The 54,454-nt window shown below is 65.5% G+C and carries 58 protein-coding genes; 34 read left to right on the forward strand and 24 right to left on the reverse strand.

The window, feature by feature from the left end; all coding sequences use genetic code 11:
- The coding region (locus tag ACIQ3B_RS05565; RefSeq protein WP_397400442.1) for a M3 family metallopeptidase at positions 1-2,060 on the reverse strand (2,060 nt) is incomplete at its 3' end.
- Between the two features lie 68 nt (positions 2,061-2,128).
- On the reverse strand, positions 2,129-2,791 hold the full coding sequence (locus tag ACIQ3B_RS05570; RefSeq protein WP_397400444.1) for a TetR/AcrR family transcriptional regulator: 663 nt from the start codon (positions 2,789-2,791) through the stop codon (positions 2,129-2,131).
- Positions 2,792-2,961: 170 nt separating this feature from the next.
- Here ACIQ3B_RS05570 and ACIQ3B_RS05575 point away from each other — a divergent pair, with 170 nt between their 5' ends.
- The 7 genes from ACIQ3B_RS05575 (at position 2,962) to ACIQ3B_RS05605 (ending at position 9,466) form a co-directional block, all read left to right on the forward strand.
- Positions 2,962-3,813 (forward strand): glutamate racemase, encoded by an 852-nt coding sequence (locus ACIQ3B_RS05575; RefSeq protein WP_397400446.1) that lies wholly within the window; start codon positions 2,962-2,964, stop codon positions 3,811-3,813.
- 13 nt (positions 3,814-3,826) lie between these two features.
- A complete protein-coding gene (locus ACIQ3B_RS05580) occupies positions 3,827-4,348 on the forward strand; it encodes an ATPase (RefSeq protein WP_397400448.1) in 522 nt (173 codons plus the stop codon).
- A gap of 76 nt (positions 4,349-4,424) precedes the next feature.
- Complete coding sequence (locus ACIQ3B_RS05585) at positions 4,425-5,333, forward strand: hydrogen peroxide-inducible genes activator (protein ID WP_397400450.1); 909 nt, start codon at positions 4,425-4,427, stop codon at positions 5,331-5,333.
- Between the two features lie 242 nt (positions 5,334-5,575).
- Positions 5,576-6,892: a sulfatase gene (locus ACIQ3B_RS05590; protein ID WP_397400452.1), complete on the forward strand. Its 1,317-nt coding sequence runs from the start codon at positions 5,576-5,578 to the stop codon at positions 6,890-6,892.
- 54 nt (positions 6,893-6,946) lie between these two features.
- Positions 6,947-7,768 (forward strand): diaminopimelate epimerase, encoded by an 822-nt coding sequence (dapF, locus tag ACIQ3B_RS05595; RefSeq protein ID WP_397400454.1) that lies wholly within the window; start codon positions 6,947-6,949, stop codon positions 7,766-7,768.
- Positions 7,765-9,015, forward strand: coding sequence for a tRNA (N(6)-L-threonylcarbamoyladenosine(37)-C(2))-methylthiotransferase MtaB (gene mtaB / locus ACIQ3B_RS05600; protein WP_397400456.1), 1,251 nt, complete (start codon positions 7,765-7,767; stop codon positions 9,013-9,015). The genes dapF and mtaB overlap by 4 nt, the downstream gene beginning before the upstream one ends.
- A gap of 10 nt (positions 9,016-9,025) precedes the next feature.
- Positions 9,026-9,466: a GFA family protein gene (locus ACIQ3B_RS05605; RefSeq protein ID WP_397400458.1), complete on the forward strand. Its 441-nt coding sequence runs from the start codon at positions 9,026-9,028 to the stop codon at positions 9,464-9,466.
- Here the strand turns inward: ACIQ3B_RS05605 and ACIQ3B_RS05610 are convergent.
- On the reverse strand, positions 9,463-10,080 hold the full coding sequence (locus ACIQ3B_RS05610; RefSeq protein ID WP_397400460.1) for a trimeric intracellular cation channel family protein: 618 nt from the start codon (positions 10,078-10,080) through the stop codon (positions 9,463-9,465). The two genes, ACIQ3B_RS05605 and ACIQ3B_RS05610, sit on opposite strands and share 4 nt — an antisense overlap.
- 59 nt (positions 10,081-10,139) lie before the next feature.
- Here ACIQ3B_RS05610 and ftsY point away from each other — a divergent pair, with 59 nt between their 5' ends.
- The 3 genes from ftsY to ACIQ3B_RS05625 are packed head-to-tail and all read left to right on the forward strand — an operon-like array spanning position 10,140 to position 11,953.
- A complete protein-coding gene (ftsY, locus tag ACIQ3B_RS05615) occupies positions 10,140-11,084 on the forward strand; it encodes a signal recognition particle-docking protein FtsY (RefSeq protein WP_397400462.1) in 945 nt (314 codons plus the stop codon).
- Positions 11,081-11,656, forward strand: a complete 576-nt coding sequence (locus tag ACIQ3B_RS05620) for an inner membrane-spanning protein YciB (RefSeq protein ID WP_397400464.1) — start codon at positions 11,081-11,083, stop codon at positions 11,654-11,656. The genes ftsY and ACIQ3B_RS05620 overlap by 4 nt, the downstream gene beginning before the upstream one ends.
- Before the next feature lie 12 nt (positions 11,657-11,668).
- On the forward strand, positions 11,669-11,953 hold the full coding sequence (locus ACIQ3B_RS05625) for a hypothetical protein (RefSeq protein WP_397400466.1): 285 nt from the start codon (positions 11,669-11,671) through the stop codon (positions 11,951-11,953).
- Here ACIQ3B_RS05625 and ACIQ3B_RS05630 read toward each other — a convergent pair.
- The 6 genes from ACIQ3B_RS05630 to ccmA all read right to left on the reverse strand — a co-directional run bounded on the left by ACIQ3B_RS05630 (position 11,950) and on the right by ccmA (position 15,380).
- Positions 11,950-12,465 (reverse strand): DsbE family thiol:disulfide interchange protein, encoded by a 516-nt coding sequence (locus ACIQ3B_RS05630; protein WP_397400468.1) that lies wholly within the window; start codon positions 12,463-12,465, stop codon positions 11,950-11,952. The two genes, ACIQ3B_RS05625 and ACIQ3B_RS05630, sit on opposite strands and share 4 nt — an antisense overlap.
- A complete protein-coding gene (gene ccmD / locus ACIQ3B_RS05635) occupies positions 12,462-12,614 on the reverse strand; it encodes a heme exporter protein CcmD (RefSeq protein WP_397400470.1) in 153 nt (50 codons plus the stop codon). The genes ACIQ3B_RS05630 and ccmD overlap by 4 nt, the downstream gene beginning before the upstream one ends.
- A 4-nt stretch (positions 12,615-12,618) precedes the next feature.
- Complete coding sequence (gene ccmC, locus ACIQ3B_RS05640; protein WP_397400472.1) at positions 12,619-13,347, reverse strand: heme ABC transporter permease CcmC; 729 nt, start codon at positions 13,345-13,347, stop codon at positions 12,619-12,621.
- A gap of 45 nt (positions 13,348-13,392) precedes the next feature.
- Complete coding sequence (locus tag ACIQ3B_RS05645) at positions 13,393-13,983, reverse strand: Spy/CpxP family protein refolding chaperone (RefSeq protein WP_397400474.1); 591 nt, start codon at positions 13,981-13,983, stop codon at positions 13,393-13,395.
- Positions 13,984-14,079: 96 nt separating this feature from the next.
- Positions 14,080-14,745 (reverse strand): heme exporter protein CcmB, encoded by a 666-nt coding sequence (ccmB, locus tag ACIQ3B_RS05650; RefSeq protein WP_397400476.1) that lies wholly within the window; start codon positions 14,743-14,745, stop codon positions 14,080-14,082.
- Positions 14,742-15,380 (reverse strand): heme ABC exporter ATP-binding protein CcmA, encoded by a 639-nt coding sequence (ccmA, locus tag ACIQ3B_RS05655; protein WP_397400478.1) that lies wholly within the window; start codon positions 15,378-15,380, stop codon positions 14,742-14,744. The genes ccmB and ccmA overlap by 4 nt, the downstream gene beginning before the upstream one ends.
- Positions 15,381-15,534: 154 nt before the next feature.
- On the opposite strand from ccmA, the gene acnA reads away from it, so the two are divergent.
- From acnA to ACIQ3B_RS05670, 3 genes are all read left to right on the forward strand, one after another.
- A complete protein-coding gene (gene acnA / locus ACIQ3B_RS05660; protein WP_397400480.1) occupies positions 15,535-18,225 on the forward strand; it encodes an aconitate hydratase AcnA in 2,691 nt (896 codons plus the stop codon).
- A gap of 139 nt (positions 18,226-18,364) precedes the next feature.
- Positions 18,365-19,063, forward strand: a complete 699-nt coding sequence (locus ACIQ3B_RS05665) for a DUF1223 domain-containing protein (protein WP_397400482.1) — start codon at positions 18,365-18,367, stop codon at positions 19,061-19,063.
- 284 nt (positions 19,064-19,347) lie between these two features.
- Entirely contained in the window at positions 19,348-19,683 is a 336-nt protein-coding gene (locus tag ACIQ3B_RS05670; RefSeq protein WP_397400484.1) for a DUF2794 domain-containing protein, read from the forward strand.
- Between the two features lie 112 nt (positions 19,684-19,795).
- Here ACIQ3B_RS05670 and ACIQ3B_RS05675 read toward each other — a convergent pair whose 3' ends face one another.
- The gene (locus ACIQ3B_RS05675; protein WP_397400486.1) at positions 19,796-20,542 is read right to left on the reverse strand and encodes a Bax inhibitor-1/YccA family protein; all 747 of its coding nucleotides are present in this window, start codon (positions 20,540-20,542) and stop codon (positions 19,796-19,798) included.
- A gap of 116 nt (positions 20,543-20,658) precedes the next feature.
- On the opposite strand from ACIQ3B_RS05675, the gene thpR reads away from it, so the two are divergent.
- Positions 20,659-21,210, forward strand: coding sequence for an RNA 2',3'-cyclic phosphodiesterase (gene thpR / locus ACIQ3B_RS05680; RefSeq protein ID WP_397400488.1), 552 nt, complete (start codon positions 20,659-20,661; stop codon positions 21,208-21,210).
- Here the strand turns inward: thpR and ACIQ3B_RS05685 are convergent.
- Positions 21,192-21,584 carry a DUF2237 family protein gene (locus ACIQ3B_RS05685; RefSeq protein WP_397400490.1) on the reverse strand — a complete coding sequence of 131 codons (393 nt, stop codon included), beginning with the start codon at positions 21,582-21,584 and terminating at the stop codon, positions 21,192-21,194. The two genes, thpR and ACIQ3B_RS05685, sit on opposite strands and share 19 nt — an antisense overlap.
- Positions 21,585-21,646: 62 nt before the next feature.
- Between ACIQ3B_RS05685 and ACIQ3B_RS05690 the strand changes: the two genes are divergently transcribed.
- Positions 21,647-22,516, forward strand: a complete 870-nt coding sequence (locus ACIQ3B_RS05690; RefSeq protein ID WP_397400491.1) for an HpcH/HpaI aldolase/citrate lyase family protein — start codon at positions 21,647-21,649, stop codon at positions 22,514-22,516.
- Positions 22,513-22,932, forward strand: coding sequence for a hypothetical protein (locus ACIQ3B_RS05695; protein WP_397400493.1), 420 nt, complete (start codon positions 22,513-22,515; stop codon positions 22,930-22,932). The genes ACIQ3B_RS05690 and ACIQ3B_RS05695 overlap by 4 nt, the downstream gene beginning before the upstream one ends.
- Here the strand turns inward: ACIQ3B_RS05695 and ACIQ3B_RS05700 are convergent.
- Positions 22,929-23,369 (reverse strand): HIT domain-containing protein, encoded by a 441-nt coding sequence (locus ACIQ3B_RS05700; RefSeq protein ID WP_397400495.1) that lies wholly within the window; start codon positions 23,367-23,369, stop codon positions 22,929-22,931. The genes ACIQ3B_RS05695 and ACIQ3B_RS05700 overlap by 4 nt on opposite strands.
- 59 nt (positions 23,370-23,428) lie before the next feature.
- Between ACIQ3B_RS05700 and ACIQ3B_RS05705 the strand changes: the two genes are divergently transcribed.
- Together ACIQ3B_RS05705 and ACIQ3B_RS05710 are read left to right on the forward strand one after the other, a co-directional pair.
- Positions 23,429-24,415 (forward strand): malate dehydrogenase, encoded by a 987-nt coding sequence (locus ACIQ3B_RS05705; RefSeq protein ID WP_397400497.1) that lies wholly within the window; start codon positions 23,429-23,431, stop codon positions 24,413-24,415.
- 7 nt (positions 24,416-24,422) lie between these two features.
- On the forward strand, positions 24,423-24,956 hold the full coding sequence (locus ACIQ3B_RS05710; RefSeq protein ID WP_397400499.1) for a GNAT family N-acetyltransferase: 534 nt from the start codon (positions 24,423-24,425) through the stop codon (positions 24,954-24,956).
- 1 nt (position 24,957) lies between these two features.
- Here ACIQ3B_RS05710 and ACIQ3B_RS05715 read toward each other — a convergent pair whose 3' ends face one another.
- Positions 24,958-25,722: a LytTR family DNA-binding domain-containing protein gene (locus ACIQ3B_RS05715; protein WP_397400501.1), complete on the reverse strand. Its 765-nt coding sequence runs from the start codon at positions 25,720-25,722 to the stop codon at positions 24,958-24,960.
- Positions 25,723-25,882: 160 nt separating this feature from the next.
- On the opposite strand from ACIQ3B_RS05715, the gene ACIQ3B_RS05720 reads away from it, so the two are divergent.
- The 9 genes from ACIQ3B_RS05720 to ACIQ3B_RS05760 all read left to right on the forward strand — a co-directional run bounded on the left by ACIQ3B_RS05720 (position 25,883) and on the right by ACIQ3B_RS05760 (position 35,400).
- Positions 25,883-26,431: a DUF2306 domain-containing protein gene (locus tag ACIQ3B_RS05720; RefSeq protein WP_397400503.1), complete on the forward strand. Its 549-nt coding sequence runs from the start codon at positions 25,883-25,885 to the stop codon at positions 26,429-26,431.
- A gap of 139 nt (positions 26,432-26,570) precedes the next feature.
- Positions 26,571-27,770, forward strand: coding sequence for an ADP-forming succinate--CoA ligase subunit beta (gene sucC / locus ACIQ3B_RS05725; RefSeq protein ID WP_397400505.1), 1,200 nt, complete (start codon positions 26,571-26,573; stop codon positions 27,768-27,770).
- Between the two features lie 3 nt (positions 27,771-27,773).
- On the forward strand, positions 27,774-28,652 hold the full coding sequence (gene sucD / locus ACIQ3B_RS05730; RefSeq protein ID WP_397400507.1) for a succinate--CoA ligase subunit alpha: 879 nt from the start codon (positions 27,774-27,776) through the stop codon (positions 28,650-28,652).
- 159 nt (positions 28,653-28,811) lie between these two features.
- Positions 28,812-31,763 carry a 2-oxoglutarate dehydrogenase E1 component gene (locus ACIQ3B_RS05735; protein ID WP_397400509.1) on the forward strand — a complete coding sequence of 984 codons (2,952 nt, stop codon included), beginning with the start codon at positions 28,812-28,814 and terminating at the stop codon, positions 31,761-31,763.
- A gap of 53 nt (positions 31,764-31,816) precedes the next feature.
- A complete protein-coding gene (odhB, locus tag ACIQ3B_RS05740; RefSeq protein ID WP_397400511.1) occupies positions 31,817-33,019 on the forward strand; it encodes a 2-oxoglutarate dehydrogenase complex dihydrolipoyllysine-residue succinyltransferase in 1,203 nt (400 codons plus the stop codon).
- A gap of 2 nt (positions 33,020-33,021) precedes the next feature.
- Positions 33,022-33,228, forward strand: a complete 207-nt coding sequence (locus ACIQ3B_RS05745; protein WP_397400513.1) for a hypothetical protein — start codon at positions 33,022-33,024, stop codon at positions 33,226-33,228.
- A 17-nt stretch (positions 33,229-33,245) separates the two neighbouring features.
- Entirely contained in the window at positions 33,246-33,533 is a 288-nt protein-coding gene (locus ACIQ3B_RS05750; protein WP_397400515.1) for a putative signal transducing protein, read from the forward strand.
- A 53-nt stretch (positions 33,534-33,586) separates the two neighbouring features.
- Positions 33,587-34,990, forward strand: coding sequence for a dihydrolipoyl dehydrogenase (lpdA, locus tag ACIQ3B_RS05755; protein WP_397400517.1), 1,404 nt, complete (start codon positions 33,587-33,589; stop codon positions 34,988-34,990).
- On the forward strand, positions 34,972-35,400 hold the full coding sequence (locus ACIQ3B_RS05760; RefSeq protein WP_397400519.1) for a GNAT family N-acetyltransferase: 429 nt from the start codon (positions 34,972-34,974) through the stop codon (positions 35,398-35,400). Before lpdA ends, ACIQ3B_RS05760 begins: the two co-directional genes overlap by 19 nt.
- 9 nt (positions 35,401-35,409) lie before the next feature.
- Here the strand turns inward: ACIQ3B_RS05760 and ACIQ3B_RS05765 are convergent, their stop codons facing one another.
- From ACIQ3B_RS05765 to fsa, 3 genes are read right to left on the reverse strand one after another with little or no spacing between them, the layout of a single operon-like run.
- On the reverse strand, positions 35,410-36,324 hold the full coding sequence (locus tag ACIQ3B_RS05765) for a tyrosine recombinase XerC (protein WP_397400521.1): 915 nt from the start codon (positions 36,322-36,324) through the stop codon (positions 35,410-35,412).
- Positions 36,321-37,010: a DUF484 family protein gene (locus tag ACIQ3B_RS05770; protein ID WP_397400523.1), complete on the reverse strand. Its 690-nt coding sequence runs from the start codon at positions 37,008-37,010 to the stop codon at positions 36,321-36,323. Before ACIQ3B_RS05770 ends, ACIQ3B_RS05765 begins: the two co-directional genes overlap by 4 nt.
- A gap of 14 nt (positions 37,011-37,024) precedes the next feature.
- A complete protein-coding gene (gene fsa / locus ACIQ3B_RS05775) occupies positions 37,025-37,678 on the reverse strand; it encodes a fructose-6-phosphate aldolase (protein ID WP_397400525.1) in 654 nt (217 codons plus the stop codon).
- Between the two features lie 71 nt (positions 37,679-37,749).
- On the opposite strand from fsa, the gene ACIQ3B_RS05780 reads away from it, so the two are divergent.
- Complete coding sequence (locus tag ACIQ3B_RS05780) at positions 37,750-39,912, forward strand: primosomal protein N' (protein ID WP_397400527.1); 2,163 nt, start codon at positions 37,750-37,752, stop codon at positions 39,910-39,912.
- A 4-nt stretch (positions 39,913-39,916) separates the two neighbouring features.
- Here ACIQ3B_RS05780 and ACIQ3B_RS05785 read toward each other — a convergent pair whose 3' ends face one another.
- Complete coding sequence (locus ACIQ3B_RS05785; protein WP_397400529.1) at positions 39,917-40,708, reverse strand: TerC family protein; 792 nt, start codon at positions 40,706-40,708, stop codon at positions 39,917-39,919.
- Positions 40,709-41,206: 498 nt separating this feature from the next.
- On the opposite strand from ACIQ3B_RS05785, the gene ACIQ3B_RS05790 reads away from it, so the two are divergent.
- From ACIQ3B_RS05790 to ACIQ3B_RS05800, 3 genes are all read left to right on the forward strand, one after another.
- Positions 41,207-41,884 carry a CHAP domain-containing protein gene (locus ACIQ3B_RS05790; RefSeq protein WP_397400531.1) on the forward strand — a complete coding sequence of 226 codons (678 nt, stop codon included), beginning with the start codon at positions 41,207-41,209 and terminating at the stop codon, positions 41,882-41,884.
- Positions 41,885-42,055: 171 nt separating this feature from the next.
- Positions 42,056-43,009: a magnesium transporter CorA family protein gene (locus tag ACIQ3B_RS05795; RefSeq protein ID WP_397400533.1), complete on the forward strand. Its 954-nt coding sequence runs from the start codon at positions 42,056-42,058 to the stop codon at positions 43,007-43,009.
- Between the two features lie 81 nt (positions 43,010-43,090).
- Entirely contained in the window at positions 43,091-44,305 is a 1,215-nt protein-coding gene (locus tag ACIQ3B_RS05800; RefSeq protein ID WP_397400535.1) for a pentapeptide repeat-containing protein, read from the forward strand.
- Positions 44,306-44,378: 73 nt separating this feature from the next.
- Here ACIQ3B_RS05800 and ACIQ3B_RS05805 read toward each other — a convergent pair whose 3' ends face one another.
- Together ACIQ3B_RS05805 and ACIQ3B_RS05810 are read right to left on the reverse strand one after the other, a co-directional pair.
- Positions 44,379-45,251, reverse strand: coding sequence for a crotonase/enoyl-CoA hydratase family protein (locus tag ACIQ3B_RS05805; protein WP_397400537.1), 873 nt, complete (start codon positions 45,249-45,251; stop codon positions 44,379-44,381).
- Between the two features lie 81 nt (positions 45,252-45,332).
- The gene (locus tag ACIQ3B_RS05810) at positions 45,333-45,938 is read right to left on the reverse strand and encodes a TetR/AcrR family transcriptional regulator (RefSeq protein WP_397400539.1); all 606 of its coding nucleotides are present in this window, start codon (positions 45,936-45,938) and stop codon (positions 45,333-45,335) included.
- A gap of 248 nt (positions 45,939-46,186) precedes the next feature.
- Between ACIQ3B_RS05810 and ACIQ3B_RS05815 the strand changes: the two genes are divergently transcribed.
- Positions 46,187-46,996 carry an alpha/beta fold hydrolase gene (locus ACIQ3B_RS05815; protein WP_397400540.1) on the forward strand — a complete coding sequence of 270 codons (810 nt, stop codon included), beginning with the start codon at positions 46,187-46,189 and terminating at the stop codon, positions 46,994-46,996.
- Here ACIQ3B_RS05815 and ACIQ3B_RS05820 read toward each other — a convergent pair.
- Positions 46,993-47,907 carry a thioesterase family protein gene (locus ACIQ3B_RS05820; RefSeq protein WP_397400542.1) on the reverse strand — a complete coding sequence of 305 codons (915 nt, stop codon included), beginning with the start codon at positions 47,905-47,907 and terminating at the stop codon, positions 46,993-46,995. The two genes, ACIQ3B_RS05815 and ACIQ3B_RS05820, sit on opposite strands and share 4 nt — an antisense overlap.
- 163 nt (positions 47,908-48,070) lie before the next feature.
- On the opposite strand from ACIQ3B_RS05820, the gene ACIQ3B_RS05825 reads away from it, so the two are divergent.
- Positions 48,071-48,904 carry a cytochrome b/b6 domain-containing protein gene (locus ACIQ3B_RS05825; protein ID WP_397400544.1) on the forward strand — a complete coding sequence of 278 codons (834 nt, stop codon included), beginning with the start codon at positions 48,071-48,073 and terminating at the stop codon, positions 48,902-48,904.
- On the forward strand, positions 48,901-49,680 hold the full coding sequence (locus ACIQ3B_RS05830; RefSeq protein WP_397400546.1) for a molybdopterin-dependent oxidoreductase: 780 nt from the start codon (positions 48,901-48,903) through the stop codon (positions 49,678-49,680). The genes ACIQ3B_RS05825 and ACIQ3B_RS05830 overlap by 4 nt, the downstream gene beginning before the upstream one ends.
- A 60-nt stretch (positions 49,681-49,740) precedes the next feature.
- Here ACIQ3B_RS05830 and ACIQ3B_RS05835 read toward each other — a convergent pair whose 3' ends face one another.
- The 4 genes from ACIQ3B_RS05835 to ACIQ3B_RS05850 form a co-directional block, all read right to left on the reverse strand.
- A complete protein-coding gene (locus ACIQ3B_RS05835; RefSeq protein WP_397400548.1) occupies positions 49,741-50,802 on the reverse strand; it encodes a deoxyhypusine synthase in 1,062 nt (353 codons plus the stop codon).
- Positions 50,803-51,014: 212 nt separating this feature from the next.
- Complete coding sequence (locus tag ACIQ3B_RS05840) at positions 51,015-52,286, reverse strand: type III PLP-dependent enzyme (protein WP_397400550.1); 1,272 nt, start codon at positions 52,284-52,286, stop codon at positions 51,015-51,017.
- A 401-nt stretch (positions 52,287-52,687) separates the two neighbouring features.
- On the reverse strand, positions 52,688-53,221 hold the full coding sequence (locus ACIQ3B_RS05845) for an SMI1/KNR4 family protein (protein ID WP_397400552.1): 534 nt from the start codon (positions 53,219-53,221) through the stop codon (positions 52,688-52,690).
- Complete coding sequence (locus tag ACIQ3B_RS05850; RefSeq protein ID WP_397400554.1) at positions 53,218-54,183, reverse strand: DNA/RNA non-specific endonuclease; 966 nt, start codon at positions 54,181-54,183, stop codon at positions 53,218-53,220. The genes ACIQ3B_RS05845 and ACIQ3B_RS05850 overlap by 4 nt, the downstream gene beginning before the upstream one ends.
- Positions 54,184-54,454 lie beyond the last annotated feature (271 nt).

Below are 54,454 nucleotides of genomic sequence, written 5' to 3' on the forward strand. Positions count from 1 at the left end.
CGTCCGCGGAAGGCGCGATAGCCGGCCTTGGGATCCACGGCGTTGCCAGCTGACATGACGTGATCGTAGAGGCGCTTGGCGACGCGTTTGTCGTAGAGGCCGCCGGGGGCTTGCAGGAAGGCCTGGGCCGCGTCGGCGGACATCACCTCGGACCAGATATAGGAATAGTAGCCCGCCGACTGGCTGTCGCTGGTGAAGAGGTGCTGGAAGTGCGGCAGGCGGTGGCGCATCGCCAGTTCCTTTGGCATGTCCAGTCGGGCCAGTTCCTCGCGTTCAAAAGCCTTCGGGTCGATGTCGGCGGCGTCGGCCAGATGCAGTTTCATGTCGATCAGGGCCGAGGCCAGAAGTTCGGTGACGTTGAAACCCTGTCGGAAGGTGCTGGCCCTGCGGATCTTCGCGATCAGATCGTCCGGTAGCGGCGCGCCGGTGACATGATGCCGGGCGAATCGTTTCAGCAATTGCGGGGATAGGAGCCAGTTCTCCAGGAGCAACCCCGGGAATTCGACATAGTCCCCGAACACCCGGACGCCCGAGAGTGTGGGGTAGGTTACCTCGGAGTTCAGCCCGTGAAGGGCATGGCCGAACTCGTGGAACAGTGTGGTGGCGTCGGCCCATGAGATGAGCACCGGCTTGTCCTGCGCGCCGGGCACGAAACTGGCGTTATTGGAGACGATGGCCGTAACCCGTCCACCATGGGTCTGCTGCGCCCGATAGGTGTTCATCCAGGCGCCTGAGGTCTTGCCGGGCCGGGCGAGTGTGTCGAAATACCAGAGGCCCATGGGCCGCGCGCCGCGCCTGACCTGAAAGACGGTTACGCTGGGGTGCTGCGTCGGGACATCGAAGACCTGGGTGAACTGCAGACCATAGAGACGCCCGGCCACCCATTGTAGGGCCTCGCGCATTCGGTCGAGCTGCAGGTAGGGCTTCACCTCATTGAGGTCGAGATCGTATCGGGCCTTGCGGACCTTCTCTGCATAGTAGCGGTAGTCCCAGGGCGCGATCTGGACACCGACATTCTCCTGGCCGGCGATGGCCTGCATCTCGGCCACCTCTTCGCGGACCCGTGCAATGGCCGAAGGCCAGACACGCAGCATGAGGTCCAGGGCAGCCTGCGGTGTTCCGGCCATGGAGCTCTTGTCCAGGTTCCAGTGGGCATGTGTGGGGTAACCCAGCAGCTTCGCCCGCTCGGCGCGTAGCCGCAAAATCCGTGTGATCAGGCCATTGTTGTCACGCGCGTCGCCGTTGTCGCCCCGGCCGTAGAAAGATCTCCAGACGCGCTCACGCAGATCCCGCCGGTCAGAGTACGTCATGAAGGGATCGACGGCGGAACGGATATTGAGAATGGCGAAGTCACCGGGACGTCGCCGGGCCGCAGCCGCAGTTGCGGCGCTGGCTCGCAGGTCTGTCGGCAGTCCCGACAGATCGGCCTCCTTCAGGTAGAGAACGTGATCGTTCTCCTCCACCAGCACATTCTGGGCGAAGATCGTGTAGCAGCCGGCCAGCTCCGCATTGATGGCCGCAAGCCTCGCCTTGTCCGGCGGTTCAAGCTGCGCCCCGCTCTGCACCATGCGGCTCCATCGAAACTCGGTGAGACGCATCTGCTCGACGGTCAATCTGGCCGCGTGCCGTGCCTGATAGACCGCATCCACTCGTCTGAAGAGCGCGCTGTGCTGCTTGATCCGATCGAGGTGTTCCGCCAGCCGGGGTCGAAGTGTGCGGTCAGCGGCGCGGACTTCTGGAGTTGAAAGTGTGCCGATCCAGACGCTGTAGATCGCCGCGGCGCGCCCGGCCGCTGATCCGGTGTTTTCCAGAGCCGCGATGGTGTTGTCGAACGTCGGCGGGGCAGGGTTTGCGGCCAGGGTTTCCACCTCTTGCCACTCCTCGGCCATTGCGGCCTCCGCAGCAGGAACAAACTCGGCGACCTTGACCCGGTCAAAGGGAGGTACGCCCCCGTATGGCCCTGTCCAGGGCGTCAGCAGCGAATTCGTGATCTGCGAGGCGCCGGAGCGGGGCCAAGCCACTGCAGCGACTGAAGCAGCCAGGAAGGTACGCCGGCGCATGGGGTCTCCGAAAGACGGCTCCGGTATCTTCTACGTTGAACCGTTCAGGACGTCACCCGAGCGCGGATCTAGTGCGCCATGCCGCTCTGGCCACCGCCAATTGCGCCCGTCAGATCCTGCAATCGACTGATGGCTGTCGCCTCCCGGTTCGCAAGACCAAAGGCCGTGAGCAGCATGACCACCAGATGATGCCCTTGATCAACGCCAACCCGGCCGAGATAGTACTCGCGCATGGCCATCCGCAGAGCGCCGAACGCGAGGATTCTGGCGGCCCGCAGGTCGCCCGCATGGAAACGTCCGTCGGCGATGGCGCGTCGGTGCAGGATGTCGAACTGTTCCTGCCAGACGGACTCGAGCGGGGCCGCCGATCCCTCCAGCCGGATCGCCACCCAACCCTTGACCGGGTCCGCAATCGTTGCAGCCCAGATACGATGCAGGATCGCAGCGATCAGCTCGACCGGGTCATCAATGGTGTTTCGAGCGTCCTCAAGCCCCCAGTCCAGTTCGTGGGTGATGCGCGCATTCAGCGCCTGAAGCACATCCATAACGGTGGGGAAGTAGGTCAGAAAATCATCGCGTGTCACGTCGGTGGCGCTGACGAAGTCTTCTATGGAACAGGTGTTCGGACCCTTCGCCGCGATGACCCTCGCCGCCGCGTCCAGAATCCGCCGACGCAAGCCCGTCTGCGGCTCACCTGCGCGATGGGGCTCGCCCCAGGACCTCTCACCCATCCGACCCGTCCCCCACCGGTATTTCTCGGCACCAGCGCACCCTAGACGAAGGATTTACGACGGTGTCAAACCGAGTCGCCTAAGACGTGTGTGGGTACAAGCCAAGGGCGAATGGATTGCTGGCCACCGTCAACGGTGACAGTCCCTGCGACGCCCGCTAACACCGGGATATGGCGATAGGTGTCTTTGACTCTGGTGTCGGTGGCTTGACGGTGCATCACCGTCTCGTCGAGCGGTTTCCGACCGCCGATTTTGTCTATCTCGCCGACCAGGCCCACGCGCCCTATGGCGGCAAGTCGGGCGAGGAGATCGTTGATCTGACAAGAGCAGGCTGTGTCCGACTGTTCGAGCGGGGCTGCGATGTGGTCGTGCTGGCGTGCAACACCGCCGCCAGCGTGGCGCTCCGGCGACTGCAGCAGACCTGGCTGCCGGGCTATCGGCGCGAGCTGGGCCGGTCGGTGAACATCCTGGGGATCGTCGTGCCCACCATCGAGGCGGCGACCGGCCTGCCGTGGGAACATGAGGCGGACCGTCGTGGCGACAAGGTCGAGAAGCTGGATGTGCTTGGGGTATTCTCCACGCCGGCGACCGCCCGGAGCCGGGTCTATGAGATCGAGATCGACAAGCGGCGGCAGGATGTAGCGGTGTTCTCCGAGCCCTGTCCGGATCTGGCCCGGATGATCGAGACGGGAGCGGCACGGATGGAGCTCACCAGCGTGATCGCAGGCCACGTGAAGGCGCTGGCCACACGGATCGGGCGCCATCCCGACCGGGCGATCCTGGGCTGTACTCACTATGAGATCGTCGCGGACCTGTTCCAGGCAGCGCTGCCGCCAGGTACGCCGCTGATCCGTCAGCCCGAGGCGACAGCCGATGCGCTGGCGCGTTATCTGGCGCGGCATCCGGAGTTCGATCCCGGGACGTCGTCGAACCGCAGGTTTATGACGACCGGGCGTCCAGGGGCTCAGCACAGTATGGTAGAAGCCTTCTGGGGAGCGCCGCTGAGCTTTCAGATGGCCTAGGAGGAACGTCGCCATGAAGCTTCTGCTTGCCGCCTTGATTGCCGCTTCATCCTTCGCCGGTGTGTCGCAGGCTGAGGTGATCGCGAGCGGGTCGAATGGCTTTCGGCTTCGAACGGTCCAGCAGGTGGCGGCGGCGCCGGAAACGGTCTTCAAGGCGGTGGGCGAAATCGGCCGCTGGTGGAGTGACGCCCACACCTATTCCGGCAAGGCCGCCAACATGACCATGCCATTGGCGCCCAATGCCTGCTTCTGCGAGAATCTCCCGGGCGGGGGCGTCCGCCACGGCATTGTGGAACTCGTGATCCCCAACCGACAGGTCCGCGTTTCCGCCGCCTTGGGGCCGTTGCAGGACGAGGGCGTCTCGGCCGCGTTGTTCTTCGGGCTGGTTCCCAAGGACGGCGGGACCGAGCTGACGGTTACCTACAATGTCGGCGGCGCAAGAGAGGCCATGGTCGTCGCAGCCCCTGTCATTGACGGTGTTATTTCTCAGGCGGCGCGACGACTGAAGACCTATATCGAAAGCGGAAAGCCTTGAGGGCCGGGATCAGATTCCGCCGTTTCCGTTCTCGATAGATTTTGCGAGATCGATAGACGCAGCCTAAAGTCTCCCGATGCTCCCGACCATTCGCCAACTCCAGTACCTCAAGCTTCTCGCCGAGCACGGCGCCTTTGGAAAGGCCGCCGAGGCCGCGCACGTCACCCAGCCAACCCTGTCGGCAGGCATCCAGGAACTGGAGCGGACGCTTGGCGCGCCAGTGGTCGACCGCGCGCGATCCGGCGTGATCCTGACGCCGGTGGGAGAGGAAGCCCTGCGCCGCGCCACGGTGATCCTCAACGAGGCTGAGGAACTGGTCGAAGCTGCCAAGAACGCCGGCCAACCCCTGGCTGGACGGTTCCGGCTGGGCGTCATTCCGACGATCGCCCCGTTCCTGTTGCCGGGCGCACTTCCCCTGTTTCGGGACCGTTTCCCTCGGCTTCGGCTGTTCCTGCGGGAAGACCTGACCCAACGCCTGATCTCCCAGCTCAAGGCTGGTCGTCTGGATGCCGCCTTGATCGCGCTGCCCTACGATATGAGCGGGCTCGAGTGGGCCCCTGTGGTCGAGGATGAGTTGCTGGCGGCTGTGCCTGCCGATCATGCACTGGCCGGACTGTCCTCGATCTCTCCCGACGCGCTGGAGCGCGAAAACCTGATCCTGCTGGAGGATGGCCACTGTCTTCGCGAGCACGCGCTCTCGGCCTGTCGCCTCAACCCGCCCCGTATGGGCAGTGGGGAGGAACCGTTCGCCGCCACCTCGCTTCCCACCCTGGTGCAGATGGTGGCCTCAGGGCTTGGCGTGACCTTCCTTCCGGGCATGGCGGTGAGCGCCGGCCTTGTGAGCGGGGTGAACATCGCCATTCGTCCCATCGACGCCGAGAACCCCGCACGTGAGATCGTGGTGGCCTGGCGCGCCGGCTCGAACCGCCGCGCCGAGGGGCGGTTGCTTGCCGCAGTGCTGCAAGATGTCTGTGAGCCCGGATAGGCCTCAGCCAGATACAGTCCAAAACGTGCCTGCGCCGGGGCGGGTCGGCCCCGAATCGCACGTGCGATGATGAACCTGGGCCTGGCGCTGAAGAACAGGATGGCGCGCCCGGTTACGCCGGACGATCTGGATCGCATCGTCGGCATGATCGACGACACGGCCTCGGGCATCGAACGTAGCTGAAGCGCTCGACTCGACGCCGGCGCCCTGCGAGGCTTCCGCAAAACCCCGGGGGGAACGTGATGGTGAAGGGCGCGACGCCGCAGCGGCGGCAGGTGCTGACGGGTCTGGCGGCGATGGGGGCCACTGCAGCGGCGCCCGTCCGGCGTCCGCCGAACGTCGTGGTCGTGCTGGCCGATGACCTCGGCTACGGCGACCTTGGCGTCCAGGGATCCAACCTGATTGCTACACCGAACCTTGACCGCCTGGCGCGGCAAGGCGTGCGGATGACGGACTTCTACGCCGCGGCGAACATCTGCACGCCGTCGCGGGCCGGGCTGCAGACCGGCCGCTATCCGATCCGGACGGGCCTGGCGTACGAGGTCATCCGGGCCTCCGACACCAACGGCCTGGCGCTGTCTGAAATCACCCTCGCCGAGGCGCTCAAGCCGGACTACGCCACCGCCCTCGTCGGAAAATGGCATCTGGGCCATGTGGCGCCGTTCTGGCCGCCGACAAAGCATGGCTATGACCTGTTCTTCGGACTGCCCTATAGCCACGACATGAAACCCCTGTCGCTCTACACGGCGGCGTCGGGGGTCGAACTGACTCAGGAAGATGTGGATTTTCCACGCCTGACCCAACGGTTCTTTGATCGCGGGATTCAGTTCATCGAGGACAACAGGGCCAGGCCGTTTTTCCTGATGTTGTCGCTCACGGCGCCGCATCTGGCATTGAACCCCCACCCCGACCACGCGGGCCACTCGCGGGCCGCCGCCTATGGCGATGTAGTGGAGGAAATCGACAGCCAGGTCGGCCGGCTGACAGCGCTACTGAAGGCGCTGGGAATCGATCGCGACACCCTGGTGTTCGTGACCTCGGACAACGGGCCGTGGATGGAGGGCTCATCCGGCCCCTTGCGTGACCGGAAGGGCGGGGCAGGCTGGGACGGCGGGTACCGCGTGCCGTTCATCGCCTGGGGTCCCGGACGTCTACCGGCCGGCAAGGTCAGCGGCGAGATCGCCATGAACATCGACCTGCTGCCGACGATCCTGGCGTTGACCGGCCGCCCGCTTCCGGGGACCGAGATGGATGGTCGGGATCTGACGGCCGTCCTGATGCGCGGCGCCAGGAGTCCGCACGACGAACTGATCCTGTTCAACAATGAAAAGGTGGTGGCGGTCCGCACCGACCGCTGGAAATTCGTTGCCAGTTCTTACTATCGCAGCATCGTTCTGCCGCTGGCGGCGATCCGGGGCGAGGGGTTGTTCGACGTCCGGGCCGACCCCGCCGAGACTTACAACCTGGCCAGCCTGCATCCGGAGGTTCTGAAGGACATGCGGGCCAGGCTGGATCGGGCCAGGGCGACGTTTGAGCCGTTGGGGCTGCGCAAACCTTAGGAAATCAGGGTCTGAGGTGATCTCTGGCCGTTTCTGCCCTATAGGTCCGCCCCCATGAGCCGTCCGTTCCTGAAGATGAACGGGCTCGGCAACGACTTTGTCGTGGTCGAGACCCGCACCGCCCCGTTCGCCCCGACGACCGTCGAGGTGCGTGCGATCGCCAATCGCGAAACCGGCGTCGGCTGTGATCAACTGATCGTAGTCGAGCCCTCCGACACCGCCGACGCCCATGTGCGATTCTGGAACGCGGACGGCGAAGAGGTTTCGGCCTGCGGGAACGGGACCCGCTGCGTTGGCTGGCTGTTGATGCAGGCCTCAGGCAAGGATGAGGCCGTGATCGAGACAAAGGCCGGTCGCCTCGTAGCCACGCGCGCCGGCGAGCGGTTGGTCAGCGTCGACATGGGCCTCCCGGGTCTGGAGTGGCGCGAGATCCCGCTGGCGAGCGAACACGACACAGTCTCGCTGGGGACTGTTCTTTATGACCACGCCGACCTGATGGCGCCGCCGGGGTGTGTCTCCATGGGCAATCCCCATGTCGTGTTCTTCGTGCCAGACGTGGAGTCCGTGCCCATCGCCAGGATCGGACCGGTGGTGGAGCATCATCCGCTGTTCCCGCAGCAGGTGAATGTCGGCTTCGCCCAGATCGTGGCCGCCGACCGCATTCGTCTGAGGGTCTGGGAGCGTGGCGCGGGTCTGACGCGGGCCTGCGGCACCGGCGCCTGCGCCGCCCTGGTCGCCGCTGCGCGCCGCGAATTGACCGGCCGCCATGCAACGCTGGAACTGGACGGCGGCGAACTTTTCATCGAGTGGCGCAAGGACGGCCACGTGATCATGACTGGCCCGGCGGCTGTCGACTTCATGGGCGAGTTGCCGTGACAGCGGACGTCGACATAGTCACCTTTGGCTGTCGCCTGAACGCCTACGAGAGCGAGGTCATTCGCGCGCGTGCGGCGGAGGACGGCCTGACCGATGCGGTGGTGTTCAACACCTGCGCCGTCACGGGCGAGGCGGTGCGTCAGGCGCGGCAGGCGATCCGCAAGGCACGCCGCGAACGACCCGGCGCGCGCCTGATTGTGACGGGCTGTGCGGCCCAGATCGATCCGCAGGCCTTCGCCGACATGGCCGAGGTGGATCTGGTGCTGGGCAATGCCGAAAAGAGCCAGGCTGGAGCCTACGCCCTCCAGACCGAGCCGGCGCGGGTGCGCGTCAACGACATCATGAGCGTGCGCGAGACCGCCGGGCATCTCATCGATGGCCTGAAGGATCGCGCCCGTGCCTATGTCGAGGTCCAGAACGGCTGCGATCACCGCTGTACCTTCTGCATCATTCCGTTCGGCCGCGGGAACTCACGGTCGGCCGGGGCCGGCGAGGTGGTGGATCAGGTCCGGCGACTGACCGCCCAAGGCTATCAGGAAATTGTGCTCACCGGTGTGGACGTCACCAGCTGGGGAACCGACCTGCCCGGTCAGCCGACGCTGGGCCAGCTGGTGGCGCGGATCCTCAAGCTGGTCCCGGAACTGCCGCGCCTGCGGCTGTCGTCCATCGACGCCGCCGAGATCGACGCCGACCTGTTGCGGTGTCTGGCCGAAGAGCCGCGGCTGATGCCCTATCTGCACCTGTCGCTGCAGGCGGGCGACGACATGATCCTGAAGCGGATGAAGCGGCGCCATAGCCGTGCCGACGGCCTGAAGCTGATCGCCGATGTTCGCGCCGTGCGCCCGGATACGGCGTTCGGCGCCGACTTCATCGCGGGCTTCCCTACCGAGACGGACGAGATGTTCGAAAACACCCTGCGGCTGGTGGAGGAGGCTGGCCTGTCGTTCCTGCACGTCTTCCCCTACAGCGCCCGTCCGGGCACGCCCGCAGCGCGGATGCCGCCGGTCAAGGGTCCGGTGATCAAGGCCCGCGCTGCCCGTCTGCGCGCCGCAGGCGATGCTGCGCTCGCGCGTCACCTGGATCGCCAGGTCGGCAGAACCCTCGACGGTCTCGTGGAATCCGACAGTCGGGCCAGAGCCGCAGACTTCACTGAGGTGTTTTTCGAGGGTGAGGCGCCGGTGGGCGGCATCGCCAGCCTGCGGGTCACGGGTCACGACGGACGGCGCGCCCTCGCCGCCGTGATCTAGGGAGGACGCTGTGAGCTTCTCAGGCGGGTGCCAATGTGGCGCGGTGCGGTTCCGGGTGGACGGCGACCTCGGCGAGGCCAGCATCTGCCACTGCCGCATGTGCCAGAAGGCGACCGGCGGCCTCTTCGGCCCTTATGTCGGCGCACCTGCGGTTGTCTGGACGCGAGGTGAGCGCAAGCGCTTCCAGAGTTCCAACAAGGTCTGGCGCGGCTTCTGTGAGGCCTGCGGCACGCCGCTGACCTTCGAATACGGTGAGAGCTCCGTGGCGCTGGCCATCGGCGCGTTGGACGATCCGGCCGCAGCGCGGCCGACCGAACAACTTGGCAGCCCCAGCAAACTGCCCTGGGTCGACGGGCTTGCCGAACTGCCCACCCACGAACCGACCGAGCCCCGCGCTGCGGCCCACCTGGCCAGCATCGTCAGCCTCCAGCATCCGGATCACGACACCTAGGTTCGCCCCGGGAACCCCGGCATCTGCCAGCCAAACAGGATCGCGCCGGCGCGTACGCCGAATGCGGCAGCAAATCCCAAGGCGCCGGCGATGACCAAAGCCACCCCGAGGGTGTTCAGGCCCACAAACACCGCCGCCCCCAGTAGCGCCGGCGTCACATAGAGTTCGCGGCGCAGCAGCACAGAGGGCTCCTCGGCCAGGACGTCACGGATGATCCCGCCAAAGGTGGAGGTCAGCACACCCATCACGATGGCCGACCCCGGCGGCACGCCCAGAGACACGGCTTTCAAGGCGCCGACGACGGTGTAGGCCGCCATGCCCACGGCATCCAGCCAGAGCAAGAGGCGCTCGCGCCCCTGACCCCAGCCGAAGATCCAGATGGCGATAGCGCCCAGCAGGCAGACCGCCAGATATTCCGGGCGCGCCACCCAGAACACCGGCGCATCGATAAGCAGGTCGCGCAGGGTTCCACCGCCTACACCCGTCACGGCGGCGAAGAAGCCGAACGTCACGATGTCGTGTTTGCGCCGCGCGGCGGCCAGCGCACCGGACGCGCCGAAGACGGCGACGGCGGCGTAGTCCAGTACGGTCAGGGTCTGCGCAAGGGCGTCCATGCTGGACTTTGTGCGGTCAGAGGTGACGGCGCGCAAGGAGGCGGCTAGAAGCCCGCCCCATGTCAGACCCAAAACGTGGCTGGTTCTCGCGGCTCACCGAAGGCCTCACCAGGTCGTCGAAACAGATGGGCGAGCAGATCGCCCAGGTGTTCGTCGCCAAGGCGCCGCTTGATCAGGCCAAGCTCGACGAACTGGAAGAGATGTTGATCGAGGCAGACCTCGGTCCGCACTCGGCCGCCCGGATCACGGCGCGGTTCTCCGCGGAGTCCTTCGGGAAGAATGTCGACGATAATGACATCCGCGAGGCGCTCTCGAATGCAATCGGCGAGGAACTGAGCGCACGCGAGGGGGTGTTCGCCCCGCTCTCGGGTCCGAAACCCTATGTGGTGCTGTTCATCGGCGTGAACGGGTCCGGCAAGACGACGACGCTGGGCAAGATCGCCACCGACCTGAAGCGCCAGGGGGCCAAGGTGTTGATTGTCGCTGGCGACACCTTCCGCGCCGCCGCCGTTGAACAGTTGAAGGTGTGGGCTGATCGCGCCGGCGCCGACTTCATCGGACGCCCCACCGGCTCCGACGCCGCAGGTCTGGCGTTCGACGCCCTTCAGAAAGCCCGGGACGAGGGCTACGACGTGATGCTGGTCGACACCGCCGGGCGGCTTCAGAACAAGCAGGGTCTGATGGACGAACTGCACAAGATCATCCGGGTGCTCAAGAAGCTGGATCCCGAGGCGCCGCACGAAACGCTGCTGGTGCTGGACGCCACCGTCGGGCGCAATGCGCTGGCTCAAGAAAATATCTTCGGTAACCAGATCGGCGTTTCCGGCATCGTCATGACCAAGCTGGATGGCACGGCGCGCGGCGGGGTGCTGGTGCCTGTGGCCCAGGCCTCGGACAGTCCCATCAAGCTGATCGGCGTCGGCGAGGGCGTCGACGACCTTCAGCCTTTCAACGCCCGGGCGTTCGCCCGCTCACTCGTTGGCCTCGCGGAGCCTGTTCGATGACCAAACGCGCGCGGGCCTGGGTCCGAAATTTCGTCGACTATTCCGCGCTGGCGGTCTTCCTCGTCGCCTACTTCCTGACCGGCAAGAATATCACCATGGCCACCTGGGCCCTGGTGATCGGCTCGGCGGTGGCCCTGCTGGTCGGCCTGATCGTGGAGCGTCGGGTGGCGCCTCTACCCGCCATCGCCGGAGGGGCGGCGCTGGTGTTCGGCGGCGCGTCGCTGTTCTTCCACGATCCCCGGATCCTGAAGATGAAGCCCACCATCATGAACGGCCTGTTTGCCGCAGGGCTGATCGGCGGGCTGGCCTTCGGCAAGAATCCGCTGCGTCTGATGCTGGGCGAAGCATTTGACATGCCGCCCGGGACCTGGCGTCAGCTGACCATCAACTTCGCCATGCTGTTCCTGGGTCTGGCGTTGCTGAACGAGTTTGTCTGGCGCACCCAGCCTGAGGAAACCTGGGTGATCTTCCGCTTCCCGGGAATGATGATCCTGACCTTCGTCTTCTCCATCGCCCACGCGCCTCTGTTGATGAAGCACGTGAAGACCGACGAGCCGCCTAAGGCCGACTAAACCCGGATATCGATGAGCGATCCCGGGCGCAGATACTTCTGGGGCGCATCCGGGGTCGAGGCTGATGGCGCAGCGATGATCGGGGCGGAGGCAGCCGGGGCCGATGTCGGCGCAGCTGTTTGCCCCATCGCCGCCGTAAAGAACGCCCTGGCCTGGGCCATCCGGGCGTTGTCCGGCGCGGTTGTGGCCGGTGGAGCGGGCGGCAGGCTGCCTGGGCGGATCGGGTTCAACGGACGACCGGGATTATGGTTAATGCGGGAGGCCCAAACTGGCGCCGAGGCCTCAACGACCGGTTAACGGGCGAGTTTCGCCAATCGTGCGGCTTCGGTCTCGGTGAGCGGCCCGGTGTGTTTCGCCAACACCATGCCGTCACGCCCGATCACATAGGTTTCGGGGACACCGGTAACGCCGAGCTCGATCCCGGCGCGCCCGTCGCGGTCCACCAGGGCAGTGGCAAATGGATTGCCCAGCCGTGTCAGGAAGGCCTGGGTGTTAGGTGGGGCGTCCTTGTAGGCGATCCCCACCACGCGAACGCCCTGTCCGCGCATCCCCATCAGGATCGGGTGTTCGATCTCGCAGGGTGCGCACCAGGAGGCGAACACATTGACCACCATTGGCCCTTCGGCAGCGAGCTCGCGGATCCGCATCGGCTGGCCTTCGTCCAGGGTGGGCAGGCTCAGGTCCGGGACCATCTTGCCAACCAGCGCCTGTGGCTGCACCTGCGGATCGCGCTTGAGGGCATAGAAATAGAAGAGCCCGCCCATCGCCACGAGCGCCACCAGCGGCAGGATGGCCAGCCAGCGGTTCACCTGGGCGTCTTCGACGATTTGGTGAGCTCGTCATAGCGACGCCGCCAATGACGGGCGTGGTTTACGGACAGCAGGATCATGCCGCCAAAGACGACCGCGGTGATCACAAAGGCCGGAATGATGAACTCGGCGTACTTGAAATCGAACATGGGGTCAGCCCGCCGCCGCGCGCAAAGCAGCGGCCTCGGCGCGGCGGCGCCACACCTCGCCGCGAATGCGCACCAGCCATAGCGACCCGAAGGCCGACATATAGGCCAGGCTCATGAGAAGCAGGGGAACCAGGAACACGGTCGACATCGCGGGGCCGCCCTTGGCGAACAGGGACGAACCCTGGTGCAGTGAATTCCACCACTCGACGCTGTAGTGAATGATCGGCAGGTTGATGACGCCCACCAGCGCCAGGATCGCCCCGGCCCGCGCGGCCTTGGCCTCGTCGTCCATCGAGGCGCGTAGCGCGATGTAGGCGATGTAGAGCAGGAACAGCACCAGCACCGAGGTCAGGCGGCCGTCCCAGACCCACCAGGTTCCCCACATCGGCCGGCCCCAGAGCGATCCGGTGACCAGCGCCAGGAAAGTGAAGGCCGCACCAAGCGGAGCAGCGGCCTGGGCGGCGGCGTCGGCAAGGGCGTGGCGGAATATCAGGGACAGGAAACTGGCGACCCCCAGACAGGCATAGGCAAACATGCCCAGCTGGGCCGCCGGCACGTGAATGAACATGATCCTGACGGTGTGGCCTTGCTGGTAGTCCTCAGGCGCGGTGAAGCCCAGATAGAGACCGGCCACAGCCAGTCCGGCGGCGATGACGCCGAACATGGGCGCGGCCCAGCGGGAAAACACCATGAAGCGTTCAGGATTGGAAAGGAAGGCCGGCGCCCAGGTCATGATGACGTGGATAGAGTCCGCGCGCGCGCCCCGCAAGCCACCGGTTCAAGTACGAGGCTTCTGATCCCATTCCCGGCGCCCGTCGTCGCCGCCCCGCCTCTGGTGAATCGGGATGACCATCGGCCCGAAGCCAGGCCCGGCCATCATCAGCATTGGCATGGCGTCGAACACCTTGCGCTGCTTCTCGTCCAGCTTTGCGTAGAAGGTCCGCGTGGCCTCGATCCGCGCCTTAATGGCCGTTTGCTGCCGCGCCAGATGCGCTTCCATCTCGGCCAGCCGTTCTGGGGTCGTGCGAGCCTCGGCGCCGTGCTCGGCCCGTTTGGCGCCGGCTGCCCCTGTCCGGACCGTCGCATTGAGGAAGGTCTTGAGCGCATCCTTTTGATCTGATCGCAGCTGAAGCATGGTGGTCAGGTGTTCGGCCCTGTCGACGCCGTCACGCATCATCCCGTGGGGTCCTTCCATCCGGTAGACCCGAACCTCACGGCGCTCGGTCCTGCGGTCGGCCCTGTCGCCGTCCGGCGCCTTGGCCGCATCTGCGGCGGCCTGCTGGCTGGCGGCGAGCTCGCCAGCCAGGACGGGGTTGGCGGCCAGCGTCAGGGCGGCGCCCGCCATGAGCCAGATGAGTATCTTTGTCATCGCCGGAAATCTCCCGTGTTCGGCTTTGCAATCCCGACAGGATGGCCGTGCGGTTGGGGCGAAAACGGGGCGTCGTGGATTAAGCTTTGTTCATGATCACGACAGGGCGTTCCGGCACGCTGCGGCCATCGCCAGCGGTCCGAGGGCCACCGCCGTAGCGGCATAGGCGCCCAGCAGCGCTATGCCGCCCCTCCAGGGCAGGCCTGACGCAAACGAGTCCAACGCGCCCCCGCCGAAGATCACGGGCGGGACGAACAGGGGCAACACGATCACGGCCGTCAGCAGGCCGCCTCGGCGCGCGCCGAGGCTTAGGGCGGCGCCGATGCCTCCCATGAAAGCGAAGGCTACGCCGCCCAGCAGGGCGCAGGCGAAAATCAGCGGCGCCAGGCTCAGCGGCGCGCCAAGTCCCATGGCCGCCACCGGCGCGGCTGCCGCCAGAGGTGCGCCCGTCGCGAGCCACTGGCCCAGGCATTTGATGAAGCAGGTCAGCTCCAGCGGCGTGGGCGACAGGGTCAGCAGGTCGAGCGCGCCATCCTCGTAGTCCCGCTCGAACAGCCGCTCCAGCGACAGCAATGAGGCCAGCGCCAGCGCCACCCAGGCCGCGCCCGTGGCGATCGCCGCCAGCCGCTGGGGTTCCGGGCCTATCGCCAGTGGCAGGAGCGTGGCGACGCCGGCATAGAATCCGACGGCGACCAGCGGCCCGCCGCCGCGCCCCCACGCCAGGGCGGTCTCGCGACCGAGCAGGGCGATGAGGCGGCTCACGCCGAAAGCTCCAGGCTGCGGCTGGCCACGGGCAGAGGGTCGTGGACCGCCGCCAGGATCATGCCGCCACCATCAAGGTGGGTTTGCATCAGCTGGCTCAGACGGTCGCGCCATCTGGCGTCCAGAGGACTGAGCGGCTCGTCCAGCAGCCAGAGCGTGCGTGGTGCGGCCAGCATCCGCGCCAGCGCAAGCCGACGACGCTGGCCGGCAGACAGCCGGCGCACCTCCAGATCAAGCAAGGTCGTCAGCTCCAGCGCGTCCGCCGCTGCGCCGAAGTCACCCCCGCCGCACCATCGGGTCCAGAACGCCAGCTCCTCGCGGGCCGTACGCGCGACCTTGAGACCGTCGGCATGTCCCACAAGATGGAGCCCATCGCCCCGCGCCTCTGTCGGGTCCAGGTCTCCAAAAGTGATGTCACCGGCGTCCAGAGCCACCAATCCAGCCACAGCCCGGAGCAGGCTGGTCTTGCCGGAACCGTTCGGCCCGGTGAGCGCGCAGGCCTCACCGGCCTGCATCTCAAGGCAGACGTCCTGAAACAGCAGGCGCCCGCCCCGGCGGATGGCAGTGTTTCTGAGCTGAAGACGGGCGATCACCGGGTCAGCCAGCCTTTTGGAAAGCTTCGCATTCGCGTGCATGGACGAGGCGAAGGGCTGGGGCTATGAACACCGTGGTCGCCAAAGCTTGGGGGTGCCAACGCCGCGCGGAGACGAACGCTGTGTGTCCGTCTTTCGAAGAGCGCGCGATTCCCCGGGTGGTTTGGGTGGCCGAAAACAGAGAGGATCTCCCGCTATGGCGTCCGTGGACACCCACAATACCCGCCGACTTCTGACGGTCGGAAAGAAGACCTACGCTTACTACAGCCTTCCGGCCGCTGAGGAAGCGGGACTTTCTGGCATATCGCGCCTGCCGATCTCGATGAAGGTGTTGCTGGAAAACCTGCTGCGTAACGAAGATGGAATTTCGGTCGGCGCCGACGACTTGAAGGCGATCGCCGCCTGGGCCGACAACCGGGGCTCGGTTGAGCACGAGATCAGCTTCCGCCCGGCCCGTGTGCTGATGCAGGACTTCACCGGCGTGCCCGCCGTCGTCGACCTGGCCGCCATGCGCGACGCCATGACCGCCCTGGGCGGCAACCCGGACAAGATCAATCCGCTCAGCCCCGTCGATCTTGTGATCGACCACTCCGTGATGGTGGACTTCTTCGGCAATGCGAAAGCCTTCGGCGACAACGTCGAGCGTGAGTATCAGCGCAATATCGAGCGCTACAACTTCCTGCGTTGGGGCTCGTCCGCCTTCAACAACTTCCGCGTCGTGCCCCCCGGCACCGGCATCTGCCACCAGGTGAACCTGGAGTATCTGGCCCAGACGGTCTGGACCAATTCCGACGAGGGCCAGGAAGTGGCCTATCCCGACACCGTCGTCGGCACCGACAGCCACACCACCATGATCAACGGCCTGGCCGTGCTGGGCTGGGGCGTCGGCGGCATCGAGGCTGAAGCGGCCATGCTGGGCCAGCCGATCCCGATGCTGATCCCGGAAGTCATCGGCTTCAGGCTGGACGGTGCGCTGCCGGAAGGCGCCACCGCCACTGACCTGGTGCTGACCGTTACCCAGATGCTGCGCAAAAAGGGCGTGGTGGGCAAGTTCGTCGAGTTCTATGGCCCCGGTCTTGCGAACATGACGCTGGAAGATCAGGCGACCATCGCCAACATGGCCCCGGAGTACGGCGCCACGTGCGGCTTCTTCCCCGTCACCCAGGCGACCATCGACTATCTGGCCGCCACCAACCGGGCGCCGGACCGTGTGGCGCTGGTCGAGGCCTACGCCAAGGCCCAGGGCATGTGGCGCGAGCCTACCGATCCGGACCCCGTGTTCACCGACACCCTGGAACTGGACATGGCCAGCGTCGTGCCCTCGATGGCCGGGCCCAAGCGTCCGCAGGACCGGGTCGAACTCACCGCCGCCGCCGCCGAATTCAAGGCGGCGATGGAAGGCGACATGTTCGCCAAGCCCGGTACGCTCACGGATCGCTTCAAGGTCGACGGCGAAAAGTACGACATCGGCAACGGCGATGTGGTGATTGCAGCCATCACCTCCTGCACCAACACCTCAAACCCCGGTGTGCTGATTGCGGCCGGTCTGGTGGCCAAGAAGGCCGTTGAAAAGGGCCTGAAGGTAAAGCCCTGGGTGAAGACCTCGCTGGCGCCAGGCTCTCAGGTGGTCACCGACTATCTGAAGTCGGCCGGCCTCACGAAGTCGCTGGACGCCCTGGGCTTCAATCTGGTCGGCTATGGCTGCACCACCTGCATCGGCAATTCGGGCCCGCTCGCGCCCGCGATCTCCGAGTCGGTGCAGGCCAATGACGTGGTGGTCTGCTCGGTCACCTCTGGCAACCGCAACTTCGAAGGCCGGGTGAACCCGGATACCCGCGCCAACTATCTGGCCTCGCCGCCGCTGGTGGTGGCCTACGCCCTGGCCGGCTCGATGAACATCGACCTGACCACCGAAGCTTTGGGAACGGGCAAGGACGGAAAGCCGGTCTATCTGAAGGATATCTGGCCCACCACGGCCGAGATCATCGCCCTGCAGCGCAAGCACGTCACCAGCAAGATGTTCGCCAGCCGGTACGCCGACGTCTTCAAGGGCGACAAGAACTGGCAGGGCATCAAGGTCAAGGGCGGCCAGACCTACGACTGGGACATGACCTCGACCTACGTCCAGAACCCGCCCTATTTCGAGGGGCTGGAGATGGAGCCCAAGGCGGTCACCGACATCGTCGAGGCCCGCGTCCTGGGTGTGTTCGGCGATTCGATCACCACCGACCACATCTCGCCGGCCGGCTCGTTCCGGGCCACCACGCCGGCGGGCAAGTATCTGGTGGAGCGCCAGGTGCCGCCGACGGAGTTCAACGGCTACGGCGCCCGCCGGGGCAACCACCAGGTGATGATGCGCGGCACGTTCGCCAACATCCGTATCCGGAACCGGATCACGCCCGATGTCGAAGGCGGCGTCACCAAGCACTTCCCGTCCGGCGACCAGATGTCGATCTATGACGCGGCCATGCGCTATCAGGGCGAAGGCCGTCCGCTGGTGATCTTCGCGGGCAAGGAGTACGGCACAGGTTCGTCACGCGACTGGGCGGCCAAGGGCACCAAGCTTCTGGGCGTCCGTGCGGTGGTCTGCGAGAGCTTCGAGCGAATCCACCGTTCGAACCTGGTGGGCATGGGCATCCTGCCGCTGCAGTTCCTGCAGGAAGGCTGGCAAAAGCTGAACCTCACCGGCGAAGAGATCGTCACGATTCGTGGCCTGACCGAGCTTGCCCCGCGCAAACAGCTGATCGTGGAAATGTACCGCCCGTCGGACGGCCGCATTGCCCGCTTCCCGGTCCGCTGCCGCATCGATACGCCGATGGAGCTTGAGTACTTCAAGAACGGCGGCGTCCTGAACTACGTCCTGCGCAGCCTGGCCAAGCCGGCCTGATCTGAGGCGACGGAACGACGGGAGGGTGGCTGCAGGTCTGCAGCTACCCTCTCTGCGTTTTGGCGCGGTGCAAGCCCCTGCGTCCCACTCACGGCTTCTTGTGATTTACAGCCCGGCGAACGCCGCTTAAGTCGGGACGATGCGGATAGCGGCGCTTCTCGGCCTGATCCTGATCGCCATGCCTCTTGGGGCGGCGGCCAGGCCGCCTGTGCTCGTGGAGCTCTTCACGTCGCAGGGCTGTGGAAACTGCCGCGAGGCGGAGGCCCACCTGGCCAGGCTGGCGGACCGTCCCGGCGTTCTCGCCCTTACGTTCTCTGTCGACTATTGGGACTATCTCGGCTGGACCGACACCTTCGCTCGCCCCGAGCACACCGGGCGGCAGAAGGCCTACGTTACGCGGCTGAAGCTGCGCGAACCCTATACGCCACAGGTCGTCGTGGATGGCCGACAGGAGACCCAGGGTCAGAAAACGGCGGAAGTGGACCGGCTGGTGCGCACCGCTGTGGGTCAGGCGCGCAACTATCCTGACATGCGGTTTGTGGGGCTCCGACGGGTGGATGTGGGTTCGGGCCGCGTGGCTGGCGGCGGTAGCGCGGATGTCTGGATGATCCGCTACGATCCCAGGGCGGTCGAGGTTTCCATCAAGGCCGGCGACAATCGTGGCGAGACGGTCGTTCAGCGCAACGTGGTTCGCCAGATAGTGCGACTGGGCGTCTGGCGCGGCGCTCCCAAGGCCTACCGGTTGCCCCAGGCAAGCGATGAGGCATTAAAGACCCTTGTGGTGGTTCAAACGCCGCGTGGGGGACGGGTGCTGGGTCTCGCGCAAGGTCCGCACTGAGGCCTGACCGAGAGGGCCCGCACCCTCGGGGGGAAGGGTGCTAGCCGTCATGTCTGGAGAGAAACAGGAGTGTCGGCTGGCCAGTCCGCTAATCCAGGACGGGGCTGGGGGGGCTTTTCAGGATCCGGAACCAACGGGCGCTCTGACCAACCGACACTGACAGTATCGGCGCGCTATCTGGCGAGGACGGGACCGAAACAAGGTCTTTTCGCGGCAGATCCGTCGACCATGCGCGTCGAAATCGGATGGCCTGATGCCGCCATCCGGGTTTAGGCTCCGACTCGATGGCTTTCGATCCGAGCTACGCAGCGCCGAGGCAGGCGGGTGTTTTCTTCGAGCGGCGCGAACTGGAGCGCCTGTTGCGTCTTTACGGGCGTATGGTCGCCGCCGGAGAGTGGCGTGACTACGGTATGGATGGTCTGCAGGATTGCGCCGTCTTCTCGGTGTTCCGCCGCAGCGCCGAGGCGCCGCTCTATCGCATTGAAAAGCACCCGGCGCTGGCCCGCAAGCAGGGCGCCTGGGCGATCGTCGGTCAGGGCGGCCATGTGCTGAAGCGCGGCCATGAGCTGGAACAGGTGCTGCGCTTCTTCGACAAGGGCCGGTTTTCGGTGGTGGACTGACAGCTTCCTGATCGGTCACGGCCAGCTGCTCTTGAGCATCCCATACGTCCGGACATGAAAAAACCCCGGCGGTCGCCCGCCGGGGTTCGAACCTCTGGTCCTGCGTCGCCGGTTAGCGGCGGTCGCCCAGGAAGGCGAGCAGGAACTGGAACAGGTTGATGAAGTTCAGATAGAGGCTGAGCGCACCGAAGTTGGTGGCCACGCCCATGGCGGCCTGGTCGCCGCCGAGCTCGTAGTACTGCATCTTCAGGCGCTGGGTGTCGAAGGCGATCAGGCCCGCGAAGATGAACACGCCGAGCGCGTTGATGATCAGCGACATCATCGAACTGCCAAGGAAGATGTTGATCAGCGAGGCGCCGAGCAGGCCCCACATGCCCATGATCAGGAAGCTGCCGAACGCCGTCATGTCCTTCTTTGTGGTGTAGCCAAAGAGGGACAGGGCGCCGAAAGCGGTCGCCGTGAGCAGGAAGGTGGAGGCGATCGATGTGCCTGTGTAACGCAGCACCACCACGCCCAGCGAGGCGCCGATCAGACCGACAATCGACCAGTAGAGGATGCCTGCCGTCTTTTCGGTGGCGTTGCGCATGGCGAACATGCCGAACATCATCACCGCCAGCGGTGCGAAGGCGATCACCATGCCAAGGATCGTGTAGCCGACCCGGCCGTTGGCGACCGTGAACATCAGGCTGCTGATCGGCTGGAAGCTGCTGGTCAGGAACGCAAGCGCCGCTGACAGGACCAGACCCAGCGCCACCTTGTTGTAGACGCCTAGCATGAAGCTGCGGAGGCCCACGTCCACGGACATGTCGGCGCGATCCGCGGGGATCGAGCGCGCGAAGTCGCGGTTATAGTCGCTCATTTGAGCAAGACCCTTTGATGCGCGCCCGCAATCCGGACGCTTGTCGAATATCGTTTTTCGCAGGCCATTGTACAAGGGCTGATTCGTTTTGCTCATCATAAGGATATCAAACGCTCATGATCCGCCTGTTCGCCGCGCTCGCCGTTCCGCCGGAGATCGGACGCGCCCTGCAAAGCCGGCAGGCAGGCATCGACGGCGCGCGCTGGAGGCCGCTCGAGGCGTTTCACGTAACGCTGCGCTTTTTCGGCGAGGTCCGCCAGGATGTGGCGCGCGATCTGGACGAGGCGCTGCTGCAGGTGGTCGCCCGTCCCTTCGAGATCGTGCTCGACGGCGTGGGCTCATTCTCCGACAGCGATGGCCCCTCGGCGGTATGGGCCGGGGTACAGGCCAACCCGGCGCTCTCGCGGCTGGCCAGCGCCTGCGAGCGCGCCGCCCGGGACGCGGGTATGGAGGCTGACGCCCGGCGCTATCGTCCCCACGTCACGCTCGCCAACCTGCGCCGGCAGAACCCGACCCAGGTGGCGCTCTGGCTGGAGACCCATGCGCGCCTGCTGTCGCCGCCGATCCCGGTTACCGGCTTCGGCCTCTATTCGAGCCAGCTGAGTCCGGAAGGATCGCACTATCGCCTGGAGGCCGAATACCCCTTCGCTCAGGCCGGGGCGGCATAGTCCTTGAGGACGCCCAAGGGGACGATGGCCAGGGTTTCTTCGTGGGTGCTCTGCAGGATCACCTGCGGCGCCGCGCCGGCATCCAGCGCCTCCTTCCAGCGGGGTGCGCAAAGGCACCAACGGTCGCCCGGCTTCAGCCCCGCGAAGCCCAGATCAGGCCGGGGCGTCGAGAGGTCGTTGCCCGCCCGGCGCGAGAAGGCCAGAAATTCTGCGGTCATCACCGCGCAGACGGTATGCAGCCCTACATCATGCGGCCCCGTCTCGCAGCAACCGTTGCGGTAGAACCCGGTGAGCGGGTCCAGCGAACACGGAACCAGTTCCTCGCCCAGCACATTGCGGGCGTCGGCGTCATAGCGGATGGGAAGAGTGGTCATGACGCCATCCTAAACGCTAAGACTTGCGCTGCGCCAAGGCGTCACGAACACTCAGGGTCCAGATGCACGATACCGCCCGCCCTCGCCGAAGCGTTCTTTACCTGCCGGCCAGCAACCTGCGCGCCATAGAAAAGGCGCGCTCACTGCCGTGCGACACAGTGATCCTCGATCTTGAGGACGCGGTGGCCCCGGAAGCAAAACCTGAAGCCCGCGCGGCGGCGGTGGCGGCTGTGCGCGCCGGCGGGTTCGGCGCGCGCGAACTCGTGGTGCGGGTGAACGGTCTGGACACCCCCTGGGGCGCCGACGACCTGGCGGCAGTCGCCGGCGCCCGGCCGAATGCCATCCTGACGCCCAAGATTTCGTCGGCGGCGGATCTGGCGGCTGTTCGCGCGGCGGCGGGCCCCGAGCTGCCGCTATGGGCGATGATCGAGACCTGCGCGGCGATGTTCGCCCTGCCTGAGATTGCCGCCGCATCGCTGCGTCTGGGGACCGGCGTCTGGGTGATGGGCACGAACGATCTCGCCAAGGAAATGCATTGCCTACCGGGCGTCGACCGCGCACCGCTGACGACCGCCCTGAGCCTCAGCGTGATGGCGGCCCGCGCCCATGGGCTGATCATCCTGGACGGTGTCTTCAACGACATTGGTGATCCTGACGGGCTGACGAAGCAATGCGCCCAGGGTGCGGCTTGGGGCTTTGACGGCAAGACCCTGATCCATCCCGGCCAGATCGATACGGCCAACACCGCCTTTACCCCGGAGGCGGACGCCGTGGCCTGGGCGCGTACGGTGGTTGCGGCGTTCGATGACCCGGCAACGGGCGACAAGGGCGTGCTCAAGGTCGAGGGGCGGATGGTGGAGCGCCTCCACCTGGAGGAGGCCCGGCGTCTGATCGCCGTCGCCGAGGCGATCGCGGGGCGGGTCGCCGGATGAAGGCCTGTCTCCCCATCCTGGCTCTGGGTGCGCTTGCTGCGGGCCATGCGTTTACCCAGACGGCGGACACCCGGGCCTATGATGACCGGCTGCGCGCCTCCATGGCGGGGGTGACATCGTTTCAGGGGCCGATGGACGGGGGCTGGACACTGCGGGCCGGCGATCAGGAACTCTACGTCTTCCAACTGTTCGACCGGAACGGTGTGGTGGATGGCGCCTGGCGCGATCCACGCCGCCCCGGCGCAATCGAGGCTTCCGGATTCCTGGATCAGGCAGAGCGCCGGTCTGATAGGCTGACCCTCCGTTTGGCCGGGCGCGTGGCCAACCTGAAAGTCGATGCCGAGGGGCGGTTGTCGGGCGACCTGACCGAGGGCGATCGCACTGTCGCTGTCACCCTGCGTCGCCGCAACCGCTAAAGGCCGAGGGCTGCGCGCGCGCCAGTGATGGCCTTGGCCTGGGCTTCCGGATCCCATGGCGCTGCGACGCCGACGCCCCAGACCGGCCCGGGCCAGGCTGGATCGCCGGGGCGGCGCCCCACCACATGGACATGCAGTTGCGGCGTCAGGTTGCCCAGCTGGCCGACGTTCAGTTTTCCCACCGGCCATCCCACAGCCTGGCCGGCCGCCCGAACGGCCGCGCCGGCGGTGACGATTTCCGCCATCAGGACCACCCGATCCCCGTGCGACAGGTCCTCCAGCTCGCGAAGCCCGGCCTGCCGGGGGATCAGCACGAGCCAGGGCCAGCGGGCGTCGGTCTGCAGGCGCACATGGCAAAGCGCCAGGTCGCCGACCGGTTCGGACGTGGCGGCGAAGGCGGGATGAAGTTCGAACATCACCCGTGCCGCCTGCGGCATTGCGGCGGCGCCGTCAACGGGTTACGGACGCCGCGACAATCCCCATCAGGAGCCGCCCCATGGCCAAGAAGCCCATTCGCGTTGCAGTCACCGGCGCCGCCGGAAACATCGGTTACGCCCTGCTGTTCCGCATCGCTTCGGGCGAAATGCTGGGCAAGGATCAGCCGGTCATCCTGCAGCTGCTGGAGATCCCGGTCGAAGGCCCGCAGAAGGCGCTGAAGGGTGTGGCGATGGAGCTGGAGGACTGCGCCTTCCCGCTGCTGCAGGACATGATCCTGACGGGCGACGCCGAGGTGGCGTTCAAGGATGTGAACTGGGCGCTGCTGGTGGGCTCCAAGCCCCGTGGACCCGGCATGGAACGCGCCGACCTGCTCAAGGACAACGGCAAGATCTTCATCGCTCAGGGTCAGGCCATCGACAAGGTCGCCGCCGATGACGCGCGTATCGCCGTGGTGGGCAACCCCTGCAACACCAACACCATGATCGCCGCCAGCCAGGCGAAGCGCCTGACGCCTGACCGCTTCACCGCCATGGTGCGCCTGGACGAGAACCGCGGCCGCGCCCAGCTGGCCAAGAAGGCCGGTGTTTCGGTCAACGACGTCTCCGATCTGTTCATCTACGGCAACCACAGCCCGACGATGTTCGCCGACTTCACCCACGCCAGGATCGGCGGCAAGGACGCGGCCTCGGTCATCGGCGATCAGGCCTGGCTGGAAAACGAATACCTGCCGACGGTCGGCAAGCGCGGCGCTGCGATCATCGACGCGCGCGGCCAGAGCTCGGCGGCCTCGGCGGCCAATGCCCTGATCGATCATGTCCGTGACCTGTCGACTGTGGGCGCGATCCACTCGGTCGCGGTCAACAGCGAGGGTCGCTACGGCTTCGCCGAGGGCGTGTGGGCCGGCATGCCGGTGAAGACCACCGCGCCTGGCGCCTATGAGGTGATCACCAGCTACGAGATGGACGACTTCGCCAAGTCGAAGATCAAGATCACCAACGACGAGCTGGTCGGCGAGCGCGACACCGTCAAGGACATGCTGGGCTAGGGGCCGGATGTCGTTCCCGATTCTTGAGACGGAACGGCTTATCCTGCGCGTTCCGACGGCCGAGGACTTCGAGCCCTGGGCGGCCTTCTCGGCCGACGAGGAGGCCATGCGTCACCTTGGCGGCGCGCAGTCCCGCGCCGTCGCATGGCGCGGCATCTGCACCATGACCGGCGCCTGGACGATCCGGGGCTTTTCCATGTTCTCGGTCATCGAGAAGGCCACGGGGCGCTGGGTCGGGCGGCTGGGTCCCTGGGAGCCGGAAGGTTGGCCGGGCACGGAGGTCGGGTGGGGACTATCGCGCGAGGTCTGGGGTCGGGGCTATGCCACCGAAGGCGCCACTGCCGCCATCGACTGGGCGTTCGACACCCTGGGTTGGGACGAGGTGATCCACACGATCGAGCCGGCCAATGTGGCGTCTCAAGCCGTCGCCCGACGGCTGGGGTCCAGCATTCTTCGGCTGGCGCATATGCCCGCGCCTTTCGGCAACATCATTGACGCCTGGGGCCAGAGCCGCGAGGCGTGGCGGGCGCGTCGGCGCTGAACTAGATCCAGCCGCGCTCGCGTAGCAGCCCGGCATAGGTGCGGCTGACCGGCACCTCCGCGCCGTTCTTGAGCGTCAGTGTCGCGCGGCCATCCCCACGCCTGGCGTCGGTGATCGCGTCGCGGGCCACCCACCAGGATCGGTGGACCTGAGCGCCCTCGATGCCCTGCAGTTCGTCCACCGCATCGGCCAGCCTGAGCAGGATCAGGTCCTGGCCCTTGGAGGTGTGCAGGCGAAGGTAGTGATCCTCGGCCTCCACAGCCCAGACTTCGGCGCCGCGTAGCTTCAGTGGCATCCGTTCCAGAAACTTCGGCAGCGCGGGGTCTGCATAGGTCATTGCCGTACGACGGGACTCCACCAGGAGGTTGATGGCGGTCAACGCCGCCGACACCAGCAGGACATACCCAAACAGGAACGGGATCCCGGCCAGCTGCATGCTCGATCCCAGGACGAACCGGCTGGCGGTCCACACGAACAGGGTGAAGGGAATCGACATGGCCACCGCGGCAACCCCGCCAATCAGCCAGGCGTTGTCTGTCAGGCTTCTGGCCCGCCGCGCGATTGTTGTGGTGACGAATGAGCCCCAACCATATCCGACGGCCATGACCGGCAGCCAGTAGGCCAGGCGTCGCAGCAGCGGCGCTTCATAGGTTCCAAACGCGCCGGAGAAGGCGAGAAACAGCCCGGCGGCCAGGGTGATCGCCAGGCCACGGACGTGGTTGGGCGGGGGTTCTGACGGCGGAATGACGCTGCTGTTCCCGGTCATCGACCCGCTGCCCACGAAGCGTCAACGGCGACCGGCGGCGGTTCGCGAACTGCGGACGCCGCCCCACGTAACCTCGCTCGCGCTCCTGATCCCACCGCGTCATGTCCAGCTCAACCCGGGCCGCGCAGCGCCGCCGCCCCCGATCAGTTGGAGATAGAGGATGTCGACTGTTTCGCAAACGCCCGCCCGCGCCCCGATGTCCTTCGGGTTACGCTTCGGCCTTTCCATGGTGGCCGTAACGGCAGTCCTGGGTCTGGCGATGGGCAATGTATTCACCCCGGTCATGCAGATGGCGGCCAGGGCCCGTCCTCACCTGCCCGACATGGCGTTGTTCACCGCGCTGTCGCCGGTGATCCAGGTTCACCTGCTAACGGCGCTTGCCGCACTGATGCTGGGCGGCGTTCCGATGGTGGTTCGCAAGGGCAGGACATTTCACCGGGTCGCCGGGTGGGTCTGGGTCTCGCTGGTCATGTTGACGGCAGGCGCTACGCTATTCATCGCCGAACTGAACCATGGTGGCTGGTCCTGGCTGCACCTGTTCACCGGTTGGGTATTGCTGATCACGCCTCTGGCGGTGCTCTGGGCAAAACGTCACGACGTTCGCCGCCATCGCCGCACGATGATGGGTCTGTTCTACGGCGGCTTCGCCATCAATCTGGCCTTCGCGTTCATCCCGGGGCGGACCCTTTGGATGATGTTCTTCGGCTAGTGCCTGTTCCGCTAGGTTAGGCCCCGTTGCGCAAGGCAGGATTCCGCACCCCGCGCGGTTGTCATCGGGTGGCGCGGCGCCTATAAGCCGCCTCACTCGCTCTGCAGGCGAGCCCGTCGGCAGCCGACCCCAAGGCCTCATGAACATTCACGAACATCAAGCCAAAGCCGTCCTCGCAGAGTTCGGCGTGGCGGTCCCGCGCGGCTTTGCGGCCTTCACGGTGCAGGACGCGGTCGACGCCGCCGCCAAGCTTGGAGGTCCGGTCTTCGTGGTGAAGTCCCAGATCCACGCGGGCGGGCGCGGCAAGGGGCGCTTCGAGGGCCTTGGCCCTGACGCCAAGGGCGGGGTCCGGGTTTTGAAGTCCGCCGAGGACGTCAAGACCAACGCTGCCGAGATGCTGCGCCGGGTGCTGGTGACTCACCAGACGGGGCCGAAAGGCAAGCAGGTCAACCGCCTCTACATCGAAGAAGGCGCGGCGATCGCGAAGGAATTCTATATGTCCCTGCTGGTGGACCGCGAGACCTCACGGGTCTCCGTCGTGGCCTCCACCGAAGGCGGCATGGATATCGAGGAGGTCGCCCACGCGACCCCTGAAAAAATCATCACCTTCTCCATCGATCCGGCGACGGGCGTGTGGCCGCACCATGCGCGCACGCTGTCCGGCGCGCTGGGCTTGAGCGGCGGACTGGCCAAGGAAGCCGCCACCCTGCTGGGCCAGCTCTACAAGGCCTTCGTCGACAAGGACATGTCGATGCTGGAGATCAACCCGCTGATCGTCACCGGCGATGATCACCTGCGGGTGCTGGACGCCAAGATCAGCTTCGATAGCAACGCCCTCTATCGTCACCCCGATATCGTGGCGCTGCGCGACGAGACCGAGGAAGACCCCAAGGAGATCGAGGCCTCGAAGTTCGACCTCTCCTACATCGCCCTCGACGGCGAGATCGGCTGCATGGTCAACGGCGCGGGCCTGGCCATGGCCACCATGGACATTATCAAGCTCTACGGCGCTGAGCCCGCCAACTTCCTGGACGTGGGCGGCGGCGCCGACGAGGCCAAGGTGACGGCGGCGTTCAAGATCATCATGGCCGATCCCAATGTGAAGGGCATCCTGGTGAACATCTTCGGCGGCATCGCCCGCTGCGACACCCTGGCCAACGGCGTAGTCGCCGCGGTCAAGCAGGTCGGTCTGAGCGTGCCTCTTGTCGTGCGCCTGGAAGGCACCAACGCCGAGCTTGGCAAGAAGATCATCAACGAGAGCGGTCTGAACGTGATCGCCGCCAACGACCTCTCGGACGGCGCCGAGAAAATCGTCAAAGCCGTGCGGGGCGCTGCCTGAACCATGTCGATCCTGATCAACAAAGACACCCGCGTCATCTGCCAGGGCATTACCGGCGCCCAGGGCACGTTCCACTCCGAACAGGCCATCGCCTATGGTACCAAGATGGTCGGCGGCGTCACGCCTGGCAAAGGCGGAACTACCCACATCGGTCTGCCGGTGTTCAACTCGGTCGGCGAGGCGGTTCGTGAAGCTGGCGTAGACGCCTCCGTGATCTATGTGCCGCCGGCCTTTGCCGCAGACTCGATCCTCGAAGCCATCGATGCCGAGATCCCGCTGATCATCTGCATCACCGAGGGTATCCCGGTGGCCGACATGGTGCGGGTGAAGCGCTCGCTCTCCGGCTCTAAATCCAGGCTGATCGGGCCCAACTGCCCGGGCGTGCTCACGCCGGATGAGTGCAAAATAGGCATCATGCCCGGGAACATCTTCCGCAAGGGTTCGGTGGGTGTTGTTTCCCGCTCGGGCACGCTTACCTACGAGGCCGTGTTCCAGACCACTCAGGTGGGCCTGGGCCAGACGACGGCCGTCGGGATTGGCGGCGACCCCGTGAAAGGTACCGAGTTCATCGACATGCTCGACATGTTTCTGAAAGACCCGGCGACCGAGTCGATCATCATGATCGGCGAGATCGGGGGATCGGCCGAAGAGGATGCGGCGGCGTTCATCGCAGCCTCGCCGATCAAGAAGCCGATGGTGGGGTTCATTGCGGGACGTACTGCGCCGCCCGGTCGGCGCATGGGTCACGCGGGCGCGATCATCTCTGGGGGCAAGGGCGGCGCCGAGGACAAGATCGCCGCCATGGAGGCCGCCGGTATCCGGGTTTCGCCGTCGCCGGCGGCGCTGGGCACTACGCTGCTGGATGTGCTCAAGGGCGCCTGATCCGGTTCGCCGGCATCGGGTGTCGAAAAGGATTAAGCAAATGGGCGTACAGGTCTTCGACGTCGTCGAATGCCCGGCGTCGCAAAAACCAGGTTTAAGGGCGGTTGCGCTCGGCTCCTTCTTGCGAAGTCCGTGGGCCCGCCCCGGAAGGCGAAGGACATGGCGGACGACGCAGGCCGGATCAATGAGGTTCTGGCCGAAACCTCCTTCCTCTACGGCGGCAATGCGGCCTTCGTAGAGGACCTCTATGCCAGGTGGACGGCGGATCCGAATTCGGTCGCACCGTCCTGGGCGGCCTTTTTTGCCTCCCTGCTGGACCCCTCCGCCGATGTGATGCGCGCGGCCGGCAAGCCGGGTTGGGCGCGACCCGCCACCCCTGTCACGCGGCCCGACTGGCTCTCGGCGATCGACGGCCTCTGGCCCGCGGTCGAAGCCAAGGTCGCCAAGACCATCGAAGCCCGGCAGCCCATGGCCTCGGTGGACGAGGTGCGCGCCGCCACCCTGGATTCCCTGCGGGTCATCATGATGATCCGCGCTTATCGGATGCGCGGGCACCTCAAAGCCAATCTGGACCCGCTGGGCCTGGCTGCCACGCCGGGCGACGCCTCTGAACTGGATCCGGCCAGCTATGGCTTCGCCGAGCCCGACTTCGACCGCCCGATCTTCCTGGACTATGTGCTGGGTCTGGAGACGGCGACCGTCCGCGAGATTCTGGCGATCCTGCGCCGCACCTACTGCGGCAATGTCGGCGTCCAGTACATGCACGTCTCCGATCCCAAGGAGAAGGCCTGGCTGCAGGAACGGATCGAGGGTCGAGACAAGGAGATCGCCTTCACGCCCGAGGGCAAGGTGGCGATCCTCAAGAAGCTGATCGAGACGCAGGGTTTCGAGCAATTCCTGCATCGCCGCTTCCCCGGCACCAAGCGCTTCGGCCTGGACGGCGGCGAGGCCATGGTCCCGGCGCTGGAGCAGATCATCAAGCGCGGCGGCGCCATGGGGGTGAAGGACATCGTCATCGGCATGCCGCACCGCGGTCGCCTGAACGTCCTGGCCGCCGTGATGGGCAAGCCTTACCACGTGATCTTCCACGAGTTTCAGGGTGGCTCGTCCCTGCCCAGCGACGTCCAGGGCTCCGGCGACGTGAAGTATCACCTGGGCGCCTCGTCGGACCGCGAGTTCGACGGCAACGAGGTGCACCTGTCGCTGACCGCTAATCCGAGCCACCTGGAGATTGTCAACCCGGTGGTGATCGGCAAGGTTCGCGCGAAGCAGGCCTTTACCCTGCGCGAACAGCCTGACGCCGGTCGTGGCCATGCCCTGCCTCTGCTGCTGCATGGCGATGCGGCTTTCGCCGGCCAGGGCGTGGTTTCGGAGTGTTTCGCGCTCTCCGGCCTGCGCGGCTACGCTGTGGGCGGTACCATGCACTTCGTGGTCAACAACCAGATAGGCTTCACCACCAGCCCCAAGAACAGCCGCTCCTCGCCCTATCCGACGGACGTGGCTCTGGCGGTCGAGACGCCGATCTTCCACGTGAACGGCGACGATCCCGAAGCCGTCACCTTCGCCGCCAAGGTGGGCACCGAGTATCGCCAGGTGTTCGGCAAAGACGTGGTCATCGACATGTTCTGCTACCGCCGCTTTGGTCACAACGAGGGGGACGACCCCACGATGACCCAGCCGCTGATGTACGCGAAGATCAAGGGCCACCCGACAGTGCGTGATCTCTACGCCCAGCGCCTGGTCGGTGAAGGTATCGCCACCCAGGCGGCTGTCGACGGCTGGATCGCCGAGTTCGACAAGTTCCTCGATGAGGAGTTCGAGTCCGGCAAGGCCTACAACGCCAACAAGGCTGACTGGCTTGACGGCAAATGGTCGGGGCTGAAGCTGCCGTCGGGTGACGAACGTCACGCCACCGGCGTGTCCAAGCAGAAGCTTCTCGACCTGGGTCGCAAGCTCACTTCCGTGCCCGAGCATGTCACTGTTCACAAAACGGTCGAGCGCGTCATCGCCGGCCGCCGCGAGTCGATCGAGACAGGGGCTGGCATCGACTGGGCGACAGCGGAGTCGCTGGCGTTCGCGACCCTTCTTGACCAGGGGTTCCCGGTGCGTCTGTCGGGCCAGGACAGCGTGCGCGGCACCTTCAGCCAGCGCCACTCCGGTCTGATCGATCAGAAGACCGAGGAGGTCTATTTCCCGCTCCGGAACCTTGGTCCCAGCCAGGCGCACTTCGAGGTGCTGGACTCAGCGCTTTCCGAAGAGGCGGTGCTGGGCTTCGAGTACGGCTTCTCGCTCACCGATCCCGACACCCTGACGCTCTGGGAAGCCCAGTTCGGCGATTTCGTGAACGGCGCCCAGGTGGTGATCGACCAGTTCATCTGCTCCGGCGAACGCAAGTGGCTCCGGATGAGCGGCCTGGTCATGCTGCTGCCGCACGGCTACGAGGGCCAGGGTCCGGAGCACTCCTCTGCCCGTCTCGAGCGGTTCCTGCAGCTCTGCGCTGAAGACAATATGCAGGTGGTCAATGTCACGACCCCGGCCAACTATTTCCATGTCCTGCGCCGCCAGCTGCTGCGGGAGTACCGCAAGCCGCTGATCGTGATGTCGCCCAAGAGCCTGCTGCGCCACAAGCGGGCAGTGTCGACCATCGCCGACATGACTGCGGGCACCGGGTTCCACCGCGTGATGATCGACGGCGCGGAGGCTGGTTGCGATGTGGGCGGCGTGACCTTGAAGCCGGACGCCGAGATCAAGCGCGTCATCGTCTGCTCGGGCAAGGTCTACTTCGACCTGATTGAGCAGCGGGCAAAGTCCGGCCGTGACGACGTCTACATCCTGCGCCTCGAACAGTTCTATCCTTGGCCGCTGAAGTCCCTGACCAATGAGCTGAAGCGGTTCGCCAACGCCGAACTGGTCTGGTGCCAGGAAGAGCCCAAGAACATGGGCGGCTGGCAGTTTGTTGATCCCTGGCTGGAGCTCACACTGGAGCGCATGAAGATCAAGGCCAAGCGCGCCCGCTATGTGGGTCGTCCGGCCTCGGCTTCGACCGCCGCCGGATTGATGAGCCGCCACCTGAAAGAACTCGATGCTTTCCTTACGGAAGCGTTCGCCTGAACCACAACGACCCCGCCCGCGTTTGACTGCGATCCAAGGAGCTGATCCCCCCAATGGCCGACATCATGACCCCCGCCCTGGGCGAGTCTGTCACCGAAGCAACGGTGGCCCGCTGGGCGAAGAAGGCCGGCGATGTGGTCCGCAAGGACGAGATCCTGGTGGAACTGGAAACCGACAAGGTCAGCCTCGAGGTGGCCTCGCCGTCTGATGGCGTGCTTACAGCCATTGCGGCCGAGGAGGGCGCGACCGTTGAGCCCGGCGCTCTGCTTGGCCGGATCACCGAGGGGGCCGTCGCCGCAGCGCCCAAGGCGGCTGCTGCGCCCAAGGCCGAGGCCCCCAAGGTCGCCGCGCCCGCTCCGGTCGCAAAGGCGGTGGCTGAGCCGGTGCTGGCGCCGTCGGCTCAGCGGATCGCGGCGGAAAACAACCTGTCGCCGGCCGCTATTCCAGGTACCGGCAAGGACGGCCGGGTGACCAAGGGTGACGCGCTCGCAGCTCTTGAGGCCCGCGCCGCCGCGCCGGTCGCCGCCCCCGTCGCCAGCGCCCCTCGCCCGGTCCATGAGCGCGAGGAGCGGGTAAAGATGACCCGCCTGCGCCAGACCATCGCGCGCCGCCTGAAGGAAGCCCAGAACGCTGCGGCCATGCTGACCACCTTCAACGAGGTGGACATGAGCGCCGTGATGGCCGTGCGCAATCAATACAAGGACGTCTTCGAGAAGCGCCACGGCGTGAAGCTGGGCTTCATGAGCTTCTTCGTGAAGGCGGTCGTCCATGCCCTGAAGCAGGTGCCCGAGGTCAACGCCGAGATCGACGGAACCGACATCATCTTCAAGAACCACTACGACATCTCGGTCGCCGTCGGCACCGAGAAGGGGCTGGTCACGCCGGTCGTCCGCGACGCGGACATGATGAGCCTGGCAGGCGTGGAAAAGGAAATCGGCGCCCTGGGTCGTAAGGCCCGTGACGGCCAGCTGGCCCTGGAAGACCTGCAGGGCGGCACCTTCACCATCTCCAACGGCGGGGTTTACGGCTCGCTGATGTCGACGCCGATCCTCAATGCCCCGCAATCGGGCATCCTCGGCATGCACAAGATCCAGGACCGGGCCATGGTGGTCGGCGGCCAGGTCGTGATCCGGCCGATGATGTATCTGGCGCTGAGCTATGACCACCGCGTGGTGGATGGCCAGGGCGCGGTGACCTTCCTGGTGCACGTGAAAGAGGCCATCGAGGATCCGCAACGGCTGTTGCTGGACGTTTAGAAATGCAGATAGCGCAACTCCTCGATGCCGAAGATGGCGAGCAGATCGTGGTGTTTCCCGAGGGGTTCATCATTGAGGCCGACGAGGTCGAGATTCTACAAAGTGGTGGTCGCGTAGTTCTGGAGCCGGTGCGCGAAATTTCCGATCTTGTGGAACCAACCATGTCGCGTTCAGCCGAATTAGAACGACTCGACGGATCGCCGATGTAGGTTGAAGCATCCTTCCAATGTCGCTGGTTCAGATCGCCCGTTTTGCAGACCTGACTGAGGCCCACGTCGCGGCTTCGGCGCTTGTTGCATCGGGCATATCTGCGACGGTTTTCGACGAGCTCGGCCAGACATACTATCTGTTGCAGACTGCGTTGGGTGGGTTCCGGCTGATGGTTTCTGAAGCGGATGCTGATGAAGCCCGAGCGTACATTACCTCGCTGCGACAGGCGCCACGTGAGCCGATTGAGCGCAAACGGTCCACGAAAAATGCGCTGGCGTTTGTGTTGGGGCTCCTGATTCAATGACATCCACCAAGCTGGGCCCAGCTTCACCCCGCATCTGAAAGCCATGACTCACAATGACTGACACCCTCTACGACGTGATCATCATCGGCGGCGGCCCTGGTGGCTACAACGCCGCTATCCGCGCGGGCCAACTGGGCCTGAAGGTGGCCTGCGTTGAGAAACGCGCCACGCTGGGCGGCACCTGCCTGAACGTCGGCTGCATGCCCTCCAAGGCCCTGCTGCACGCCTCGGAGCTTTACGCCGCCGCCAACACCGAGTTCTCCAGGCTCGGCATCGAGGTGACGCCGCGTCTCAACCTGCCGCAGATGATGGCGCAGAAGGCCGAGTCGGTCAGCGCGCTCACCAAGGGCATCGAGTTCCTGTTCAAGAAGAACAAGGCCGACTGGATCAAGGGCGCGGGCAAGATCGCAGGAACCGGCAAGGTCGAGGTCACCGCCGAGGACGGAACCGTCACGGTGCTGGAAGCCAAAAACATCGTCATCGCCACCGGCTCGGAGCCTTCCAGCCTGCCGGGCGTGGTCGTCGATCAGGACCGGATCGTGGATTCCACCGGCGCGCTTACCCTGCCGGAAGTGCCCGGCCATCTGGTGGTGATCGGCGCCGGCATCATCGGGCTGGAACTGGGCTCGGTCTGGCGCCGCCTGGGCGCCAAGGTGACAGTGGTTGAGTTCCTGGACCGGATCACGCCCGGCATGGACGCCGAGGTGGCCAAGACCTTCCAGCGCGTGCTGACCAAACAGGGCATCGCCTTCAAGCTGGGCTCCAAGGTCACCGGCGCCAAGACCACCAAGAAGGGCGTCAGCCTGACCTGCGAGCCCGTCGCCGGCGGCGCCGCCGAGACGATCAACGCCGACTATGTGCTGCTGGCCATCGGGCGCAAGCCCTACACCGAGGGCCTCGGGCTGGAGAGCGTAGGGATTGAGACCGATAAGCGCGGCTTCATCCCGACCGACCACTTCAAGACCTCGGCGCCCGGCGTCTGGGCGACCGGCGACGTGATCCTGGGTCCCATGTTGGCGCACAAGGCCGAGGAAGACGCCGTCGCCTGCATTGAGCTGATTGCCGGCAAGTACGCCCACGTGGACTACAATCTGGTGCCCAGCGTGGTCTACACCGCCCCCGAAGTGGCTTGGGTGGGCAAGACCGAGGAACAGCTGAAGGACGAGGGCCGCGCTTACAAGACCGGCAAGTTCCCCTTCAGCGCCAACAGCCGCGCCAAGATCAACCACGAGACGGACGGCTTCGTGAAGGTGCTGGCCGACGCTGCTACCGATGAGGTTCTGGGCGTCCATATGATCGGTCCCCAGGCGGGCGAGATGATCGGTGAGTACTGCGTGGCCATGACGTTCCGCGCCGCCTCCGAAGATATTGCCCGCGTGTGCCACCCGCATCCGACCCGGTCGGAGGCGTTGCGCCAGGCGGCCATGGGGGTCGAAGGTTGGACGATGCAGGCCTGAGCGTCCGCCGCGCCCGGCCGGACGAGCTGGCCGACTGCGCGCGGGTCTACGTCCGCGTGCTCACCGACACCTTCACCTGGCTGCCCTCCGACCGGCACAGCGAGGCCGACTTCCTCAATGCCGCACGGGACGAGGAGATCTACGTCGCAATTGATCGCGGCGGGATCGTCGGCGTGGCCGCCCTCTATCGACCCCAGAGCTTCCTGCACTCTCTCTATGTGACCGAGCGCGGAAGGGGCATCGGCCGGATCCTGCTGCACCATGTCCTGGCGGTGGCGGGGGGCCGGTTGTCGCTGAAATGTCAGGTGGCGAACAAGGGTGCCCAGGCCTTCTACACCCGGGAGGGCTTTCGCTGCGTCGAAGCGGGGGAGGATGGCGGCATCGCCTGGCTGCGGTTTGTGCGCGGCTGAAGCGGTAGCTTACGCGTGCGGATGCGCCGCCGAATAGGCGCTGAGCAGGGCGGCGGCGTCCACCTCGGTGTAGCGCTGGGTCGTCGAGAGCGAGGCGTGGCCCAGCAGTTCCTGGATCGACCTCAGATCAGCGCCGGCCCCCAGCAGGTGGGTCGCAAAGGAATGCCGCAGCGCGTGCGGCGTGGCGCTGGCGGGCAGGCCGAGCCGGCTGCGCAAAAGCTGCACCATCGCCTGGACGTGGCGCGGGCTGAGCGCCCCGCCGCGCTTGGCCCGGAATAGCGGACTATTCGGCTCGAGGGCGAACGGAACCTCCGCCAGATAGGCGTCCACCGCCTCCCGCACGGCGGGCAGAACGGGAACGAGCCGCGTCTTCGACCCCTTGCCCGTGATCCGCAACAGATCGCCGAGCGGCACATCCGACCGCTTCAGCGAAAGCCCCTCGGAGATCCGCAGGCCACAGCCATAAAGCAGCGTCAGCACGGCCTGATCGCGCGCCGACTCCCAGACCTCCCGGTCGGGGTCTAGGCCCGGCTCAGCCAGAAGTCCCGACGCCTGATCCTCGGAAATCGGGCGAGGCGCTCCGGGCCTCACGCGGGGACCGCGAACCAGGGCGATGGCTGGATTCGGTGCGTCGAGGCGTCGGTCGAGGAACTTGTGAAACGTACGGATCGCCGACAAGGCCTGGCTCAGGGAGCGCGGCGACAGCGGATGATCGCCGGACCTCAGGTACGCCAGCCAGGCCCGCACATCCCCCGCCGACAGTTTCGACAGGGATGTGACCGTCACCGTCTCGCCAAGGTGCCCCTCAAGAAAGGCGATGTAGCGCTGGGCGGCGAAGCCATAGGCCTCGAGGGTGCGTGGAGAGGCGCGGCGTTCGTGGGCCAGATGCTCGAGCCATAGCGCCCGGGCCGCCAACGCGTTCAAAGGTGGGGCCAACGCTCCGCCGTCCTCTCGACCACCCGCGCCAGGAAGGCCACCAGTTCGGCGCCCATATCCGGCGTGAAGCCCTCCGGGTCCGCCGACCCGAACGCCAGCAGCCCCTGCCTGGAGGGTTCCCAGATCGCCATGCGGACCATGGCCATGGAACGGACCTCACCGGCGTCGGCGCCGAACAGACCAAGGGCCGTCGGCGCAAAACCCATGCGGGCGATCTGGTCGGGTCCGCCGAGGATGAGATCGACCTGGCCCTCGACCAGATGCTTCCAGCCGGCCGGCGGCTTTCCCTCATTCTCCAGGGCGATCACCCCGGCGGCCAGTCCGAACCGCTGCCGCGCCAAGTCATTCACGCGCCGGGCCAGGTCGGAATTGTTGCGCGCCTCCAGCAGATCCACCACGGCCCCGTGGGTCTGGGCCTGGGCCGCGAAGTTGGCCCGCGCCGTTTCCTCGATCAGGTGGCGCTGTTCGGCTTCACGCTGATGGGCGGCATGGACGCGCGCCAGGGCGGCAGGGGCGAAATCCACCACATTGTCGGGGGCGATCTTCAGGCCAAGATCGGCCAGCAGCCCCTCGTCGCGGCGCAGGAAGTCGGGATTTTCGGCCAGGAACCGGCGCACGGCGACAGGCTCGACCGCAGCGTCTTCAAAGCTGAACTTGGCCTGCGATCCATCCATGCGTCTTTTGCCCCCTAAAGGATGGACTGCCCGGTCTTGGCCCAGTCCGCCATGAACTGTTGGAGACCGCGTTCGGTTAACGGGTGCTTGAAGAGCGCCAGGAAAACGTCCGGGGGGATCGTCGCGCAGTCCGCGCCGGCCAGCGCAGCCTCGGTCACATGTTGCGGCGAGCGGATCGACGCGGCCAGGATTTCGGTATCGAAATCGTAGTTGTCGTAGACCGCGCGGATCTCCGTGATCAGATCCATGCCGTTGGCCCCGTGGTCGTCCAGACGGCCGATGAAGGGGCTGATGTAGGTGGCGCCCGCCTTGGCGGCGAGTAGCGCCTGGGCCGCCGAGAAACAGAGCGTGACGTTGGTCTGGATCCCTTCCGCGGTGAACTCCGCCGTTGCGGTCAGGCCCTCGCGGGTCAGCGGCACCTTGATGACGATGTTGGGGGCCAATGCGGCCAGCTTGCGACCCTCGGCCAGCATGCCGGCCACGTCCATGGCGGCCACCTCGGCGCTTACCGGTCCGGAGATGATGCCGCAGATCTCGGTGATCACCTCCAGCATGTTGCGGCCGGACTTGGCGATCAGGGTCGGATTGGTGGTGACGCCGTCGATCAGGCCGGTGGCGACCAGATCCTTCAGGATGGCGGTGTCGGTGGTGTCGAGGAAGATCTGCATTCGTTTGATCCCGGGCTTGTTCGCGGCGCTTGTAGCTGCGAAGCCCGCAGGCTCACAACCCGCCGCGCACAATGAGCCGAATCGCCTCCGTCCTGATCCCCATGCCGTTGCCGGAGGCGTTCGACTACGCCGAGCCCGAAGGTATGGCGCTTTCCGCGGGCGATCACGTGGCGGTTCCCCTCGGCCCGCGCCTGGTGCGCGGCGTCGTGGTGGCCTTGCGGGCTTCGCTTGGCGGTAACCGACCGCTGAAACCGGTCGCCGAGCGCCTGGACGACCCGGCGCTTCCTCCGGGGACCGTGGAGTTCGTCCAGTGGGCCGCGCGATACGCGGTGGACAGCCCCGGCCAGCCGCTGGCGATCGCGCTGCGGGGCGCCCGCACGCCGAAGCCCCGCCCGGTGCGGGTCGCCTCGGCGACCGGCCTCATGCCGGCGAGGTCCACGCCTGCCCGCGCCCGTGTGTTGGAGGTGCTCGCCAAAGGTCCGGTCGCGCCCGCCGAACTGGCCCGCGCCGCCGGTGTTTCCTCCGGCGTGGTCAAGGGGCTCATCGATGAAGGTGTTCTGGCTCTGGTGCAGATCGCGTCTGAAGCCGCGTTCGACCCGCCGGACCTCAGCCTGCGTGGTGCGGCGCTGAACGCCAGTCAGTCCGCCGCCGCCGCAGTCCTTGCAGGCGACGCGAAGGCGGGGGGCTACAACGTCGCGCTGCTGGATGGCGTTACGGGTTCGGGCAAGACCGAGGTCTATCTGGAAGCTGTCGCTGCGGCCCTGGCCGCCAACCCGGACGCCCAGGTGCTGATCCTGCTGCCCGAGATCGCCCTGACCCAGGCGGTCATTGCAAGGGTTTCCAGCCGCTTTGGCGCCCAGCCTGGCGAATGGCACTCCGATGTGGCTCCACCGGCGCGACGGCGGGTGTTTGACGCGGTGGCTGCCGGGCGCTGCCGGATCGTGGTCGGCGCCCGCTCGGCATTGTTCCTGCCTTTCCGGAAGCTGACCCTGATCGTGGTCGATGAAGAACACGACACCTCCTACAAGCAGGAGGAGGGTTTCATCTATCAAGCCCGCGACCTCGCTGTTGCGCGGGCGAGGATCGAGAAGGCCGGGGTGATCCTGGCCTCGGCCACGCCTTCTCTGGAGACCCTGCGCAACGCCGAGCAGGGCCGCTATCGCTGGCTGAAACTGACCGCGCGCCACGGTGGCGCGGTGTTGCCGGACATCGATCTGCTCGATCTGCGGGAGACGCCGCCGGAACCCGGCCAGTGGCTCTCGCCGCCGCTGCGCCTGGCCATGGCGGAGACCTGGGCGCGAGGCGAGCAAAGCCTGCTGTTCCTCAACCGGCGCGGCTACGCGCCACTGGTGCTCTGCAAGGCCTGCGGCGAGCGCATGACCGCGCCCGACACAGATTCCTGGCTGGTTGAGCATCGCTACAGCGGGCGGCTGGTCTGTCATCTCACCGGCTTCTCGATGCCCAAGCCGACCGCCTGTCCACACTGCGGGACGAGGGACAGCCTGGTCTCCATCGGCCCGGGGGTCGAGCGGGTCGAGGAAGAGGCCCGTGAACTGTTCCCGGAAGCGCGGGTGGCGGTCTTCTCCTCCGACACCATCTTCGACGCCCGCGAGGCGCGCCGGATGGTGGAGAGCATGGCGGCGGGCGAGATCGACATCCTGGTGGCCACGCAAGCGGCCGCCAAGGGTCACAACTTCCCCAGGCTGACGCTGGTTGGGGTGGTGGACGCGGATCTGGGTCTGAGAGGTGGTGATCTGCGCGCCGCCGAACGCACCTACCAACTGCTGGCCCAGGCAACGGGCAGGGCCGGGCGTCGCGACCTGCCGGGCAGAGCGCTTCTCCAGACCTATGCGCCCGAGCACGCGGTGATGCAGGCGCTGAAGGCCCAGGACCGCGACGCCTTCGTAGCCGCCGAGATGGCCGAGCGCGAAATGGCCGGGCTGCCGCCGTTTGGCCGGCTGGCGGCCGTGATCGCGTCCGGTCCGGATGGCGCCCAGCTGGAGGCGTTCATGCGCAAGATGGCCGAGGTCGCGCCCAATGCGCCGGGGGTCGAGGTCTACGGTCCGGCCGACGCCCCGCTGGGCCTCATCCGGGGGCGTCGCCGGAAGCGGTTCCTGGTGCGGGCCGATCGCACCGTCGACCTGTCGGCCTACATGGCGGCGTGGCGGGCAAGGGTCAGGCCACCCGGAGCGATCCGGGTGGCCATCGACATCGACCCTTACAGCTTCCTCTGACGGATCAGTGGAGCGACTTGTCGGCCTGAGGTGGCTTCTTGCGGCGTGAGAGCATGTTCAGAATCTCGACGAAGGCCGAGAACGCCATCGCGACATAGATGAAGCCCTTTGGAATGTGGATCCCGAAGCCGTCGGCGATCAGCACCACACCGATCATCAGCAGGAAGCCCAGCGCCAGCATGACGACCGTCGGGTTCTCGTTGATGAAGTTCGCAAGCGGGTCGGCGGCGAGGAGCATCACCAGTACGGCGATGATCACGGCGGCGAACATGATCGGCAGATGGTCGGTCATGCCGACAGCCGTGAGGATCGAGTCCACCGAAAACACCAGATCGAGCAGGATGATCTGGAAGATGGCGGAGCCCACGTTGTTGATCACAACGTCCTTGGTTTCCTTTTGACCATGCTTTTCATTGGGGTCGACCTTCTCGTGAATCTCGAGTGTGGCTTTCCACACCAGGAACAGGCCGCCGGCGATCAGGATCAGGTCGCGCCAGGAGAACATCAGCTCAAAAGAGGGTTCACCGTAGGCGTTTGGCAGGCCCTGCCAGGGCAGTTCGAAGACCGGCTTGGTGAGACTGGCGATGAAGGCCAGCGTCGACAGCAGTCCCAGGCGCATGATCAGCGCCAGCGAGATCCCGATCCGCCGGACGCGCGCCCGGTGCTCCACCGGCAGCTTGTTCGAAAGAATCGAAATGAAGATCAGATTGTCGATGCCGAGCACAATCTCCATCACGACAAGCGTGACGAAGGCCGCCCATGCAGCTGGGTCCGTGACCAGCGCGGCGATATCCATAAAAACCCCTCCCGAGTTGCCCCGCTATCTAATCATTCTTTTGTGAAGCGCTAGGGTTGGGGCGATGAACGTGCGGGCGCCGATTTTGTGATCAGGCCTGCTGCTGTCAGCGCTGGGGTTTTTGGGAAATTCTCCTCTTGGGCGAGTCCGCCGAACACATGCGCCGGTACGCTGAGCTCTTGTTTCAGCTTGTTACAGAAGTATGAAGTTGGACTTTTTGTAGATTAGCAATCGGCGAAAACAGGGTAAATTTCAATACACATCTAGCATCAATACAAAAAATCGCCACGTGTTCGCCAATAGTTTTCAGAAATCTCGGTCAATATGCACATCAAAACGCGATCTATATTCATTCAAAATTCTTAACGAGAATCACGATCCTGTCCGTCGATCTGCATAATCGGAAGGCATGCCGCACGCAGATCGCGTAAACCCTCTTTTCACTCAAGCGAGATACGGTTATCGCTTCGCCTCAAAGGCGCCGGGAGTAACCGAAGCATGCTGAAACGGACACGAGCCCTGATTGGTTCCCTGACCGCCGCGGCTGTTGTCGCCTTCACCCCGGCGGGTGCGGTGGCCGATACCTATTGGCAGTGTGTTCCGTTTGCGCGCCTGATTTCCGGAATCCAGATCTTCGGCGACGCCTGGACATGGTGGACGCAAGCCGCCAACAAGTACGAAACCGGCTTCCAGCCGCGCGCGGGCGCGGTCCTCTGTTTCAAGCCGACTCAGCGGATGCGGCTCGGTCACGTGGCCGTCGTCAGCCAGGTGCTGACGGACCGGGTAGTCCAGATCACCCACGCCAACTGGAGCCCGATCGAAGGTTCGCGCGGCAAGGTGGAAAAGGACGTCACTGTCATAGACGTGTCCGCCGGCGGCGACTGGAGTCAGGTCAAGGTCTGGTACGATCCCAGCCGGGACCTCGGCGGATCAACCTATTCCACGCACGGTTTCATCTATCAGGACACCACAGCCCGCGTGATGGCGGCATCCGGCCTGAGCCGTGTGCAGAACGGCGCGATTGCGGTGGCCCAGTCCGCTGCGTCGCAGATGGCTGGCGCCATGCGCCCTGGCCAGGGGCCGATGAGCGTTCTCTCCCAGGCTGCGGAATCCACCGATCGCATCGCCGCGCTGATCGCCGCCGCAACCCGTCAGGATAACGACCCGCCCCGCTAGAGCATGACAGCTTCAAGTGGGCGCCGGTTGAAGCGCCCGTCATGCCCCAAACATTTGAAGAACGAGCCTGTTTATCCGTTTCAGATGAGTCCATCTGATCCTGAAGGTCTCTGGTCTGATGGTTGACGGCCACGCCCGCACGACCCCACAAGGCCGTGCGGAGGCGACGGCATGATCAATGTCCTTCGACGCGGCCAGACCAGCGTCCAGGCGATATCCATCCAGGCCGGTTGGCGCCCTGAGCCGGATATTGTCTGGATCGACCTGTTCCGGCCCAATCGCGACGAAGAATTGGCCGTGGAGGCCGCGCTTTGTCTGCAACTCCCGACCGTAGAGGAAATGGAGGCGCTTGAGCCTTCTAGCCGCCTCTATCAGGAAGGCGGGGCTACGTTCATGACGGCGACACTGCTGGCCCACGGCAGTGAAGCGGCCCCTCACGCCACCCCCGTGACCTTCGTTCTGGCCAAGGGGGTGTTGATTACGTTGCGCTACGAGGACCTACGGGCCTTCCGAATCTTCGGGGAGCATGCGCGGTGCGACGAGGCGTCGCCCAGAGCCGGGCCGCTGCTGGGCTTGCTCGACGCTGTGCTGGAGAGGGTGGCCCGGATTCTCGACGAAACCGAGGATCGGGTAGCCGAGGTCTCGGCTGTAATCTTCAAGCGGCCGCCAGGCGGCAACTTCCGGCCCTTGTTGACCGGCCTGGCCCAGGCGCAGTCGGTGATCGCGCTGGCCCGGACCAGCCTTGTAAGCCTGGGGCGCCTGCTGAGTTTCGCAGCGCTGGCCCCCGAGATCGCAGACGACCGGGAAGCCCGCGCCCACCTGAAGACCCTGCAACGCGACGCCCAGTCGCTTACGGAACACACCAGCCACCAGGGAAGTCACCTCGGATTTCTGCTGGATGCGGCTTTGGGCCTGATCAACATCGAGCAGAACGGGATTATCAAGTTCTTCTCCGTGGTGGCGGTGATCTTCATGCCGCCGACCCTGATCGCGTCGATCTACGGGATGAACTTCGACGTCATGCCGGAACTCCACTGGCATGCTGGCTACCCCATGGCGGTGGTGGCGATGGTAGTCGCCGCTGTGCTCCCTGTGTTGTGGTTCAAGCGCCGGGGCTGGCTGTAGCGTTCGACCGAACGTCAGCTCCTTAAGGACGTCACGCAACGCATCCTTAAACGAAATACGGCGTTGTGGAGGTTGGCCGACATGTCATCCGCACCCCAACAACATCATCTTGTCGTCGACCCTCAGGGTCTGCGCGAGGCGCTGGGCGCCCACCAGCGATATCTTGCTGGCCGTGCGGGCGGGCGACGCCTCAACCTGACCTACGCGGATCTTGCCAACTGCTCGCTTGAGGGTCTCGACCTTCGCGACTGCGACATGACCGGCGCACGTCTGAGCGGGGCGACGCTGGCCCGATGCAACCTTAGCCGGGCGATCCTGTTTGGCGCTGACCTGCGCGAGGCGGATATGCGCTATGTAAACCTCCAGCGGGCCGACCTGCGCGGAGCCAGCATGCGTGGCGCCAATCTGGCGGGCGCAGACCTTGCGGGCTGTGATCTGCGCGAGGGCCGTATCGCCCTCCAGGACAAGCTCGACGGCTATCGCATCCTGCGACACGAACATCGCCCGGGAGAACTCAACTTCGCCGTCCTGGCCGGCGCCAATCTCGCCGGCGCCCAGATGTCCGGCGCCGTGGCCATGACCTCCGACTTCACCGACGCCAACCTCTCGGAGGCGGTGATGACAGGCGCCAAGCTGATGCGAGCCGTCTTCGACGGCGCTGACCTCTCCCACGCCGATCTCGGCGGTGCAGATCTAACCGGAGCCTCGCTGAAACGTGCGGTGCTGAACGGCGTGAATCTCCGCCAGGCCCTGCTGGACGATACGGACATGACCGACGTGTTGCGTGCGCCGCCGCCGATCTTCTACGTCCAGAACCGCTCGATCGCCGACATCATCTCCGACCATGAGGCTTTCTGCGATACCGACGGTCGCAGGGGCTCGGTAACCCGGCTGGCTTCGGCGGACTTTCGCGCCATGAAGACGCTCCGCAAACGACGGCTGTCAGGTCTTCAGGCGCCGCGCGCCGTGTTCTTCGGCCTGGATATGGAGGGCTGCGAGCTGCAGGGCGGCAACTTCACCGGTTGCGATTTCCGAGGCGCGAATCTTCGCGACGCCGACCTCAGAGGCGCCACCTTCAACCAGGCGCAACTGGCGCGGGCTGACCTGCGCGGCGCCAAGCTGGGGCCGCTGGGTCTGAGTGACGGCCGGTTCGTACGCACGGACTTCAGCCGCGCGTCTCTGAGGGGCGCTGACCTGCGAGGCGCCTACGCCTATCGCGCCCGTTTTCTGGGCGCCGAGATGGACGGCGCCCGTATCGCCGGTTGCGATCTCACCGGGGCGGAAATAAACGCCTGAGGCTGGAATCCCTGCATTTGCGGCATTTTCCGCGGCGACCCGGTATCTACCCCGGTGCAGAATGCCCGGGCGATCACATGCCCTTTCGCAGCACCGCCAGATCCGGGAATACAGCGTCTCGCTTCTCAGCCTTCGCCCGGAACGCCTCGCCCATGTGCGGGCCGCTGAACATGGCGGTCTGCCAGACAGCGATATAGTCGAGCGCGTCCTTCAGGCTATGGTCGCGGGCATAGTTGATCATCACCTTTGAACCTGTCACGGCCAGCGGCGCCTTCGCGGCGATTTCGCGGGCTGTGGCCAGGGCGTGGGCGACCACCGCCTCGTGGCTGTCGAACACCTCGTTCACCAGCCCGATCTCCCGGGCCCGATGGGCCGGCAGCCGGCGACCGGTATAGGCCAACTCGCGCACCCAGCCCTCCGGGATCAGCTTGCAGAGACGGGGAAACGTCCCGACGTCAGCGGTCATGCCGATGTTGATCTCCTGGATCACAAAGAAGGCGTCGGTGGTGCAGTAGCGGATATCGCAGGCGCTGGTCATGTCCACGGCGCCGCCGATGCAGCCGCCCTGGATCGCTGCAATCACGGGCATCCTGGCCTCATCGAGGCACGAGAAACAGTCCTGCAATCCCTTCACGTGATGGCGCATGGCCTCAGCGTTGACGTGGCGGTCCCGGGCGGCCGTCTCGGCTGTGCCGCCGCCGGTGAAAACGGCCAGATCCATCCCGGCGCAGAAGTGCTTTCCGGTCGAGGAGATCACGATGCAGCGCGCGCGTGCGTTGTCGTTGATGTCATTCACGATCAGCGGCAGCTCGTTCCAGAATTCCCGCACCATGCTGTTCATTGCCTCGGGGCGCTTCAGGCGGATGTGCGCGACGTGGTCCTGGATCGACACGTCAAAACAGGTCCAGTCGGTGGTGGTGAGGTCGATGGCGGCGGGAGCGTTCATGGGGAAATCCTGTGCTGTACGGGGACGATCATGCGACCCGGACGCAGGGGAAATCCAGAGCCGTCTCGCAGCCCCGGGAACTCAGACCGGATCGGGCGACGGAACCTTGCGGACGTGGGCGTCGATCAGCGCCTCGGCGGCGCCGCGCGCCGCCACGACCGGGCCGTCTTCGCCGAAAATCTGACTCGTGACGAACACGCCTTCGATCAACAAAAACAGGCTGTCGGCCAGCTTCTTCGGCTTGCGCGCGTCCATGCCCCGCGTCAGGTCGCGCAGACGCTTGCGCATCTGGGCCTTGTGCGTCACCGCCACCAGGCGTCCGGCATGGGCGGGGTCCGGATACTCCACCGCAGCGTTCGAAAGGCCGCACCCGCGGTAACCCTTTCGCTGCGTGTGAACCTCAAGGGCGTCAAAATAGGCCAGGATCTGCGCGCGCGGGTCGCCCGGATGGGCGTCCACGGCGGCGTCGAAGAACGCCCAGAGCCGGGCGGCCTGTTCCTCAAGATAGGCGGCGATCAGCTGGTCCTTGGAACCGAACGCCCGATAGAGCGTGGGTTTGGTCGCCCCGGCCTTCGCCACGATCTCGTCGACGCCCACGCCGCGCGACCCTTCACGATAGAAAAGCTCCCCGGCCACCCCCAGGATTCGGTCGGCGGCCCTCGGGGGCATGGCTGCAGCTTTGGTCATGAATCACCTTGACGATGTTACAGAACAGTACGTAACAGTGTTCCGGACGCATGGCTATGTGGGTTCCGTCGCATGAGATCGCCGGCGCCGCAGCCCTGGCGATCCGGAGGCGCGCGCCGACGCCGGCTGGCGCCGCCTGACGACGCTTCGCTATCGCCACGTCACCAGGTTATTCAGACCCTATGTCAACGCTACCGAAATACGAGCCCCGCGCCCGCCGAACGATGCTTCCGACGCGCGGGGGCGATATGGCCGTGCTCGACTTCGGGCCGACGGATCGGGCGCCGGATATCGTCTTCTCACACGCCAACGGGTTCAACGCCCGCACCTACCGCAGCATCCTGGCGCCCCTTGCTGACCAGTTCCGGATTCTCGCGATCGACATGCGCGGCCACGGCGCCACCTGTCTACCCATCGAGATCGACGGGCGGACGGACTGGAGCGATCTGCGCGATGATCTTCTGGCGTTCCTCGAGGCCGAACTGGCCGGCCCTGTCGTGCTGGCGGGACACTCCATGGGGGGCGCAGCAAGTCTGCTCGCCGCCGCAGCCGCACCAGATCAGGTGAGGTCGCTGGCCTTGTTCGATCCCGTCTTCTTCGACGCCGCGCGCGCGGCCCGGGTCGAGGGGCCAAATCCTCTGGCGGAGGGCGCGTTGCGACGTCGCGCGGTGTTTCCGGGCAAGGCTGATGTGGCGGCGGCCTACACCGGGCGCGGCGCCTTCCGCACATGGCAGCCTGAGCAGATCGAAGACTATGTCGAAGCCGGCTTCCAGCCGACTGAGGATGGTCAGGTCACCCTGACATGCTCTCCGGCATGGGAGGCCTCCAATTTCCGCACCCACGGCAGCGACGCCTGGTCCGCCCTGCTGGCGACGCAGTGTCCCGTGCGCATGCTGCGCGCCGAGATCGGCACAACGGCCCGCATCGACGACCGGCTGGTGGAACTCCAGTCGCATCCCCGCATCAGGATCGAGACGACGCCCGGGACGACGCACTTCCTGCCGATGGAACGTCCGGAACTGGTGCGTCAGGTGCTCCGCGAAATGACGGCGGTCTAGAGACTCAAGCCTTCGATGGCCTCGGCGTTCACACGCGCGAGCTCGGCGTCGGACAGCGCGATGATCTTGCGCGTATCCAGATCGAACGAGACGGCCATGGCCTCGGCGCTGCCCCAGGGCTTGCCGGTCGCGGGATCCAGCAGCCAGTGAACCAGACGCCGGAACCGCGCGTCGCCGCCGGCTGATCCTGATCGCATCTCCATGCGATCTCCGGCGCGTGGCCAGGCATGATGCATGAGGCGGTACTCCATGGCCGCGCCGCCCACGCGACGATCCGCCTCGTCCTTGCCCGGGCGGCCCTCGGCAAAGAGATGCGGCACCGCGTCCGACAGCCGGTGCATGAAGCCCTCGGTGCGCATCCGTCCGAACGGATCACACTCATGAGCTGAGACAATACCCAGTCCGGTGCGCTTCAGGCCCATCGCCTCGGCTTGCTTGAGGCTGGCGCGGGTCACGACAGGGTCCAGCCCGATGGAGCGCGGCGCAGCGGCCGACGGCACCTCGGTCATCAACTGCTCGGCCATCGCCCGGACCCGCGCCGGCCAGGGAAACGGCCGACCCTCACGTACAGTCACGTGCGCCGCGAGTGTCTGGAAGCTGGCGGCAAGCTCGCCGGAATGGTGCCGCATGAGGAACAGCAGGCGGATTTCGGTGTCATCGATCCCGATCACGCCGCCGGTGATGGACAGCGGGGCGCCGGGCCGCGCCTCTCTCAGAAACCGGATGTGTTGTTCGCGCACCATCAGCGTCGCCTCGGCGGCCGGGGCGAAGGCGCCCGGCATGGCGAGTTCTGCGGCCATTCCGCCCAAGGCCTGCATTGACTTGGCCACATAGAAACCGACGTTCAGATGGCCCATCCCGTCGCATTCCCAAGCCGCGACGCTGCCCCGCCAGACTTCAACTTCCGCCACGCCCTGCTCCCGCTTGTACGCGCAAGCTTAGGGGCTCCCGCTCGACGCCGCCAGCGGTCGCCGAACCCGCGCGGACAACCGCCCTTGATTTTTTGACCAATCCGCCCTCGCGACCGAACGACAATTGGGCCACAGTGAACCGGCTGCAGGGAGTCTCGATGCGATGGATGACAAGGTTCGTCCCACAAAGGTGCTGATACGCCGCCACACCCTCGTGACGCGCCTGACCCACTGGGTGAACGTCATGGCGATCAGCCTGCTGCTGATGAGCGGACTGCAGATCTTCAACGCCCACCCGGCGCTCTATTGGGGGGAAAAGTCTACATTCGCGGATCCCTGGGTCTCAATGTCCATGCGGGAGGTCGACGGCGTCGCCCGAGGCATCACCATCGTGGGCGATTATCAGTTCGACACCACCGGCGTGCTGGGCTGGTCGGGCGCGGAAGGCATGCGTGAGCAACGCGGCTTTCCCTCATGGGCGACCATTCCCAGCTATCGCTCCCTGGCCGACGGTCGCATGTGGCATTTTTTCTTTGCCTGGCTCTTCGTGATCAACGGCCTGGTCTATTGGCTCTGGGGTCTGATCGGCGGCCACATCCGGCGCGACATGCTGCCCACGCGCGCGCAGTTGGCCCCGCGCCACATCCTGCATGAGATCATCACCCATGCGCAGCTGAAGTTCCCCAGAGGCGAAAAGGCGCGGGCGTACAATGTGATCCAGAAGCTCACCTACCTGGCCGTGATCGTGGTCCTGCTGCCGATGATGCTGGCGACCGGCCTGTCCATGTCCCCGGGCTTCAACGCTACACTTCCATGGCTGACGGACCTGTTCGGCGGGCGACAGTCAGCCAGGACCCTGCACTTCATCAGCGCCGGTCTGATCGTCGTGTTCATTGTGGTCCATGTGCTCCTGGTCCTGGTGTCAGGTGTCTGGAACAACATGCGCTCGATGATCACCGGCAAGTACGCCATTCAGGTCGAGGGAGACCGGCCATGACCGTCACCACCACCAATCGTCGCCGCTGGCTGGGCGTCGCCGGCGCCAGCCTGGCCGGCCTGTGGGTCAGCGCCTGTGACAAGCTCACGGCGGATCCCACGTTTTCGGGCGTCCTGCGCAAGGCCGAGGGCCTCACCATGACGGCCCAGCGGCTGGTCACCGACCGCAAGGCGCTGGCCAGGGAGTTCACGCCAGAGCACATCTCCACAGACTTCCGCGCCAATGGAACCCGCTACCCGGCGGAGGAGGAATACGCCGCGCTGCTGTCGAACAAATTCGCCGACTACCGGCTGGTGGTCGATGGTCTGGTCGAACGACCCCTGCAACTGTCGCTCGAGGATCTGCGCCAACAACCCACCCGCACCCAGATCACCCGTCACGACTGCGTGGAGGGCTGGTCGGCTATCGCCAAGTGGAAGGGCGCACGCCTGGGTCCGTTGCTGGACAGGGCTGGCCTCAAGCCCAACGCCCGATACATCGTCTTTCACTGCGCCGACGCGCTGGAGCAGACGCTGGACGGAACGGGCCAGTACTATGAGAGCATCGACCTGATCGACGCCTATCACCCGCAGACCATCCTGGCCTACCAGATGAACGACGCCGCTCTGTCGGTCGGCCACGGCGCCCCGCTGCGTCTGCGGGTCGAGCGCCAGCTGGGCTACAAGCATGCCAAGTATGTGATGCGCATCGAGGTGGTCGAGAGCTTCGAGAACCTCGGCCGCGGCAAGGGCGGCTTCTGGCCCGATCGCGGCTATGAGTGGTACGCCGGGATCTGAGCCTCCGGCCTGTGCTCGCCTGAGCTCAAGCCAGAGAACCCTGATGGCCCGTCTCGAGCCTTAAGCCGCCCGCTCGAACAGCTTGGCCCAGCGCGGCTTCACGCGAGTCTTCCAGGACCCGCGATGCCAGGCGTCCGACGCGATCAGCGGCACCACCGTGGTGGCTTCCGCAAAGACCATCTGCTCCCAGGTCACGTCCACCTTGCCCCATGAGCAGGCTTCCTTCAGCGTCGAGGACGAGCAGGCGCCGTCGCGCACATCGGCCACGGTGATCTGCACCGCATACTTGTGCATCTCGGCCTCGTGACCGAGGATCTCCGCGCACACGACGGTGTCCTGGGCGAAGTTTTTCGGAACGCCGCCGCCCACCATGAACAGGCCCGTGGTTCCCGCCGCCAGCTTGATATCGGTCAGCTCACGGAAGTCGGCCACCGCATCGATGGTCAGGTACGGCTTGCCCGCCTTCATCCGCTCCACCTGGTGCTTCACCAGACCGAAGCCGGCCGAACTATCCACAAATGCCGGGCAGAAGATCGGCACGCCCTCGCGGTAGGCCACCTCGATCAGGCTGTCGGGCTTCTTGGCGTTGCCGGCGGCCAGCCACTTGCCCATCTCGTGGATGAACTCGCGGCTCGAATAGGGGCGGGGCTCCAGCAGCTCGCAGATCTCGTAGATCGTGCCGTCGCAGTTCTGCAGCTCTTCCTCGTCGATGTAGGTGTCGTAGATCCGGTCGATGTAGAGATCGCGCAGGTCGCGGTCGTCGACGTTCGATTGCGCCTGGTAGTGCTTGAAACCCAGGGCCTCGAAGAAGTCCATGTCGACGATCGAGGCGCCGGTGGCCACGACCACGTCGATCATCCCGTACCTGATCATGTCGCGGTAGATGTGCATGCAGCCGCCCGCCGAGGTGGAGCCGGCCAGCGTCAGCCAGGTCGAGCAGCCCGCGTCTTCCAGCGACATCGACCAGATGTCGGCGGCGCGCGCGGTGTCGCGGCTGGTGAAGCTCATCTTGCGCATGGCGTCGATGATGGGTCGCGCGTCATAGGCGTCGATGGCCACGTGCTCGACAGTGTTGGCCAGCAGTTCGGCCTTGCGATTGGTCTTCTGAACGTCAGCGTTCATCTTCGGAAGTTCCCTTCAGAGCCTTTCCGGATCAGATGAATTCATCTGATCCGGATAAAAAGGCTCGTTCTTCATATGTTTAGAGCGTGACGGGCGCTTCAACCGGCATCCACTTGAAGCTGTCACGCTCTGGGGGTGATCGCCCGTCCATAGGAAAGATGCGACCGGGACGGAGCGACCGGCCGCATCTGTGACACTCGAATGTGTCGGTTTTAACGCTTTCGGCGGCTCTTGCCGGCGCGGCCCTTGGGGCGTGACAGGCGGACAACCTTGCGCTCGTCCTCCTGGTTCTCCCGCGGCAGGCGGATGGTGCGACCCGCCAGACCGAACATGGAGGCCATAGGCGCATCCTCGACCATGACGGTCTCGGCGTCGCCATAGCCGTTGAACCGGGTGGTCATGGCCACGCCATAGGCGCCCAGCATGCCGATCTCGATGTAGTCGCCCTCACGGATATCCTCGGGCAGCCAGAACGGGCCGGGCATGTGGTCCATGCTGTCGCAGGTGGGGCCATAGAAGCGGAACGGCTTCAGCGGGCCATCGACCTCATGGGCCTCATCGCCCTCGCCCCGGTAGAGCTTGACCGGGAACGGCCACTTCACGTGGGCGGCGTCGAACAGGTTTCCGTAGCTGCCGTCGTTCAGATAGAGCGCGTCGTTCTTGCGCAGTTCCACCTTGGTGAGGATCGAGGAAGCTTCCGCCACCAGCGCCCGGCCGGGTTCGCACCACAGCTCGGTTTCCTCATGCACCATCATGTCGGCAAAGCCGCGCTGGATCGAGTCAACGTAGTCGCTCATCTCCGGCGGCATCATGCCGGGATAGACCGAGGGGAAGCCTCCGCCCACATCGACGATGTCCACCATGACGCCGGCGCGCACGATGGCGCGCGAGGCCTGGGCCATCGCCGCCTGATAGGCGGTCGGCCGCATGCACTGGCTGCCCACGTGGAAGGAAACCCCCATCTTGCCCTCGGTGGCGGCGCGCGCGGCCAGCAACAGGGCCGGGGCCTCATGCAGTTCCACTCCGAACTTGCCGGAAAGCGAGTAGGACGCGCCTTCGGCCACCACCGCCAGACGCACGATCAGGGTCAGGTCCCGGGCGCCGCCCGTGGCCTCCAGGATCTTCTGCAACTCCTCATGGCTGTCGAGGGCGAACGCCTTCACGCCATGATCGAAGTAGGCGGTTGCGATGGCCTTGCGGCTTTTCACCGGATGCATGAACGCCATTCGCGAGCCCGGCGCATATGCCCTCACCAACTCGATCTCGGGGATCGAGGCCACATCAAACGACGTCACACCGTTCGCCGCCAGGGTCTTGATGACCCATGGCGAAGGGTTCGCTTTCACAGCGTAGAATACGTCGCCTTCAAACTTGTCCTGGAACCAGCGCGCCGCTACCGCCACCGCCGCCGGTCGCGCAAAGGCGACAGGACGTTCGGGTGACCGCTCGCGGACCAGGTCCAGGGGCTTATGATACGTGTGCAATTCACGTAACCCCCAAAAGATAGTTGAACCAAGTCCGGCGTTAGCAGCGCTTTTCAGGACATCGGGTCCGCCGGAAGCGCGGGGAATTAAGGGCAAAGCCCCCCCATGTAAAGTGTTGAATTCATGACGGGGTCTGCGGGGGCGGGAAGGGGGTCGAATCAGCGTTCGCCGATGCCTCCTGAGGGCTATCCGGTTTGCCGGGAAAGTGCGGGCCCCGCGGCGGGGTCTTCCCCGCTCCCGCAAAGCCGACTGCTCAAGGCGTCTTCTTGAGGAAATCCTCGGCCGGCCCCTCCCACTGCCCGTTCGCCGCCTGCGTCCAGGACATTCGCCAGGCCCTCAGGCGATGGGCGGCTTCGGCCGGATCATCCAATGCCTTGCGCACGTCGTCGTTTGAATAGGGTTCAAACTTGTGAATAGGGTTCAAACTTGGGCTCGCCGCTAGGCCAGTCCTCATCGAATACATCCGCGAAAATGGCGCCGGTGACTATGCCGGCGAGGAAGTCGGTCATGTCGCAATCAAACAGTTCCACATTGCTGTCCTCGTACCAAACGACAACAGGCCAGTCCTGCGGTGCGCCGCGCGTCAGCCAGAACAGTTCGTCACCATTGTCGGTTCCGCCGAACGCGACGAGCCCCCCGGGGTCAGGCCAAATCGGGTAGGGAGGTTCTTCTTCGCTTGCCAACAGCACGTCACGCGCCGAACCCGCCTTTAGTCTGACCTGGGCGCCGAGCCGCAGATTCACCGTCCATGATTTCGGAAGAAAGACGCTCATGAACTGCATGAAGTAACCCGCGCCATAGGTCGCGATGTAGTCCTTGTAGTCAGGGGGCAGGGTGACGCCGATTTCCCCCTCTATGGCCCCCCACGGCCCCTTATAAGCCCAGAACGGCTCTGAAGGCGGAGGAACCGCCTTGATCAGGTTCTCGATGGTCATTTCCGCTGTCCTGCGGGGTTCCTGACCAAACGCGAGGTCAGCACGCCATTCAAGCCGAGGGCGGTCAGGAAGATCGATTCTGGCGGCAGAATCCCATCATTGTAGAAGGGCCTCGCCGAAAACTCGATGATCTCGCCGTCGCGAACCCGCCGGGCAACGTGATTCTCGAATTTCTGCATCCATGAGTCGTTCGACGGTGTTTGGGTTTGGGTAACAAGATTTCGCATCGTCCGTCCTGATCCGCCAAGCTGTTTGCCGAGCAAGTGGCCGCGCGCCTGGTTGTTCCGACGAGTATCGCCCTTCAAGCCAGGCGGGCGCAGATTTTGATCCGTCCGGGAGCCCGTACCCAACATGTTGGCTGTAATCGTAGCTGTCGTGCCAGTCGCCTGACCTCTTGCATTCAGGTCCTGATACCGGATCTGGGGCCGGCGGACCGGCGTTGGGCGAACGTCTGCCCTCGGTGGCGGCGTGCGAATCTGTGGCGCCGCCCCGAAGGGTGCAGCGCCCGACATAACGGCATCCACCAAGCCGCCCGCCGCCAGCGCCGCATCGCGCCCTCTTGGCGAGGCGTTTGCCAGCGTGGCCAGTCCGTAGCCAAGACCGCCAAGCGGGTGGTCGGCAATGAAGCGGGCCCTGGCTATCGCCTCCCGCTGTGCTGCGCGTTCCAGGGGCGACACCATGGGGTCGTCGACCTCTTGCAAAACATTCGCCACCCCGTTGTCGATCTCCCGAAACCACTTATTGCCGAGCCTGAATGCTGAATCGGGGCGCGCCCTCAGATCAAGGTCTGCGACAGGACTTGCGAAGGGTGAAAAGTACGCCTTGTTAAACGCCGCCGACGGTCCATTCGAGGCGCCCGCTGGATGCTGTTTCTGCAGGCGCTGCTCCCAGGTCATGGCCTCATAATGCGCTCCGAGCGCGTCGAGCGCAGAGCGCGGTCCTCCCTTGGGTATCCTCGCCATCAACATCCTCTCATTCTGGCTTTGTCAGACTTCCGCGCGCGGCGGGCGACATCAACCTGAGTATGACACAGGGCGGGCATCTGGTAAAGAACAAAAAGAGAACAATCTTCCAGATCGGTCTCGCCCTGCCGGTTGTCAGCCCCCTCCGATCACAGACCCTCGTTTTTGAAGTTCTTGTCGGCCCGACGCCATCCGTTCCGCGAACCCCCGCCTGCCACGCATTTCCCCCGCAACCCCGCTGGACCGGAGCCGTCCGGCCGTGCCATGTAGC

Source organism: Phenylobacterium sp., assembly GCF_044358365.1.
Classification (GTDB): Bacteria; Pseudomonadota; Alphaproteobacteria; order Caulobacterales; family Caulobacteraceae; genus Phenylobacterium.

Coding starts and splice junctions, on each gene's coding strand:
- ACIQ3B_RS05570 (WP_397400444.1), bottom strand. CDS start 2,791: ATGGGTGAGAGGTCCTGGGGCGAGCCCCATCGCGCAGGTGAGCCGCAG.
- ACIQ3B_RS05575 (WP_397400446.1), top strand. CDS start 2,962: ATGGCGATAGGTGTCTTTGACTCTGGTGTCGGTGGCTTGACGGTGCAT.
- ACIQ3B_RS05580 (WP_397400448.1), top strand. CDS start 3,827: ATGAAGCTTCTGCTTGCCGCCTTGATTGCCGCTTCATCCTTCGCCGGT.
- ACIQ3B_RS05585 (WP_397400450.1), top strand. CDS start 4,425: ATGCTCCCGACCATTCGCCAACTCCAGTACCTCAAGCTTCTCGCCGAG.
- ACIQ3B_RS05590 (WP_397400452.1), top strand. CDS start 5,576: ATGGTGAAGGGCGCGACGCCGCAGCGGCGGCAGGTGCTGACGGGTCTG.
- dapF (WP_397400454.1), top strand. CDS start 6,947: ATGAGCCGTCCGTTCCTGAAGATGAACGGGCTCGGCAACGACTTTGTC.
- ACIQ3B_RS05610 (WP_397400460.1), bottom strand. CDS start 10,080: ATGGACGCCCTTGCGCAGACCCTGACCGTACTGGACTACGCCGCCGTC.
- ftsY (WP_397400462.1), top strand. CDS start 10,140: ATGTCAGACCCAAAACGTGGCTGGTTCTCGCGGCTCACCGAAGGCCTC.
- ACIQ3B_RS05620 (WP_397400464.1), top strand. CDS start 11,081: ATGACCAAACGCGCGCGGGCCTGGGTCCGAAATTTCGTCGACTATTCC.
- ACIQ3B_RS05625 (WP_397400466.1), top strand. CDS start 11,669: ATGAGCGATCCCGGGCGCAGATACTTCTGGGGCGCATCCGGGGTCGAG.
- ccmD (WP_397400470.1), bottom strand. CDS start 12,614: ATGTTCGATTTCAAGTACGCCGAGTTCATCATTCCGGCCTTTGTGATC.
- ccmC (WP_397400472.1), bottom strand. CDS start 13,347: ATGACCTGGGCGCCGGCCTTCCTTTCCAATCCTGAACGCTTCATGGTG.
- ACIQ3B_RS05645 (WP_397400474.1), bottom strand. CDS start 13,983: ATGACAAAGATACTCATCTGGCTCATGGCGGGCGCCGCCCTGACGCTG.
- ccmA (WP_397400478.1), bottom strand. CDS start 15,380: ATGCACGCGAATGCGAAGCTTTCCAAAAGGCTGGCTGACCCGGTGATC.
- acnA (WP_397400480.1), top strand. CDS start 15,535: ATGGCGTCCGTGGACACCCACAATACCCGCCGACTTCTGACGGTCGGA.
- ACIQ3B_RS05665 (WP_397400482.1), top strand. CDS start 18,365: ATGCGGATAGCGGCGCTTCTCGGCCTGATCCTGATCGCCATGCCTCTT.
- ACIQ3B_RS05670 (WP_397400484.1), top strand. CDS start 19,348: ATGGCTTTCGATCCGAGCTACGCAGCGCCGAGGCAGGCGGGTGTTTTC.
- ACIQ3B_RS05675 (WP_397400486.1), bottom strand. CDS start 20,542: ATGAGCGACTATAACCGCGACTTCGCGCGCTCGATCCCCGCGGATCGC.
- thpR (WP_397400488.1), top strand. CDS start 20,659: ATGATCCGCCTGTTCGCCGCGCTCGCCGTTCCGCCGGAGATCGGACGC.
- ACIQ3B_RS05685 (WP_397400490.1), bottom strand. CDS start 21,584: ATGACCACTCTTCCCATCCGCTATGACGCCGACGCCCGCAATGTGCTG.
- ACIQ3B_RS05690 (WP_397400491.1), top strand. CDS start 21,647: ATGCACGATACCGCCCGCCCTCGCCGAAGCGTTCTTTACCTGCCGGCC.
- ACIQ3B_RS05695 (WP_397400493.1), top strand. CDS start 22,513: ATGAAGGCCTGTCTCCCCATCCTGGCTCTGGGTGCGCTTGCTGCGGGC.
- ACIQ3B_RS05700 (WP_397400495.1), bottom strand. CDS start 23,369: ATGCCGCAGGCGGCACGGGTGATGTTCGAACTTCATCCCGCCTTCGCC.
- ACIQ3B_RS05705 (WP_397400497.1), top strand. CDS start 23,429: ATGGCCAAGAAGCCCATTCGCGTTGCAGTCACCGGCGCCGCCGGAAAC.
- ACIQ3B_RS05710 (WP_397400499.1), top strand. CDS start 24,423: ATGTCGTTCCCGATTCTTGAGACGGAACGGCTTATCCTGCGCGTTCCG.
- ACIQ3B_RS05715 (WP_397400501.1), bottom strand. CDS start 25,722: ATGACCGGGAACAGCAGCGTCATTCCGCCGTCAGAACCCCCGCCCAAC.
- ACIQ3B_RS05720 (WP_397400503.1), top strand. CDS start 25,883: ATGTCGACTGTTTCGCAAACGCCCGCCCGCGCCCCGATGTCCTTCGGG.
- sucC (WP_397400505.1), top strand. CDS start 26,571: ATGAACATTCACGAACATCAAGCCAAAGCCGTCCTCGCAGAGTTCGGC.
- sucD (WP_397400507.1), top strand. CDS start 27,774: ATGTCGATCCTGATCAACAAAGACACCCGCGTCATCTGCCAGGGCATT.
- ACIQ3B_RS05735 (WP_397400509.1), top strand. CDS start 28,812: ATGGCGGACGACGCAGGCCGGATCAATGAGGTTCTGGCCGAAACCTCC.
- odhB (WP_397400511.1), top strand. CDS start 31,817: ATGGCCGACATCATGACCCCCGCCCTGGGCGAGTCTGTCACCGAAGCA.
- ACIQ3B_RS05745 (WP_397400513.1), top strand. CDS start 33,022: ATGCAGATAGCGCAACTCCTCGATGCCGAAGATGGCGAGCAGATCGTG.
- ACIQ3B_RS05750 (WP_397400515.1), top strand. CDS start 33,246: ATGTCGCTGGTTCAGATCGCCCGTTTTGCAGACCTGACTGAGGCCCAC.
- lpdA (WP_397400517.1), top strand. CDS start 33,587: ATGACTGACACCCTCTACGACGTGATCATCATCGGCGGCGGCCCTGGT.
- ACIQ3B_RS05770 (WP_397400523.1), bottom strand. CDS start 37,010: ATGGATGGATCGCAGGCCAAGTTCAGCTTTGAAGACGCTGCGGTCGAG.
- fsa (WP_397400525.1), bottom strand. CDS start 37,678: ATGCAGATCTTCCTCGACACCACCGACACCGCCATCCTGAAGGATCTG.
- ACIQ3B_RS05780 (WP_397400527.1), top strand. CDS start 37,750: ATGAGCCGAATCGCCTCCGTCCTGATCCCCATGCCGTTGCCGGAGGCG.
- ACIQ3B_RS05785 (WP_397400529.1), bottom strand. CDS start 40,708: ATGGATATCGCCGCGCTGGTCACGGACCCAGCTGCATGGGCGGCCTTC.
- ACIQ3B_RS05790 (WP_397400531.1), top strand. CDS start 41,207: ATGCTGAAACGGACACGAGCCCTGATTGGTTCCCTGACCGCCGCGGCT.
- ACIQ3B_RS05795 (WP_397400533.1), top strand. CDS start 42,056: ATGATCAATGTCCTTCGACGCGGCCAGACCAGCGTCCAGGCGATATCC.
- ACIQ3B_RS05800 (WP_397400535.1), top strand. CDS start 43,091: ATGTCATCCGCACCCCAACAACATCATCTTGTCGTCGACCCTCAGGGT.
- ACIQ3B_RS05805 (WP_397400537.1), bottom strand. CDS start 45,251: ATGAACGCTCCCGCCGCCATCGACCTCACCACCACCGACTGGACCTGT.
- ACIQ3B_RS05810 (WP_397400539.1), bottom strand. CDS start 45,938: ATGACCAAAGCTGCAGCCATGCCCCCGAGGGCCGCCGACCGAATCCTG.
- ACIQ3B_RS05815 (WP_397400540.1), top strand. CDS start 46,187: ATGGCCGTGCTCGACTTCGGGCCGACGGATCGGGCGCCGGATATCGTC.
- ACIQ3B_RS05825 (WP_397400544.1), top strand. CDS start 48,071: ATGGATGACAAGGTTCGTCCCACAAAGGTGCTGATACGCCGCCACACC.
- ACIQ3B_RS05830 (WP_397400546.1), top strand. CDS start 48,901: ATGACCGTCACCACCACCAATCGTCGCCGCTGGCTGGGCGTCGCCGGC.
- ACIQ3B_RS05835 (WP_397400548.1), bottom strand. CDS start 50,802: ATGAACGCTGACGTTCAGAAGACCAATCGCAAGGCCGAACTGCTGGCC.
- ACIQ3B_RS05845 (WP_397400552.1), bottom strand. CDS start 53,221: ATGACCATCGAGAACCTGATCAAGGCGGTTCCTCCGCCTTCAGAGCCG.
- ACIQ3B_RS05850 (WP_397400554.1), bottom strand. CDS start 54,183: ATGGCGAGGATACCCAAGGGAGGACCGCGCTCTGCGCTCGACGCGCTC.